At 71.9% G+C, this 54,501-nt stretch carries 59 protein-coding genes and 1 riboswitch (2 of these 60 running past the window's edge); of the genes, 37 read left to right on the forward strand and 22 right to left on the reverse strand.

What is annotated here, in order from left to right:
• Nucleotides 1-638: the final stretch of a M28 family peptidase gene (locus tag HTZ77_RS00485; RefSeq protein WP_175587410.1), read on the forward strand. Its footprint begins 1,648 nt before the window's first position; the window shows 638 of its 2,286 coding nt (coding positions 1,649-2,286); its start codon lies off the left edge, out of view; the stop codon is at nucleotides 636-638.
• Between the two features lie 83 nt (nucleotides 639-721).
• Here HTZ77_RS00485 and HTZ77_RS00490 read toward each other — a convergent pair whose 3' ends face one another.
• A complete protein-coding gene (locus HTZ77_RS00490; protein ID WP_175587411.1) occupies nucleotides 722-1,414 on the reverse strand; it encodes a GNAT family N-acetyltransferase in 693 nt (230 codons plus the stop codon).
• A gap of 64 nt (nucleotides 1,415-1,478) precedes the next feature.
• Here HTZ77_RS00490 and HTZ77_RS00495 point away from each other — a divergent pair, with 64 nt between their 5' ends.
• Together HTZ77_RS00495 and HTZ77_RS45660 are read left to right on the forward strand one after the other, a co-directional pair.
• Nucleotides 1,479-2,000 (forward strand): carboxymuconolactone decarboxylase family protein, encoded by a 522-nt coding sequence (locus tag HTZ77_RS00495; RefSeq protein WP_175587412.1) that lies wholly within the window; start codon nucleotides 1,479-1,481, stop codon nucleotides 1,998-2,000.
• A 242-nt stretch (nucleotides 2,001-2,242) separates the two neighbouring features.
• A riboswitch (cyclic di-AMP (ydaO/yuaA leader) is annotated at nucleotides 2,243-2,391 on the forward strand.
• Nucleotides 2,392-2,404: 13 nt separating this feature from the next.
• A complete protein-coding gene (locus HTZ77_RS45660; RefSeq protein ID WP_235994108.1) occupies nucleotides 2,405-3,220 on the forward strand; it encodes a CHAP domain-containing protein in 816 nt (271 codons plus the stop codon).
• A gap of 81 nt (nucleotides 3,221-3,301) precedes the next feature.
• On the opposite strand, the gene HTZ77_RS45665 is transcribed toward HTZ77_RS45660, so the two are convergent.
• Entirely contained in the window at nucleotides 3,302-3,535 is a 234-nt protein-coding gene (locus tag HTZ77_RS45665) for a heavy-metal-associated domain-containing protein (RefSeq protein ID WP_175587413.1), read from the reverse strand.
• Nucleotides 3,536-3,700: 165 nt separating this feature from the next.
• On the opposite strand from HTZ77_RS45665, the gene HTZ77_RS00510 reads away from it, so the two are divergent.
• The 13 genes from HTZ77_RS00510 to HTZ77_RS00570 all read left to right on the forward strand — a co-directional run bounded on the left by HTZ77_RS00510 (nucleotide 3,701) and on the right by HTZ77_RS00570 (nucleotide 17,140).
• Nucleotides 3,701-4,666: a helix-turn-helix transcriptional regulator gene (locus HTZ77_RS00510; RefSeq protein WP_175587414.1), complete on the forward strand. Its 966-nt coding sequence runs from the start codon at nucleotides 3,701-3,703 to the stop codon at nucleotides 4,664-4,666.
• 198 nt (nucleotides 4,667-4,864) lie between these two features.
• Nucleotides 4,865-5,839: a C40 family peptidase gene (locus tag HTZ77_RS00515; protein WP_175587415.1), complete on the forward strand. Its 975-nt coding sequence runs from the start codon at nucleotides 4,865-4,867 to the stop codon at nucleotides 5,837-5,839.
• A gap of 109 nt (nucleotides 5,840-5,948) precedes the next feature.
• Nucleotides 5,949-6,506, forward strand: coding sequence for a dihydrofolate reductase family protein (locus tag HTZ77_RS00520; RefSeq protein ID WP_175587416.1), 558 nt, complete (start codon nucleotides 5,949-5,951; stop codon nucleotides 6,504-6,506).
• Nucleotides 6,507-6,583: 77 nt separating this feature from the next.
• Nucleotides 6,584-6,844 carry a twin-arginine translocase TatA/TatE family subunit gene (locus tag HTZ77_RS00525; RefSeq protein ID WP_175587417.1) on the forward strand — a complete coding sequence of 87 codons (261 nt, stop codon included), beginning with the start codon at nucleotides 6,584-6,586 and terminating at the stop codon, nucleotides 6,842-6,844.
• Nucleotides 6,845-6,972: 128 nt separating this feature from the next.
• Nucleotides 6,973-7,410, forward strand: a complete 438-nt coding sequence (locus HTZ77_RS00530; protein ID WP_175587418.1) for a Fur family transcriptional regulator — start codon at nucleotides 6,973-6,975, stop codon at nucleotides 7,408-7,410.
• Between the two features lie 31 nt (nucleotides 7,411-7,441).
• A complete protein-coding gene (gene katG, locus HTZ77_RS00535; protein ID WP_175587419.1) occupies nucleotides 7,442-9,676 on the forward strand; it encodes a catalase/peroxidase HPI in 2,235 nt (744 codons plus the stop codon).
• Between the two features lie 162 nt (nucleotides 9,677-9,838).
• Nucleotides 9,839-11,266: an MFS transporter gene (locus HTZ77_RS00540; protein ID WP_328808348.1), complete on the forward strand. Its 1,428-nt coding sequence runs from the start codon at nucleotides 9,839-9,841 to the stop codon at nucleotides 11,264-11,266.
• 245 nt (nucleotides 11,267-11,511) lie between these two features.
• Entirely contained in the window at nucleotides 11,512-12,150 is a 639-nt protein-coding gene (locus HTZ77_RS00545; protein ID WP_175587421.1) for a biotin transporter BioY, read from the forward strand.
• A 7-nt stretch (nucleotides 12,151-12,157) separates the two neighbouring features.
• Entirely contained in the window at nucleotides 12,158-13,576 is a 1,419-nt protein-coding gene (locus HTZ77_RS00550; protein WP_175587422.1) for a class I adenylate-forming enzyme family protein, read from the forward strand.
• 51 nt (nucleotides 13,577-13,627) lie between these two features.
• Nucleotides 13,628-14,788: a thiolase family protein gene (locus tag HTZ77_RS00555; protein ID WP_175587423.1), complete on the forward strand. Its 1,161-nt coding sequence runs from the start codon at nucleotides 13,628-13,630 to the stop codon at nucleotides 14,786-14,788.
• Nucleotides 14,789-15,463: an energy-coupling factor ABC transporter ATP-binding protein gene (locus tag HTZ77_RS00560; protein ID WP_175587424.1), complete on the forward strand. Its 675-nt coding sequence runs from the start codon at nucleotides 14,789-14,791 to the stop codon at nucleotides 15,461-15,463.
• Entirely contained in the window at nucleotides 15,460-16,065 is a 606-nt protein-coding gene (locus tag HTZ77_RS00565; protein ID WP_175587425.1) for an energy-coupling factor transporter transmembrane component T family protein, read from the forward strand. Before HTZ77_RS00560 ends, HTZ77_RS00565 begins: the two co-directional genes overlap by 4 nt.
• 172 nt (nucleotides 16,066-16,237) lie before the next feature.
• On the forward strand, nucleotides 16,238-17,140 hold the full coding sequence (locus tag HTZ77_RS00570; RefSeq protein ID WP_175587426.1) for a GNAT family N-acetyltransferase: 903 nt from the start codon (nucleotides 16,238-16,240) through the stop codon (nucleotides 17,138-17,140).
• A 160-nt stretch (nucleotides 17,141-17,300) separates the two neighbouring features.
• Here the strand turns inward: HTZ77_RS00570 and HTZ77_RS00575 are convergent, their stop codons facing one another.
• The 3 genes from HTZ77_RS00575 to HTZ77_RS00585 form a co-directional block, all read right to left on the reverse strand.
• Nucleotides 17,301-17,969, reverse strand: coding sequence for a TIGR04282 family arsenosugar biosynthesis glycosyltransferase (locus HTZ77_RS00575; RefSeq protein ID WP_328808349.1), 669 nt, complete (start codon nucleotides 17,967-17,969; stop codon nucleotides 17,301-17,303).
• 89 nt (nucleotides 17,970-18,058) lie between these two features.
• Nucleotides 18,059-18,724, reverse strand: a complete 666-nt coding sequence (locus HTZ77_RS00580) for a glycosyltransferase family 2 protein (RefSeq protein WP_175587428.1) — start codon at nucleotides 18,722-18,724, stop codon at nucleotides 18,059-18,061.
• 31 nt (nucleotides 18,725-18,755) lie between these two features.
• Nucleotides 18,756-19,760, reverse strand: a complete 1,005-nt coding sequence (locus HTZ77_RS00585; protein WP_175587429.1) for an NAD-dependent epimerase/dehydratase family protein — start codon at nucleotides 19,758-19,760, stop codon at nucleotides 18,756-18,758.
• Between the two features lie 135 nt (nucleotides 19,761-19,895).
• Here HTZ77_RS00585 and HTZ77_RS00590 point away from each other — a divergent pair, with 135 nt between their 5' ends.
• The 7 genes from HTZ77_RS00590 to HTZ77_RS00620 all read left to right on the forward strand — a co-directional run bounded on the left by HTZ77_RS00590 (nucleotide 19,896) and on the right by HTZ77_RS00620 (nucleotide 26,770).
• Nucleotides 19,896-21,374 (forward strand): hypothetical protein, encoded by a 1,479-nt coding sequence (locus tag HTZ77_RS00590; RefSeq protein ID WP_175587430.1) that lies wholly within the window; start codon nucleotides 19,896-19,898, stop codon nucleotides 21,372-21,374.
• A 310-nt stretch (nucleotides 21,375-21,684) separates the two neighbouring features.
• Complete coding sequence (locus HTZ77_RS47970; RefSeq protein ID WP_328808350.1) at nucleotides 21,685-22,881, forward strand: molybdopterin-dependent oxidoreductase; 1,197 nt, start codon at nucleotides 21,685-21,687, stop codon at nucleotides 22,879-22,881.
• An 8-nt stretch (nucleotides 22,882-22,889) separates the two neighbouring features.
• A complete protein-coding gene (locus HTZ77_RS00600; protein ID WP_175587431.1) occupies nucleotides 22,890-23,444 on the forward strand; it encodes a hypothetical protein in 555 nt (184 codons plus the stop codon).
• Nucleotides 23,445-23,454: 10 nt separating this feature from the next.
• Nucleotides 23,455-25,257, forward strand: coding sequence for a glycoside hydrolase family 15 protein (locus tag HTZ77_RS00605; protein WP_175587924.1), 1,803 nt, complete (start codon nucleotides 23,455-23,457; stop codon nucleotides 25,255-25,257).
• 151 nt (nucleotides 25,258-25,408) lie between these two features.
• Nucleotides 25,409-25,861, forward strand: coding sequence for a TIM-barrel domain-containing protein (locus tag HTZ77_RS00610; RefSeq protein WP_175587432.1), 453 nt, complete (start codon nucleotides 25,409-25,411; stop codon nucleotides 25,859-25,861).
• A 133-nt stretch (nucleotides 25,862-25,994) separates the two neighbouring features.
• The gene (locus HTZ77_RS00615) at nucleotides 25,995-26,225 is read left to right on the forward strand and encodes a hypothetical protein (RefSeq protein ID WP_175587433.1); all 231 of its coding nucleotides are present in this window, start codon (nucleotides 25,995-25,997) and stop codon (nucleotides 26,223-26,225) included.
• A gap of 317 nt (nucleotides 26,226-26,542) precedes the next feature.
• Nucleotides 26,543-26,770 (forward strand): hypothetical protein, encoded by a 228-nt coding sequence (locus HTZ77_RS00620; RefSeq protein WP_175587434.1) that lies wholly within the window; start codon nucleotides 26,543-26,545, stop codon nucleotides 26,768-26,770.
• 8 nt (nucleotides 26,771-26,778) lie between these two features.
• Here the strand turns inward: HTZ77_RS00620 and HTZ77_RS00625 are convergent, their stop codons facing one another.
• From HTZ77_RS00625 to HTZ77_RS00640, 4 genes are all read right to left on the reverse strand, one after another.
• The gene (locus HTZ77_RS00625) at nucleotides 26,779-27,696 is read right to left on the reverse strand and encodes an LLM class flavin-dependent oxidoreductase (protein WP_175587435.1); all 918 of its coding nucleotides are present in this window, start codon (nucleotides 27,694-27,696) and stop codon (nucleotides 26,779-26,781) included.
• 38 nt (nucleotides 27,697-27,734) lie between these two features.
• Nucleotides 27,735-28,829: an NAD(P)/FAD-dependent oxidoreductase gene (locus tag HTZ77_RS00630; RefSeq protein WP_175587436.1), complete on the reverse strand. Its 1,095-nt coding sequence runs from the start codon at nucleotides 28,827-28,829 to the stop codon at nucleotides 27,735-27,737.
• Between the two features lie 86 nt (nucleotides 28,830-28,915).
• Nucleotides 28,916-29,398, reverse strand: a complete 483-nt coding sequence (locus HTZ77_RS00635; protein WP_175587437.1) for a MarR family winged helix-turn-helix transcriptional regulator — start codon at nucleotides 29,396-29,398, stop codon at nucleotides 28,916-28,918.
• 45 nt (nucleotides 29,399-29,443) lie between these two features.
• The gene (locus HTZ77_RS00640) at nucleotides 29,444-30,739 is read right to left on the reverse strand and encodes a GDSL-type esterase/lipase family protein (RefSeq protein WP_175587438.1); all 1,296 of its coding nucleotides are present in this window, start codon (nucleotides 30,737-30,739) and stop codon (nucleotides 29,444-29,446) included.
• Nucleotides 30,740-31,087: 348 nt separating this feature from the next.
• Between HTZ77_RS00640 and HTZ77_RS00645 the strand changes: the two genes are divergently transcribed.
• Nucleotides 31,088-31,852, forward strand: coding sequence for an SdpI family protein (locus tag HTZ77_RS00645; protein WP_175587439.1), 765 nt, complete (start codon nucleotides 31,088-31,090; stop codon nucleotides 31,850-31,852).
• A gap of 5 nt (nucleotides 31,853-31,857) precedes the next feature.
• Here HTZ77_RS00645 and HTZ77_RS00650 read toward each other — a convergent pair whose 3' ends face one another.
• From HTZ77_RS00650 to HTZ77_RS00670, 5 genes are all read right to left on the reverse strand, one after another.
• Nucleotides 31,858-32,910, reverse strand: coding sequence for a Gfo/Idh/MocA family protein (locus HTZ77_RS00650; RefSeq protein WP_175587440.1), 1,053 nt, complete (start codon nucleotides 32,908-32,910; stop codon nucleotides 31,858-31,860).
• A gap of 210 nt (nucleotides 32,911-33,120) precedes the next feature.
• Nucleotides 33,121-33,732, reverse strand: coding sequence for an NAD(P)H-dependent oxidoreductase (locus tag HTZ77_RS00655; protein WP_175587441.1), 612 nt, complete (start codon nucleotides 33,730-33,732; stop codon nucleotides 33,121-33,123).
• A 197-nt stretch (nucleotides 33,733-33,929) separates the two neighbouring features.
• The gene (locus tag HTZ77_RS00660) at nucleotides 33,930-35,285 is read right to left on the reverse strand and encodes an FAD-dependent oxidoreductase (RefSeq protein WP_175587442.1); all 1,356 of its coding nucleotides are present in this window, start codon (nucleotides 35,283-35,285) and stop codon (nucleotides 33,930-33,932) included.
• The gene (locus HTZ77_RS00665; RefSeq protein ID WP_205301941.1) at nucleotides 35,282-35,929 is read right to left on the reverse strand and encodes a PadR family transcriptional regulator; all 648 of its coding nucleotides are present in this window, start codon (nucleotides 35,927-35,929) and stop codon (nucleotides 35,282-35,284) included. Before HTZ77_RS00665 ends, HTZ77_RS00660 begins: the two co-directional genes overlap by 4 nt.
• A gap of 350 nt (nucleotides 35,930-36,279) precedes the next feature.
• A complete protein-coding gene (locus tag HTZ77_RS00670; protein ID WP_175587443.1) occupies nucleotides 36,280-36,597 on the reverse strand; it encodes a hypothetical protein in 318 nt (105 codons plus the stop codon).
• 155 nt (nucleotides 36,598-36,752) lie between these two features.
• On the opposite strand from HTZ77_RS00670, the gene HTZ77_RS00675 reads away from it, so the two are divergent.
• The gene (locus tag HTZ77_RS00675) at nucleotides 36,753-37,370 is read left to right on the forward strand and encodes a hypothetical protein (RefSeq protein WP_175587444.1); all 618 of its coding nucleotides are present in this window, start codon (nucleotides 36,753-36,755) and stop codon (nucleotides 37,368-37,370) included.
• Between the two features lie 65 nt (nucleotides 37,371-37,435).
• On the opposite strand, the gene HTZ77_RS00680 is transcribed toward HTZ77_RS00675, so the two are convergent.
• The 3 genes from HTZ77_RS00680 to HTZ77_RS45675 form a co-directional block, all read right to left on the reverse strand.
• Complete coding sequence (locus HTZ77_RS00680; RefSeq protein ID WP_175587445.1) at nucleotides 37,436-37,822, reverse strand: DUF4267 domain-containing protein; 387 nt, start codon at nucleotides 37,820-37,822, stop codon at nucleotides 37,436-37,438.
• A gap of 123 nt (nucleotides 37,823-37,945) precedes the next feature.
• Nucleotides 37,946-38,926, reverse strand: a complete 981-nt coding sequence (locus HTZ77_RS00685) for a helix-turn-helix transcriptional regulator (RefSeq protein ID WP_175587446.1) — start codon at nucleotides 38,924-38,926, stop codon at nucleotides 37,946-37,948.
• A 28-nt stretch (nucleotides 38,927-38,954) separates the two neighbouring features.
• Nucleotides 38,955-39,107 (reverse strand): hypothetical protein, encoded by a 153-nt coding sequence (locus tag HTZ77_RS45675; RefSeq protein WP_235994111.1) that lies wholly within the window; start codon nucleotides 39,105-39,107, stop codon nucleotides 38,955-38,957.
• On the opposite strand from HTZ77_RS45675, the gene HTZ77_RS00690 reads away from it, so the two are divergent.
• Together HTZ77_RS00690 and HTZ77_RS00695 are read left to right on the forward strand one after the other, a co-directional pair.
• Entirely contained in the window at nucleotides 39,106-40,470 is a 1,365-nt protein-coding gene (locus tag HTZ77_RS00690) for an MFS transporter (protein ID WP_235994112.1), read from the forward strand. The genes HTZ77_RS45675 and HTZ77_RS00690 overlap by 2 nt on opposite strands.
• Before the next feature lie 203 nt (nucleotides 40,471-40,673).
• Nucleotides 40,674-41,648: an SDR family oxidoreductase gene (locus HTZ77_RS00695; RefSeq protein WP_235994113.1), complete on the forward strand. Its 975-nt coding sequence runs from the start codon at nucleotides 40,674-40,676 to the stop codon at nucleotides 41,646-41,648.
• 150 nt (nucleotides 41,649-41,798) lie between these two features.
• On the opposite strand, the gene HTZ77_RS00700 is transcribed toward HTZ77_RS00695, so the two are convergent.
• Nucleotides 41,799-42,671 (reverse strand): alpha/beta hydrolase, encoded by an 873-nt coding sequence (locus HTZ77_RS00700; protein WP_175587448.1) that lies wholly within the window; start codon nucleotides 42,669-42,671, stop codon nucleotides 41,799-41,801.
• Between the two features lie 437 nt (nucleotides 42,672-43,108).
• Here HTZ77_RS00700 and HTZ77_RS00705 point away from each other — a divergent pair, with 437 nt between their 5' ends.
• From HTZ77_RS00705 to HTZ77_RS00720, 4 genes are all read left to right on the forward strand, one after another.
• On the forward strand, nucleotides 43,109-43,681 hold the full coding sequence (locus HTZ77_RS00705; protein ID WP_175587449.1) for an RNA polymerase sigma factor: 573 nt from the start codon (nucleotides 43,109-43,111) through the stop codon (nucleotides 43,679-43,681).
• A complete protein-coding gene (locus HTZ77_RS00710; protein ID WP_175587450.1) occupies nucleotides 43,678-44,706 on the forward strand; it encodes a CU044_5270 family protein in 1,029 nt (342 codons plus the stop codon). The genes HTZ77_RS00705 and HTZ77_RS00710 overlap by 4 nt, the downstream gene beginning before the upstream one ends.
• A gap of 452 nt (nucleotides 44,707-45,158) precedes the next feature.
• Nucleotides 45,159-45,515 (forward strand): DUF885 family protein, encoded by a 357-nt coding sequence (locus HTZ77_RS00715; RefSeq protein WP_268959890.1) that lies wholly within the window; start codon nucleotides 45,159-45,161, stop codon nucleotides 45,513-45,515.
• Between the two features lie 176 nt (nucleotides 45,516-45,691).
• Nucleotides 45,692-46,132 carry a hypothetical protein gene (locus tag HTZ77_RS00720; protein ID WP_205301942.1) on the forward strand — a complete coding sequence of 147 codons (441 nt, stop codon included), beginning with the start codon at nucleotides 45,692-45,694 and terminating at the stop codon, nucleotides 46,130-46,132.
• A 322-nt stretch (nucleotides 46,133-46,454) separates the two neighbouring features.
• Here the strand turns inward: HTZ77_RS00720 and HTZ77_RS00725 are convergent, their stop codons facing one another.
• Nucleotides 46,455-47,822: an erythromycin esterase family protein gene (locus tag HTZ77_RS00725; protein ID WP_175587452.1), complete on the reverse strand. Its 1,368-nt coding sequence runs from the start codon at nucleotides 47,820-47,822 to the stop codon at nucleotides 46,455-46,457.
• 162 nt (nucleotides 47,823-47,984) lie between these two features.
• A complete protein-coding gene (locus tag HTZ77_RS00730; protein ID WP_175587453.1) occupies nucleotides 47,985-48,758 on the reverse strand; it encodes an SDR family oxidoreductase in 774 nt (257 codons plus the stop codon).
• A 120-nt stretch (nucleotides 48,759-48,878) separates the two neighbouring features.
• Between HTZ77_RS00730 and HTZ77_RS00735 the strand changes: the two genes are divergently transcribed.
• The 5 genes from HTZ77_RS00735 to HTZ77_RS00755 all read left to right on the forward strand — a co-directional run bounded on the left by HTZ77_RS00735 (nucleotide 48,879) and on the right by HTZ77_RS00755 (nucleotide 51,825).
• The gene (locus HTZ77_RS00735) at nucleotides 48,879-49,766 is read left to right on the forward strand and encodes a LysR family transcriptional regulator (RefSeq protein WP_175587454.1); all 888 of its coding nucleotides are present in this window, start codon (nucleotides 48,879-48,881) and stop codon (nucleotides 49,764-49,766) included.
• A 355-nt stretch (nucleotides 49,767-50,121) separates the two neighbouring features.
• Nucleotides 50,122-50,481 (forward strand): hypothetical protein, encoded by a 360-nt coding sequence (locus HTZ77_RS00740; protein ID WP_175587455.1) that lies wholly within the window; start codon nucleotides 50,122-50,124, stop codon nucleotides 50,479-50,481.
• 16 nt (nucleotides 50,482-50,497) lie between these two features.
• Complete coding sequence (locus HTZ77_RS00745; protein ID WP_175587456.1) at nucleotides 50,498-50,854, forward strand: rhodanese-like domain-containing protein; 357 nt, start codon at nucleotides 50,498-50,500, stop codon at nucleotides 50,852-50,854.
• Nucleotides 50,851-51,312 carry a MerR family transcriptional regulator gene (locus tag HTZ77_RS00750; protein ID WP_328808351.1) on the forward strand — a complete coding sequence of 154 codons (462 nt, stop codon included), beginning with the start codon at nucleotides 50,851-50,853 and terminating at the stop codon, nucleotides 51,310-51,312. Before HTZ77_RS00745 ends, HTZ77_RS00750 begins: the two co-directional genes overlap by 4 nt.
• A 180-nt stretch (nucleotides 51,313-51,492) precedes the next feature.
• Complete coding sequence (locus HTZ77_RS00755) at nucleotides 51,493-51,825, forward strand: YnfA family protein (protein WP_175587457.1); 333 nt, start codon at nucleotides 51,493-51,495, stop codon at nucleotides 51,823-51,825.
• A 210-nt stretch (nucleotides 51,826-52,035) separates the two neighbouring features.
• Here HTZ77_RS00755 and HTZ77_RS00760 read toward each other — a convergent pair whose 3' ends face one another.
• On the reverse strand, nucleotides 52,036-52,896 hold the full coding sequence (locus HTZ77_RS00760) for an HAD hydrolase family protein (RefSeq protein WP_205301943.1): 861 nt from the start codon (nucleotides 52,894-52,896) through the stop codon (nucleotides 52,036-52,038).
• 700 nt (nucleotides 52,897-53,596) lie between these two features.
• Nucleotides 53,597-54,106 carry a hypothetical protein gene (locus HTZ77_RS00765; RefSeq protein WP_175587458.1) on the reverse strand — a complete coding sequence of 170 codons (510 nt, stop codon included), beginning with the start codon at nucleotides 54,104-54,106 and terminating at the stop codon, nucleotides 53,597-53,599.
• A 55-nt stretch (nucleotides 54,107-54,161) separates the two neighbouring features.
• Between HTZ77_RS00765 and HTZ77_RS00770 the strand changes: the two genes are divergently transcribed.
• Nucleotides 54,162-54,501, forward strand: partial view of an alpha/beta hydrolase gene (locus HTZ77_RS00770; protein ID WP_175587459.1) — the beginning only. The gene runs 590 nt beyond the window's last position; the window shows 340 of its 930 coding nt (coding positions 1-340); its start codon is at nucleotides 54,162-54,164; its stop codon lies off the right edge, out of view.

Here is a 54,501-nt window from a genome sequence, read left to right on the forward strand (position 1 = left end):
CGGCGCTCGCGCTCGCCCTGGCCGCCGGTGGGCTGGCCGTGGATCGTTTCGACGCGGCCGATCCGGGGCGCACGCATCTGGCTTACGTGATGGACGCCGACACGCGGACGGCCCACTGGGTCAGCGCCGACACCGACCCGCCCGCCTGGACCAGGCGCTACGTCTCCGGCCACGACACCACCGGTCTCCCGCCCGGCTACGCCCGCGGGGCGCTGTGGACCGGGCCGGCGCCCGCCGCCCCCGCCGCCGCTCCCCGCCTCACGCTGCTGGGGCGCGAGGGCGACGCGATCCGGCTGCGGGTACGCGCCGGCCGCGGCGCCCGTTCGATGACGCTGCGCGTCGAGCGCCCGGTCGTCGGGGCGACGGCCGCGGCCCGCGGGCTGACGCCCGTGACCGTGCCCGTGACGGGCACGCGGGCCGGCACCTGGCCGGGCGAGGTGCGCTTCCGCGGCCTGCCCGCGAGCGGCGCCGAGATCACCCTGCGGGTGGCGGGGGCGGGCCCGGTCCGCGTGACGGCCGTCGCCGAGACCGACGGCCTGCGGGCGGTGCCGGGGTTCGCCGCCATGCCCCCGTCCCTGGTGGCCTCGACCAGGGAGGACGGCGGCCTCTTGGCGGTCACCCGCACGTACGCCTTCTGACGCGGCCTTCTGGCGGCGGGCGCCGCCACTGCGCGCGGCGGCGTCACGTCACGGGCGGCGGTGTCACGTCGCGGGCGGCGGTGTCACGTCGCGGGCGGCGCCGGCTCCTCGGTCAGGCCGAAGGCGGTCCAGCCGCGGACGGGGAAGCCGGCCGCGGCGGCGACGGCGGCCGAGGCCAGGTTGCCGGGGGCGTGCATGTAGGTGGGCACCGCCCCCTCGTCGAGCACCCTGCGGGCGGCCTGGGCGACGAGCGCCCTGGCCAGCCCGCGCCCGCGCGCCTCGGGAGCGGTCACGACGGCGAGCTCGTGACCGTACGCGTCGTGCTTCTTGATCCCCACGCCCGCCAGGTGCGCCCCCGTCTCCGGGTCCCGGGCGACCAGCACGTCCCCGCCGAAGGGCCGCAGCCACGCCGGCGTCTCCGGGTGCTCCGCCGCGGTCCACACCCCGGCCTCGGGGAGGGACGCGGGGGAGAGCGTCCATCGGTAGACGGCGGTGAACCACTCGCGCTCCGGATACCCCACCAGGGCCGGAACGCGCGGACCCAGCGCGGCGAGGCCGGGCTCCTCGGCGTGCCGGCGCGCCACCGGTTCGGCGTGCTCCGGCGGGACCGAGAGGACGCCGCCCTCGGGCGACGCGATCCCCAGGACGGGATGGAGCCCGCCGTCCCAGCCGGGCCGCGTCCGCGCGGGTTCGCCGACGACGTCCAGCTCGGACGCGGGCGGCCAGGCGCCGAGCCAGCGGGTCAGGTGCTCGGCGAGTCGTCCTCCGGGTGTCATGTCCAGCCTCCTAGATACGGTGCGGGGGTATAGTATCGCCACCCGAGACCCGAGGAGTGATCGCATGCGACGCCTGACCACACTCGCCCCCGCGCAGGCGCCGGCGAAGTCGCGCGAACTGCTGAACGACATCATCGAGAGGCGCGGCGGCGTCGGGGAGATGGTCTCCACGATGGCCCACTCCCCCGCCGTCCTCCAGGGCTACCTCGACCTGTCCCGCGCCATGCGCCGCTCGAAGCTGCCCCGCGCCCTCAGCGAGAAGATCTCGCTCGCCGTCCAGGAGCGGATCGGCTGCGGCCTCTGCCTCGACGCCCACACGTCGGCCGCGAAGGCGGCGGGACTGGGCGAGGCCGACATCGCCCTCGCCCGCCGGGGCACCTCGGCCGACCCGCACGAGGCCGCGCTCATCGGCGTCGCCGTCCGCGTGCTCGCCGAGCCGTCCTCGATCACCGACCAGGACGTGGCGGGCCTCCGCGAGCAGGGCTGGAGCGACCGGATCATCGCCGAGCTCCCCGGCCTGGTCGCCCTCAACCTGCTGACCGGCTCCTTCAACCTCCTGGCCGGCCTCGAACCCGACTACGAGTGATAGTAGTCACATCCACGCCGGGCGCGCGGTCGCGACAACCGATCTACCCAAAGGTAAAGAATTCTGCATAAAACCCCAGTTCAGGGATGTTTCATGACAAAACCCGACAAACCTCCTCTTGCCGCGCCCTATACCCATCACTTACCTTGAGCGCCCCGAGACGTGCGGCCGGAGACACACCGGCCGGGCGCCTCACCACTGCCAAGACCGCGCCGCCCAGGCGGGATCCCGATCCCGCCGCGGTGGCGCGGCCGCCGAGTCCGCGGTCATCGCGGAGCCGGGGACCCAATCCCCTTGGGGTGAATCGGGACACCGTCCACGACGGCGTCCCGTAGGGCACTTCCACGCCCGAACCCGTCAGCTAACCCGGTAGGCGGCATGGAAGCAAGGAGCAAACCCCCAGCATGGCCATGCACGTCCCCTCTCGTGCTCGCACGTCCGCCGCCCTCCCCCGGCTCGCCCTCGGCGTCACGATCGCCGCCGGCGTCGTCCTGTCCGGTCTCCCCGCCCACGCCGACGACCCCGGGTCCGCCGAGCGGACGGCCGCCTCCCGCCCCGGCGCCGTCCCCGCCGCCCGGAACGACGCCCCGGCCCAGGCTGGCACCCCCGCCCAGGCGGACGCCCCACCCCAGAAGGACGCTCCGGTCCAGAACGGCGCCCCGGTCGCGAACGCCGCCCCGCCCCAGGAACTCGCCCCGGCCCCGAAGACCGCCCAGGTCCACAAGGCGCTGCTGACCCCCGACGCCCTGCTGAAGGTGGCCAAGTCCCAGCTCGGCGTGAAGGAGAACCAGGCCGGCGGCGGCACCCGCTTCCACCGCTGGTACATGTCCTCGCCCCGCGCGGCCCAGACCGTGGCCCGCGACGGCGGGAGCATCCGCTCCTACCGCAACGCCCCCTGGTGCGCGATGTTCGTCTCCTGGGTCGCCGACAAGGCGGGCATGCGGGACAGCATGGGCGCGGACGCCTACACCGTCACCTGGGCCAGGTGGTTCAAGCGGCACGAGCGGTGGGGCAGGAAGGCCGAGCGCGGAGCGGTCGTGTTCTTCTCCTGGAACGGCGGGCGCATCCGCAGCATCGACCACGTGGGCCTGGTCAAGAAGGACAACGGGAACGGCACGATCACCACGATCGAGGGCAACACCGGCGACGGCCGGGTGGAACAGCGCGTCCGGCCCAAGTCGCAGGTCGTCGGCTACGGCTACCCCGAGTTCCAGAGCTGACGCCGGGGAGACGGGACCTGTCCCCCGTCTCCCCGCCGCCGTCTCACCGGGGCGCGCCGGGAAATGCGCGGCGCGCCGCGCTCATCCCTCCACGCCGGGGCAGCCGGCCGCCTCCAGCGCCGCCCGGATCGCCTCGGCCTCGACCGGGCCGTCGGTGAGAACGCTGACCTTGGCGGCCGACGGCGTCACGTCCACGCCGACCACCCCGGGCAGCCGGATCAGCTCGGCCTTGATGCCGCTCACGCAGTGGTCGCAGGCGTCCGGGGCGAGGCCGGCGACCTGGTAGGTGACGAGGCTGTACGCAACAGTGATCACGGTGTGTCCCCTTCGGGCGACGTTCGCTTACTACTGGCGATCGTCGTACACAGGAAGCCCCCAGCACAGGCCCGCGCCGTGTCCAGAGCATGCCATGGCGCGAACCGGAAGCCTTTCGCGAGCTCCGCTACGATGTGCGATCGTACGGAGGGCAGGAGGGGCCGGATGCCGGAGGAAGACGACCACGTCGTCCGGTCGCTGTACACGCGCATGCGCGAGCGCGGCGAGTCGCTGCCCGAGGCCGGCGCGGCCATGGACCTGCCCGAGGCGGAGATCGCCCGCGCCCGCGAGCGGCTCGGCCGGCTCGGCCTGCTGCACCCGGAGAACGAGACCCCGGTGGAGGCCACGGCGGCGCTGGCCCGCGGGCTCCAGGACGGGCACCGCCTGCTCGACCGCCTGGTGGAACAGCACGTCCGCGCCTCCGTCGTGGCGCGCCGCTACCTCACCCTGCCGAGCCGCGCGGAGCAGGACACCCACGTCGAGTTCTTCCCCCTCCAGGACGACAACAGGCGGCTCCAGCAGCGGATCGACGAGCTGAACGAGATGACCGCGCACGAGGTCGCCGGCATGCACCCGGTCGCGGCCTGGACGCGCGAGTCGCTGGAGGCGGGGCTGGCCCGCAGCAGGGCGTCGACCGCCAGAGGCGTGCGTGTGCGCAGCCTCCACGCGCAGATCGCCTTCTCCACCCCGCTGCTGCGCGAGTTCGCCGAGCGGTGGGTCCGGCACGGCATCGAGGTGCGGGCCACCCCGGTGATCCCGGCGCGCATGCTCATCTACGACCGGCACACCGCGATCCTGCAGGCCGATCCCGCCGACATGGACGCCGGCGCGCTGCTCGTGCGCGAGGGCGGCCTGGTGCGCTCGCTCGCGGCGATCTACGACTACTGCTGGATCACGGCCTCGGAGCTCGGGGACGTGCCCCGCTCGTCCGACGCCTCCGATCTCACCGATCAGCAGCGCGCGGTGCTGAGGCTGCTGGCCGACGGCGCCAAGGACTCCGCCATCGCCCGCACGCTCGGGGTGTCCACCCGAACGGTCACCCGCGTGACCGGCGAGCTGACCGCGATGCTGGGCGCGACCAGCCGCTTCCAGGCCGGGGTGCGCGCCGCCCGGCTGGGCTGGCTGGACTGATCCCCGCGAAGCCGCGGCGGCGGTGAACGCGGCGCGGCCGGCACGCGTATCTCCTCACGCGGCCCGTACGAGCCCGCCACTACCGCGGCTAGTACGCCGTCGCGTCAGCACGCACACGAAGCGAGAGGCAGAACAGCACAGACCCTCTGTACTATGTCGCCCAAGCTTCGAGATCTACGAGGAGGCGTCGTAGTGGCCATGCCGGCAGGGCTCGGGAAGATCGCGGTCGCGGCGGCACTGGCGTCGGCCGTCCTGGTGGTCACCCCCGGAGCCGCCGTCGCCGAGCCGTCGCCGGCGAAGGTCCGGGCGAAGCTCCAGAAGCTCAACGAACGCGCCGACCAGATGGTCGAGCGGTACAACCAGGCCACAGAGGCGTACAAGAAGGCCAGGAAGCGGCACGACGGCCTCGACGCCGAGCTCACCCGCAAGAACGCCCAGGCCACGGAGCTGCGGGAGGAGCTCATGGCGGCGGTGGTCAGCGACTACCGGTCGGGGCCCCTGCCCGGCTGGGGCGGGGTCGTCGCCGACGGCGACCCGCGAGCCGTGCTGGGCGGCATGGCCACCCTCGACCGGATCACCGAGACCAGAGCGGCCAGGCTGCGGGCCTTCCAGGCGGCGACCAAGGACTTACGCGACCGGTACGGCGAGGCCCGGCGCGTCCTGGCCGAGACCGAGGCGGCCCGCGACAAGGTGCGCGGCGAGAGGGCGAAGGTGGAGAAGCTGATCGCCGAGCAGACGAGGCTGCTGCGCCGGATCGGCTCCTTCAGGACCGGTGACCCCAGGAGCACGGGCATGACGTACTCCGGGCCCGCCTCCGGCAACGCCCGCGTGGCGTTGCAGTTCGCCTTCGCCCAGATCGGCAAGCCCTACCGGTTCGGGGGCACGGGGCCGGGCTCGTACGACTGCTCCGGCCTGACCCAGGCGGCCTGGCGCGCCGCCGGGGTCTCGCTGCCCCGCACGACCTGGACGCAGTGGGGCTGGGGCGCCGCCCGCCGCGTCCCCCTGAACGCCCTGCAGCCCGGCGACCTGCTCTTCAGCAAGGGGCTGGGGCACATGGGCATGTACGCGGGCGACGGGAAGATGGTCCACGCGCCGCAGACCGGCGACGTCATCAAGATCAGCGACCTGGACGGCTACTGGCGCGGCCGCCTCGTCGGCGCCATCCGCCCGTAGGCCGCACCATAAGTCCTCCTTAGGAAAGCCGTAAGCGCCTTCCCGCAGGCTGTAGACATACAGACCACAGCGGGGGCGACGGACCGCCCCCTCACCGAGGAGGAACACCATGAGGAAGATCATCGCCAGCCTGTTCATCTCGCTCGACGGCGTCGTGGAGGACCCGGCGGCCTGGCACCTGCCCTACTTCAGCGACGAGATGGGCGCCGCCGTGATGGACGCCCTGGCCACCGCCGACACGGTGCTGCTGGGGCGCGAGACCTACGACAGCTTCGCCGGGGCGTGGCCGGAGCGCGAGACCGCGGGCGGCGAGGACGCCGGCATGGCCAAGGCCCTCGGCGACGCGCGGAAGATCGTCGTGTCGCGGCAGCCGCTGGAGTTCACCTGGCGCAACTCCGAGCTGCTGCGGGGCGACCTCGTCGAGGCCGTGACCGCGCTGAAGAACGAGCCGGGCGACACGCACATCGCCATGAGCGGCTCGATCTCGGTCGTCCAGCAGTTGCTGGACGCGGGACTGCTGGACGAGCTGCGCCTGCTGGTGCACCCCGTCGCCGTGCGCAGGGGCAGGCGGCTGTTCGAGGACGGCGAGAACCCCGTCCCGCTGACGCTGGTCTCGGCGGAGACCTTCCGCACGGGGGTTCAGCACCTCGTCTACCAGGTCGCCTGAGCCGGTCCCACCCCCGCTGACCTGCGTGGACGTAGGATGGCAGACGGCTTGACCGTGCGCTCCACCACGGGGGGACCATGGAGAATCTCGGGATCGGCGAGCTCCTCGTCATCGGGCTGGTGCTGTTCATGCTGTTCGGTTCGAAGAAGCTGCCGGACGTGGCCCGCTCGATCGGACGCTCGCTGCGCGTCTTCAGGGCCGAGGCCGCCAAGCCGTACGAGGAGGATCCGGAGCCCGAGGTGGCGCCCTCGCCGGAGGAGCAGGCGCGCCTTCTGGAGGAGCGGGCCGCCCGCCTGCGCGCCGAGGCGGCCCGCGCCCGCCGCGACGAGACCGGCTGACCGCCCCCGGAGGACCCCGCCGACCGGGGGAAAAGGCGTGCTGACCACGGCCGGGGCCCGGCGTGGCGCCAAACTTGGGTCGTTCGTTCTCTTGTAGTGTTCGTGTTTATGAAGGTAGGTTCGGCGGTATGAGCGCGCCCACGACTCCGACCACCGCCGAGGAGCTGCGCGGCGCCGGCCTGCGGGTCACGGCCGCCCGCGTCGCGCTGCTCGAGACCGTCCGGCACGGTGACCACCTCGACGTGGAGGCGATCGCCTCCGGGGTGCGCGACCGCGTGGGTCACATCTCCCTGCAAGCCGTCTATGAGGCCCTGCACGCGCTCACCGCGGCGGGCCTCATACGCCGGATCGAACCGGCCGGCAGCCCCGCCCGGTTCGAGGGGCGCATCGGAGACAACCACCACCACGTCGTGTGCCGCTCGTGCGGCGTCGTCGCCGACGTCGACTGCGCGGTCGGTGACGCGCCGTGCCTGCACGCCTCCGACGACCACGGCTTCTCGATCGACGAGGCCGAGGTCATCTACTGGGGCCTGTGCCCCGAATGTTCCACCGCCTGCACTTCCTGAGCACGGATCGGCCTAGTCCGGAAGGATTCCCTTGACCGAGAACCACGACGCAATCGTCACCGACCCCAAGACAGAGGGCGAAGCCGGCGGTTGCCCGGTCGCGCACGAGCGCGCCCCGCACCCCACCCAGGGCGGCGGTAACCACCAGTGGTGGCCCGAGCGGCTCAACCTGAAGATCCTCGCCAAGAACCCGGCCGTGGCCAACCCCCTCGGCGGGGACTTCGACTACGCCGAGGCGTTCAAGAGCCTCGACCTGCCGGCCGTGAAGCGGGACATCGCCGAGGTGCTGACGACCTCGCAGGACTGGTGGCCGGCCGACTTCGGCCACTACGGCCCGTTCATGGTCCGCATGGCCTGGCACAGCGCCGGCACCTACCGGATCAGCGACGGCCGCGGCGGCGCCGGGGCCGGTCAGCAGCGCTTCGCGCCGCTCAACAGCTGGCCGGACAACGGCAACCTCGACAAGGCCCGCCGCCTGCTGTGGCCGGTCAAGAAGAAGTACGGCAAGAAGCTGTCCTGGGCCGACCTGCTGATCCTCACCGGCAACGTCGCCCTGGAGTCGATGGGCTTCAAGACCTTCGGCTTCGCCGGCGGCCGCGCCGACGTCTGGGAGCCCGACGAGGACGTCTACTGGGGCCCCGAGACCACCTGGCTCGGCGACGCGCGCTACTCCGGCGACCGCGAGCTGGAGAACCCGCTCGGCGCGGTCCAGATGGGTCTCATCTACGTCAACCCGGAGGGCCCGAACGGCAACCCGGACCCGATCGCCGCGGCCCGCGACATCCGCGAGACGTTCCGCCGCATGGCGATGAACGACGAGGAGACGGTCGCCCTGATCGCCGGTGGTCACACCTTCGGCAAGACCCACGGCGCGGGCCCGGCCGACCACGTCGGCGCCGACCCCGAGGCCGCCTCGATCGAGGAGCAGGGCCTCGGCTGGCGCAGCACCTTCGGCACCGGCAAGGGCGGCGACACCATCACCAGCGGCCTTGAGGGCATCTGGACCAACACCCCGATCACCTGGGACAACAGCTTCTTCGAGATCCTCTTCGGCTACGAGTGGGAGCTGTTCAAGAGCCCGGCCGGCGCCCACCAGTGGCGGCCGAAGGACGGCGCCGGCGCGGGCACCGTGCCCGACGCCCACGACCCGTCGAAGAGCCACGCCCCGACGATGCTCACGACGGACCTCTCGCTCCGCTTCGACCCGATCTACGAGCCGATCTCGCGGCGCTTCCTGGAGAACCCCGACGAGTTCGCGGACGCCTTCGCGCGGGCGTGGTTCAAGCTGACCCACCGCGACATGGGCCCGGTCGCGCGCTACCTCGGCCCGGAGGTCCCGTCCGAGGTGCTGCTGTGGCAGGACCCGCTGCCCGAGCGGACGTACGAGCTCATCGACGCCGCCGACGTCGCCGCCCTCAAGGAGCGGATCCTGGCCTCGGGCCTGTCGGTCTCGCAGCTCGTGTCCACCGCGTGGGCGTCGGCCTCGTCCTTCCGCGGCAGCGACAAGCGCGGCGGCGCCAACGGCGCCCGCATCCGCCTGCAGCCGCAGAGCGGCTGGGAGGTCAACGACCCCGACCAGCTCGCGACGGTGCTGCGCACCCTGGAGAGCGTCGCGGACGCCTTCAACGCCGGCCAGACGGGCGGCAAGCGGGTCTCGGTGGCCGACGTGATCGTCCTCGCCGGCTCCGCCGCCGTCGAGAAGGCCGCCAAGGACGCCGGCTTCGACGTCCAGGTGCCGTTCACGCCGGGCCGCGTGGACGCCTCCCAGGAGCAGACCGACGTCGAGTCGTTCGCCGCCCTGGAGCCGACCGCCGACGGGTTCCGCAACTACCTCGGCAAGGGCAACCGCCTGCCCGCCGAGTACCTGCTGCTCGACAAGGCCAACCTGCTCACCCTGAGTGCGCCCGAGATGACGGTCCTCGTCGGCGGCCTGCGCGTGCTGGGCGCCAACCACCAGCAGTCGCCGCTCGGCGTGTTCACCGCGACCCCCGGGGCGCTGACCAACGACTTCTTCGTCAACCTGCTCGACCTGGGCACGGCGTGGAAGTCGACGTCCGAGGACGCGAACACCTTCGAGGGTCGCGACTCCGTCACGGGCGAGGTCAAGTGGACCGGCACCCGGGCCGACCTGGTCTTCGGGTCGAACTCCGAGCTGCGCGCGCTCGCCGAGGTCTACGCGAGCGACGACGCGAAGGAGAAGTTCGTGAACGACTTCGTCGCGGCGTGGGCGAAGGTCATGGACCTCGACCGGTTCGACGTGGCCTGATCACGCCGGACGCCTGAGAGCGCCGGCCCGGGATTCGCCCCCGGGCCGGCGCTCTTTTTCTGTTTGACATCCGGCGCCCCATCCACCACATTCATGTGCGTCACGCAACATTTGCGCGACGCACACGAACGCGTCGCGTGCGACCTCAGGAAGGAGAGCCCTGTGCCCTCCCCCGCCCGCGCCGCCCCCTCCGCCGCGGCCCCCGCCCTCTCGCCGGCGAGGCGCCGCGCCGTCCTGGCCGTCGTCATCGCGGCGAGCGTCCTCGACCTCCTCGACTCCACCATCACCAACGTCGCGGCGCCGACCATCGCCGCCGACCTGCGCGGAGGTGACGCCCTGGTCCAGTGGCTGGGCGCCGGCTACGCCCTCGCGCTGGGCGTCCTGCTCGTGCCCGGCGGACGGCTCGGCGACAAGTACGGCCGCCGCCGCGTCTTCCTGGCCGGCATCACCGGATTCACCCTCGCCTCCGTCGCCTGCGGCCTGGCCTCCGACCCCGCCTCGCTCATCGCGGCCCGGCTGGTCCAGGGGGCCTTCGGCGCCCTGCTGATCCCCCAGGGGTTCGGCATCCTGAGCGCGGTCTTCCCGCGCGACCAGCTCGGCACGGCCTTCAGCGCGTTCCTGCCCGCCCTGGGCGGCTCCGCCGTCGGCGGTCCCGTGCTGGCGGCCGGCCTGATCGAGGCGGACCTGTTCGGCCTCGGCTGGCGGGCGATGTTCCTGATCAACATCGTCCTCGGCGGCGTCATCGTCCTGGCCGCCGCCCGCCTGCTGCCGAAGGACCGCGGCGACGACGCCGTCTCCCTCGACGGCCCCGGCGCGGCCCTGCTCGCCGCGGCCATGCTCGGCCTGCTGCACGGTCTGATCGACGGCTCGGCCCACGGCTGGGGAGCCGTCCCGCTGCTGTCCCTGGCCGCCGGCCTGGCGTTCTTCGCCCTGTTCGCCCGGCGCCAGCGCACGGCGGCGAACCCGCTCATCGAGCCGTCCCTGCTGCTCAACCGCGGGTTCACCTCCGGGCTCGTCCTCGGCGCCGCCTACTTCGCGGCGGTGTCGGGCCTGCTGTACGTGCTGTCGCTGTTCATGCAGAAGGGCCTGGGCTTCACGCCGGTGCGGGCCGCGCTGGGCCTGGCGCCGGTGGCGGCGGGCATCGTCGTGGCCTCCGTCGCCTCCCACCGGCTCATCGCCCGGCTGGGCCGCCGCCTCATCGTCGCCGGCCTGGTCGTCACCCTGGCCGGGACGGGCTGGCTGCTGGCCCTGGTCCTCACCTCAGGCACCGCCGCCGGCGGCTGGTCGCTCGTCGCGCCGGTGCTCGTCGTCGGCCTGGGCATGGGCACCTGCTCCGGAACGGTCTACGTCATCACGGTCGGCGACATCGACCCCGCCGAGTCCGGCAGCGCCGGCGGCTCGCTCACCGCGGTCCAGCAGCTCGCCAACGCCGTCGGCGCCGCCGCCGTGACCACCGTCTACTTCGGCTCCCTGACCGGCGGCCAGGCCGGAGCGGCCGCGCGCAGCCTCACCGTGACGGCCGTCACCACACTCGTCTGCTGCGCCCTGGTGTGGCTCCTGCCCCGCGCCGCCGCCCCACGCCACCACTGACGCGGCTCCGCACCCGGGCCAGGTCCGCCCAGGCAGAGGTACGGACCGGGCGCGGGTAGGGTGAACACCGTTTGGCACGGCGCGGCACCGGCCCCGGCCCCGGCACCACGGCGGGATCATGGCGCGGGCGCGCGCCGGGCTCGGCGGCGGCTGGGCCGCCACCCGCCCTCCGTCAGAGGAGAGCGGGAAATGTTGTGGGATCCCGCCATGTCTGACCGATGACGTCCTGATGTGAGATCTGCCTTATGACACACGACGAACAGGTGCCGTCCCGACCGCAGGAGTCACCGGACCACCGGCCCCGCCGCCGGCTCGCCACCGGCGACCTGGCCCGCATCAGCGTCTTCGCCGCTCTGATCGCCGTGCTCGGGCTGCCCGGCGCCGTCAACCTGCTGGGCAACGCGGTGCCGATCACCCTGCAGACGTTCGGCGTCATGCTGGCGGGCGCCGTCCTGGGCGCCCGGCGGGGCGCTCTGGCGATCGCCGTCCTCCTCGTGCTGGTCGCCGCGGGACTGCCCCTGCTGGCCGGCGGGCGCGGCGGCCTCGGCGTGTTCACCGGGCCCTCCGCCGGATTCCTGATCGGCTGGCTCCCGGGCGCCGCCGTGGTCGGCTGGATCGCCGGGAACGGCGACCGGACGCCCGGCATCACGCGGCTCCTGGCGGCGTGCCTGGCCGGCGGCATCGGCGTGGTCTACCTCCTGGGCGTCCCGGTCCAGGCGGCCGTCACCGGTCTCCCGCTGGCCAAGGCCTGGGCGCTGAGCTCGATCTTCGTGCCGGGCGACCTGGTCAAGGCCGTGCTGGCCTCGGTCGTGGCGCGCGGCGTGTTCCGTGCCTATCCGGCCGCGGGCGGCGAGCGGGCGGCGGCGGCCAAGGGGAGGCTCTGACCCCGACATGCCGGTCTCCGCACATGTCCTGCGCCACGCCGCGGACCGCCCGCACCACCCGGCCGTCCGCGGCCGCTCGGGAGAGCTGAGCTACGCCGAGCTGGCCGCCCGGATCGCCGGAGCGGCCCGGCGACTGCCGGACCTCCTCGGCCGAGCGGCCCCTCCCCCGTCCGGCTCGGGGGCCGGGCGGGGCGCGCTGGTCGCCGTCAGCCTCGACGACCCGATCGAGATGCTCGTCGCCGTGCTGGCCGCCGACCTGGCCGGGGCCACGCCGCTGGTGTGCGATCCCTCGTGGGGGCCCGAGCGGCGCGCACAGGTGACGCGGGCCGTCCCCCTGGACGCCTTCGTCGACGCCCCTCTGTCCGCACCAGCCGCCGCCCCACCCCCGATGTCCGGCGCCGGAGCTCCCGACGACCCGGCGTGGGCCTGCTTCAGCTCCGGCAGCACCGGCAGACCGCGCGCCGTGGTGCGCACCCGCGCGTCGTGGACGGCCTCCTTCCCGCACCTGGACCGCCTCACGGGGATCGGGCCCGGTGACGTCGTGCTGATCCCCGGGCCGCTGGTGTCCTCCCTGTACGCCTTCGCCGCCGTGCACACCCTGGCGACCGGCGCGACGGCCGTCCTGCCGGGCCGCTGGTCACCGGCCGACCTGGCCGCCGACCTGGCCGAGGCCACCGTCGTCCATCTCGTACCGCACCGGCTGCCCACCGTGCTCGACGCCCTGAGCCGGACCGCGAGCCCGCTGCGCACGGCCGTGATCGGCGGCGCCGCGCTGCCGGCCGGCGCGCGCGAGCGGGCGGCGGCGGCCGGCGTCCACGTCGTCTCCTATTACGGCGCGACCGAGCTGTCCTTCGTGGCCATGGACGCCGACGGCGCGGGGCTGCGCCCGTTCCCCGGCGTCGACGTCGAGGTCCGCGTCCCGCGGGGACAGCGGCTCGGAGAGGTCTGGGCCCGCTCCCCCTGGCTGTCCCAGGGCTACCTGGCCGGCGCCGCCGGACCGCTGCGCGCCGACGACGCCGGCTGGATGACCGTCGGCGACCTGGCCGAGCCGTACCGGCCCGGCGAGGTGCTGCGGCTGCGCGGGCGCGGTGACGGCGCGATCCAGACCGGCGGCGCGACCGTCGTGCCGGAGGACGTCGAGGAGGTGCTGCGGAGCGTGCCGGGCGTGGGCGACCTCGTGGTCGTCGGCTCGCCGCACCCCTCGCTCGGGTCCGTGGTCACCGCCGTCCTGGAGACCCGCGACACCGCTCCGCCGCCGCGGGCCAGCCTGGAGGCGGCGGCGCGCAGCGGCCTCGACACCGCCCAGCGGCCCCGCCGCTGGTACGCCGTCCACGAACTGCCCCGCACGCCCACCGGCAAGCCGGCGCGCGGGCTGGTCGCCACCCGCCTCGCCGACGGCGACCCCGGCCTGAGGCGGCTCAACTGAGATGACGACCGGGACGGGCGAACCCGATGACGACCGGGACGGGCGGCTGAGATGGTGACCCACACGCGCGACGCGCCGGTCGTCGTGGCCGCCCGCCGCACCGCCGTCGGCACCGCCGGGCACGCGTTCAAGAACCTGACCGTCGACCGGCTCGCCGCCCCCGTCGTCGCGGCGGTCGCCGGCGACGTCGCCCACCTCGGCATGCCGGTGGAGGACGTGATCCTCGGCAACTGCATGGGCCCCGGCGGCAACGTCGCCCGCGTCTCCGCGCTGGCGGCCGGGCTGGGACACGGCGTTCCCGGCGTCACGGTCGACCGGCAGTGCGGCAGCGGCCTGGCGGCGATCCTGCTCGCCGGGCAGGCGGTCCGCGCCGGCGAGGCGGATCTGGTCGTCGCGGGTGGCGCGGAGAGCGCGTCCACCGCTCCGCTGCGGGCGCACCGCGGCGGAGGGGACGGGCCGCCCGTGCCGTACGAGCGGGCGCCGTTCGCGCCGGCCGGACATCCCGACCCCGACATGGGCCCGGCGGCCGAGGCGCTCGCGGCAGCCCGCGGCGTGAGCCGGGAACGCCAGGACGCCTACGCCTCCCACAGCCACGCCAAGGCGCTGGCCGCGCGCGACGCGGGCCGCTTCGGGCAGGAGATCGTCCCCGTCGGCGGACGGACGGACGACCAGCGGCCCCGCCCCCTGCGGACGGCGTCGCTGGCGCGGCTGCCGGCCGCGTTCGTCGCCGGAGGCACGGTGACCGCCGGCAACTCCTCCCCGATCAGCGACGGCGCCGCCGCGGTCGCCGTCGTCCCGGACCGCCTGCGGGCCGGTCTGCCGGGACTGCGGCTGCGGGCGGGCGCGGTCGTCGGCTGCGACCCGGCGCTGCCCGGATGGGGTCCGGTGCCGGCCGTCCGGCGCGTGCTCGAACGCGCCGGGGTGACGCTCGGCCAGGTCGCCGCCGTGGAGATCGTGGAGGCGTTCGCGGCGCAGGTGCTGGCGGTGACCGACGCCCTCGGGCTCGACCCGCTGGACGGCGACCGGGATCGGGTGTGCGCTGATGGAGGTTCCCTGGCCCTCGGCCACCCCTGGGGCGCCAGCGGCGCCGTCGTGGTGACCAGGCTGTTCGGCCGGCTCGTACGGGCCGGCGCGCCCCCGGGAACGCTGGGACTGGCGACGGCGGCGGTCGGCGGCGGCCTCGGGGTCGCCGCGCTGTTCGAGGTGGTGTGAGTGATCGAGTTCTCCGACGTCCATGTGCGGCTCGGGCTGCGCGACGTGCTGTGCGGCGTCACGCTGTCGCTCGCGGAACGACGCGTCGGCGTGATCGGCGCCAACGGCTCCGGCAAGAGCACCCTCGCCCGTCTGATCAACGGGCTGGCCCTGCCGACGTCGGGCAGCGTGACGGTGCTCGGGCGCGACACCCGCAGGCACGGGGCCCGGATCCGGCGGGACGTGGGATTCGTCTTCACCGACCCGGACGCCCAGATCGTCATGCCGACCGTGGCGGAGGACGTGGCCTTCTCGCTGCGCCGCAAGGGGCTGCGGCCCGAGGAGGTGGAGCGCCGGGTGGGGGCCGTGCTCGCCGAGAACGGCCTGTCGGAGCACGCCGACCACCCCGCCCACCAGCTCTCCGGCGGCCAGAAGCAGCTCCTCGCCCTGTGCTCGGTGCTGGTGCTGGAGCCCCGCGTCCTGGTGATGGACGAGCCGACGACGCTGCTCGACCTGCGCCACTCCCGCCAGTTCGCGGGTGTCCTGCGCGGCCTGCCGCACCAGGTGGTGGTGGTCACCCACGACCTGACGCTGCTGGAGGACTTCGACCGCGTCGTGGTGCTGGACGGGGGCCGCGTGGTCGCCGACGACGAGCCCGGCGCGGCGATCGGCCACTACCGGAAGCTGATGGCGTGAGCGGGCTCACCGGCGCCTACGTCCCGGGCCGGTCACCGCTGCACCGCCTCGGCGCCGGCGCCAAGCTGCTGGCGCTGGCGCTGGCGTGCACGGCGCTCGTGCTCCTGGGCTCGCCGATCGCGCTCGGCGGCGCCGCGGTGGTCGTCGTCCTGCTGTACGCGGTGTCGGGCGTCGGCTGGGCGGCGGGCTGGGCGCAGGTGCGGCCCGTCCGCTGGTTCGCGGTCGCGCTGTTCGCGGTGCAGGCGCTGTCGGCGGGGCTGCCGGTCGCGGTGACGTCCACGCTGCGGATGGTGCTGGCCGTCGCCCTGGCGGGGCTGGTCACGCTCACCACCCGCACCGCCGCCATGATGGCCTGCCTGGAACGCTGCCTGGCGCCCGCGAGGTTCGTCGGCCTCGACCCGTTCCGGCTGTCGCTGATGCTGTCGCTCACCGTGCGCAGCGTGCCGGTCGTCTCGCGGCTGGCGACGCAGGTCAGGGAGGCCCAGCGGGCCCGGGGCGTCGAGTGGAGCGTGCGGGCGTTCGCCGTGCCGCTGCTGATCAGCGTCCTGCGGCACGCCGACACGCTCGGCGAGGCGCTGCGCACGCGCGGGGTGGACGACTGAGCGTCTGTCGATCCTGCTACGCTGCTCCCGCGCTCTCGATGAGCTCTCGATGAGCAGAGGAACCAAGGAGGTGGAGACCATGACCACGATGACTGTCATGCGCTTCCGCCTCGTTCCGAGGGCGCCGAGGGTCTGAACGGGAGCGCGTCGCTACCCGTAAGGACTTTCTCGCATGAACGATCTGGTGATCCGTCCCCTCGTGGCAGGGGAGGAAGACCTCTTCGACTCCTTGCCGGACCCCGGGCTGGTGGGCTTCGCCGCGTTCGGCGGCACCTACACCGCCATGGCCGCCGACGGCGAATACCGTCCGGAATGGTCGTGGGTGGCCCTGCGCGAGGGCCGGGTCGTCGCCCGCGCCGCCTGGTGGGCGGGGCCGGACGACGCCGAGCCCATGGCGCTCGACTGGTTCGACTTCACCGACGCGGACGCGGCGGTGAAGTTGCTGCGCACGGCGCCGCTGCGCGCCGAGTACTCCATCAAGCTGCCGAAGGGCTGGCGGGAGACCCCCGAGGTGCGCGAACAGGTGGAGGCCCGCATCGAGGCGGCCGTGGCCGCGGGCATGTCGCCGCTCGTCGAGCGCTACCGGTACGAGTGGACACCCGGCTGCGGCCTGCCCGAGCGTCCGGGCCGGCTCCTGTTCCGTCCCGAACCCGACGACGAGGTGATCCTCGACGTCTTCCGCCGCATCCATCAGGGCAGCCTCGACGCGCACGCGCGCCGTACCACCGCCGAGTCCGGGCTGGACGCGGCCGCCCGGGAGGAGCTCGACCTGCTGCGCTGGCTGCCGAGCCCGCGTGAGTGGTGGCGGCTGGCCTACACGCCCGACGGTGACCTCGTCGGGCTGACCGTCCCCGCCGCCAACCACAGCGCGGCGATCGTCGGATTCATCGGCGTGGTGCCCGAGCACCGCGGCAACGGCTACGCCTACGACCTGCTCGTCGAGGCCACGCACCTGCTGGCCGCCGAGGGGGTGGACCGCGTCGTGGCCGGTACGGACCAGACCAACCTGCCGATGGTCGCCACGTTCGCCAGGGCCGGCTACCCGATCGCCCAGGAACGCATCGACCTGGTCTGAGCCGGGGATTCCCCCGCTCGCGGGCGAGCCGCCGTGCGGCGCTCGCCCGCGAGTCGAGCCGGGCGCCCGCCCACGGGTCGAATCAGGCCGCCTTGGTCCCCTCCAGCGTGAGGCCCGCCGCCACGGCCGGCGCTGACGTCCTCCGGTACGAGCGCTCCCGTCACTCGGGATGCGGACCTGACGTCATGCGTTCCGCCGAAGGACCGCCGGGGAACCGCCCCGTTCCGGCGAGGGCGGCGGCGAAGGCCGAGCATGGGGCGAGGGCGGCCACCGCGTACGCGTCCGCCGCGGTGTCCACGTCGGTCAGGCGCGGCAGCACGGCCACGCTCAGCCCGGCCTCGGTGAGCCTGCGCACCTGGGCGGCGCCCGTGGTCGGCGCCGACATCGGGACGCCGAGGAGCAGCGCCGGATCGGGGACGCGCAGCCCGAGGAGCCAGAATCCGCCGTCCTCCGCCGGGCCGAACACCGCGTCGTGAGGGCCGAGCGAGGACAGGGCGGTGGTCAGCAGGCCGGGTGTGACCTGCGGCGTGTCCATGCCGATGAGCACGGTGGGGACGGGCAGGAGGCGGTGGGCGTCCTCGAAGGCCGCCGCGAGCCGCTGGTCCAGGTCCCGGCCGCGCTGTGGCAGCACGGTGAAACTCTCGGGGAGCCAGGCTCCCGCGGAGCCGTCGAGCACGAGCACGTGACGGATGGCCGGCACGCGGGCGACCGTCCGCAGCGTGTCCGCCAATGCGGCGGCCGCCAGCGCCGCGGCCTCGCACGGCGTGAAGGGCGGGGTCAGCCGGGTCTTGACCTTGCCCGGTACCGGCTCCTTGGCGAAAACCACCACCTGGGCCTCGCCCGGTCCTCGTCCCAGGCTTTCCGGGCTCCCCCCGCGAGGGGCCGGGTTGTCGCCGTCGCCTTCGGGCGCGGGCCCGCTCATGCCCGGCCCTCTCGGCCTGCCATGACCCGGCGCATGTCGCCGATGGCCCGTAGCGTGCCGCGCACGGTGCCGGTCACCTTCGAGCGGCCCGTCCGGGGCAGGTAGTCCACCTCGGTCTCCGCTATCCGCCAGCCCGCGGAGGCCGCGCGCAGGACCATCTCCAGGGGATATCCGCAGCGCCGGTCGGCCAGCCCCAGCGCCACCAGGTCGGCGCGGCGGCACGCCCGCATCGGCCCGAGATCATGCAACGGAGCGCCGGTCCGGCGGCGCAGCCGCCAGGCCAGCACCCCGTTGCCGAGCCTGGCGTGGACGGGCCACGACGCCCCCGGGGCGAGGACGCGACGGCCGAGGACCAGCTCCGCCTCGCCGTCCAGGACGGGCCCCGCCACCAGCGGTAGCTGCCGGGGGTCCAGCGAGGCGTCGGCGTCCATGAAGCAGATCACGTCGGTGGTCGCGGCCAGCAGCCCGGCGTGGCAGGCGGCGCCGAATCCGCGCCGGGGCTCGGTCACCACCGTCGCGCCGAGCTCGGCCGCGACCCGCGCGGACCCGTCGGTCGAGCCGTTGTCGACCACGATCGGCCGGAAGCGGTCCGGCATGCGCCCGAGGACCCAGGGCAGGGCGGCCTCCTCGTCCAGACAGGGCAGCACCACGTCGACCCTCATGGATCGGCACCTGAGCCGAGAAACGCCCTCATCACGCCTGGGGCTCCACGGCGAACTCCCGCATGCCTTCGACGAAGCCGATCTTCGCGCGGAAGCCGAGCTCACGCGTGGCGCGGTCGGGGGCGGCGATGATGTGCCGCACGTCGCCCAGGCGGTACTCGCCGGTCGTGACGGGCGCGGGGCCTCCGTGTGCGCCCGCGAGCGCGGCGGCCATCTCTCCGACCGTATGCGGTTCTCCGCTGGCCACGTTGCAGGTCGTCGGCGTTCCCGGAGCGGTGCCGGCTTCGAGGGCCGCGAGGTTGGCGCGGGCGACGTCCCGGACATGCACGAAGTCGCGTCGCTGGCGGCCGTCCTCGAACACCCGAGGCGCCCGGCCGGCCTCCAGAGCCGACCGGAAGATCGCCGCGACACCGGAGTACGGCGTGTCCCTGGGCATCCTCGGGCCGTACACGTTGTGGTAGCGCAGGGAGACCAGCGTCCCGCCCGTCTCCCGCGCCCAGTTGGCGGCCAGATGCTCCTGAGCGAGCTTGGTGGTCGCGTAGACATTGCGGGGATCCGGACGCGCGTCCTCGTCGATCGCGACGGGTGACAGCTCCGCCCCGCAACGCGGACAACAGGGCTCGAACGACAGGCGGGCGAGATCCTCCGGTGCGCGGGGGCCCGGCCGGATCAGGCCGTGTCTTGGACACTCGTAGGCGCCCTCGCCGTACACGACCATGGACGAGGCCAGGACCAGGCGACGCACGCCGTGTTCCGCCATGGCGGCGAGCAGCACGGCGGTGCCCTGCACGTTGACCGACGTGTAGTGGGGCAGGTCGAGGACGCCGACACCGAGCCCCACCTTCGCGGCCTGGTGGACCACCGCGTCGACCCGGCGCAGCAGCCGGGCGAGCAGATCCGCGTCGCGCACGTCACCGACCACGTGACCGTCACCCGCCCGGAGGTCGAGGCCGGTCACCTCGTGGCCGGCCGCCCACAGCGCCTCGACCACATGACTTCCGATGAACCCAGCCGCGCCGGTGACCAGTATCCGCACCTCACCGACGCTATTGCCGGATCCTCGCAGGGGACGGGGCATCACAGGGCGTCCGGATGGTCCTTGACCGTGTCGAGACCGTTTCATCGGCGGCGTCGGCCGTACCGCCGGCGCTTCGTGGTTAACGTGACCGGTGTGGCCCGGCTTCCGCACCTGCTCGCGGCGGCAGCGGGACTCGCCGCGATCTCGGTGTTCGGGTACGTCGCCGTGAGCCGCCTGGGTTACCCGTACGCCTTGGAGTGGCTGGAGGGAAACTCCCTCGTCGAGGTGGAACGTCTGCTCGCCGGTCGGCCGCTCTACTCCGCCCCCACGGTCGACTACGTGCCCGACGCCTATCCTCCGTTGTACTTCGCCGCGTCGGCGATCCCGGCGGGCCTGCTGGGGCTGTCCTATCTTCCGCTTCGCCTGCTCTCGCTGGTCGCCGCGCTGGGCTGCTTCGTCGTCCTCGCACGGCTGGTTCAGCGTGAGACCGGGGATCCGGCCGCCGGGGTGGCCGCGGCGGGGCTCTACGCCGCGACCTACTTCGCCGCCGCCTCGTGGTTCGACGTCGCCCGGGTGGACTCGCTGTTCCTCCTCCTCAGCCTCGCCGGGCTCCACGTGGCTCGCTGGATGCGCCGGCCCGGCCAGGCGCTGGCCGCCGGGCTCCTGCTCTCGGCCGCCTTCCTCACCAAACAGGGCGCGCTCGCCGAAGCAGCGGTGATCGGCGTGACGCTCCTGTGCGGGCCCCGGCGGCGTCTGGGAGGCGTGCTGGCGGCGACATTCGCGGCAGTGGTGGGCCTGACCACGCTCGTGTGGGGCTTGAGCAGTCACGGCTGGTACGTCTTCTACGTCTTCCAGGTCCTCGCCCGGCATCCGCTGGAGCGCGCCGCGTTGGCCGGCTTCTGGACCTGGTACCTGCTGCCCACGCTCGGAATCGCCCTGGTGGCGGCCCTTCTCGCGGTGCGGCGGATACCGCCGATCCTCGCTCTGGGTTGCCTGGCGCTGGCCGCGGAAGGCTACGCCGGGCTTCTGCACTCGGGCGGCGCGGTGAACAACCTGCTCCCGGTCTACGCGGCCGTGGCGTTGCTCGCCGGCATCGGGATGGGCGGCGCCACACCGAGCCCGCGCACGGTGGTGGCCGGGGTACTGGTCCTGGCGCAGTTCGCCGTCCTGGCCGTGGGCGCCTCCGCCGCCGGCCGGACCATCCCGGGTCCCGCCGACCGCCGCGTCGGTGACCGGCTCCGCGCGTGGCTGGTCGGTTTCGACGGTCCGGTGGCGATCTTCGCCGATCCGGGGCTGAGCGTGCTGGCCGGGCTTCCGCCCGTGGCGCATCGTGCCGCCGCCGCGGACGTCCTGCGCGGCAGCGATCCCGCCGCCCGCGAGGCACTCGAACGCAGCATCGGCCGGGCTGTGACGGAACGTCGATTCGCGGCGATCGTGGTCGCACGGCCGGCCGATCTCCGGGGATTCCCCGCGGACCTGACGCGGTACTACCGCCGCTGCCCGGAGAAGCTGCTGGCCGACGTTCCGGACGGCGTCTTCAGGCCGGTCGGCGGGGGGCCTCCGGCGCCCTCGACGTTGTGGCTGCCCATGGGGCGCGGTTCCTGCGCGGAGGCCGCACGGCGGCTCGGGTGAGCGTCACCTGACCGTGAGTTACGTCACGACGACGAGCGGGTATTTCCGGCAAATAGGACAGAGGATTCACTTTCCGGCATTTATCGCCTAGGGGCTCGTCCGCTGCGGCGAAGCGCAGGTTTGGGGTGATTCGGTGTCTGATCAGCCGTCCCCAGGGGACGCTCATCACGACCGCGAGCCCACGTCGGGGGAGCGCACGACCGGACGCCCCGGACGCGAAGCCGCCGCCTGGCTGCGAGACCATCCTCCACCGGGTCCGTTCCGGCCGGAGTTCTGGCGCAGCCCGATCCGCGGCCCATGGTTGACGTCGGTGTTCGGCCTCGTCCTGCTGGCCGGCATCCCGATCATCGCGATCACGGGGATGCTGTCCTACGCCGCCTACGACCCGCGGGTGCCGGACAACGACACCACCCCGGAACGGGGATGGCTGGGCTTCTACCTCTTCGACTGGCCGACCTATCCTGCCTCGCTGTATCGGGTCACCCAAGGAGTGCACGTCGTCCTCGGGCTGACGCTGACCGCGGTGCTGCTGGCCAAGCTGTGGTCGGTGATCCCGAGGCTGTTCATCTGGCCGCCGGCCCGCTCCGCCGCCCAGGCCGTGGAGCGGGTCAGTCTGCTGCTTCTGGTCGGCGGCGCGGTGTTCGAGTTCGTCACCGGCATTCTGAACATCCAGCTCTTCTACGTCTTCCCGTTCTCGTTCTACCCGGCCCATCTGTACGGGGCATGGATCTTCCTCGCGGCCTTCGCCGTTCACGTCGCCGTCAAACTGCCGAAGATGGTCCGATCGTTGCGGTCACGGAGCATCCGCCGCGAACTGCGGACCGGGCTGGACGCCACCCGGCCCGAACCGCCCGATCCGGATGGCCTGGCGCCCCTGTCCCCGGCGGAGCCCACGATGTCCCGGCGGGGGGTGCTCGCCTTCGTGGGCGGCGCCTCGCTGCTCACGTTCGGCCTGTCCGTCGGCCAGACCATGGACGGCCCCCTGCGCCGCACGGCGCTGCTGGCCCCGCACGGGCGGGACTACGGCGCGGGTCCCAACGACTTCCAGGTCAACAAGGCCGCCAGCGCCATGGGCGTCCGTCTGGCGGAGACCGGCCCGGGATGGAGGCTGGAACTGGCCGGAGCACGTCAGGCGATCCTGAGCCGCGCGGACCTGCTGGCGTTGCCGCTGCACACCTACGTGCTGCCGATCGCGTGCGTGGAAGGGTGGTCGGCGGAACAGTCGTGGACGGGCGTACGGCTTGCCGATCTGGCCCGGCTGGCGGGGATCATGCCCGGCACGGCATACGCGGTCGTCGAATCCCTGCAGCGTGGGGGCGCCTTCGGCCAGGCCTCGCTGAGCGCGGGCCAGATGTCCGACCCCCGGTCCCTGCTCGCGCTGCGGGTCAACGGCGCCGACCTGTCGCTCGACCACGGCTTCCCCGCCAGGATCATCGTCCCGAACGCCCCCGGGGTCCACAACACGAAGTGGGTCCGCAGGATCAGCTTCCATCCCACGGCGAGATGAGTGACGACATGCCTTCCCGGATCCGCCGCGCGTATCGCTGGACGGCCGCCCGTTACGGCGCCGACCCTCTGCACCTTCTGGCGTTGCTCGCCTGCTTCGCCCTGACCGGGTACGCCGCCACACGTGTCGTCGCCGCGGGCATCTGGGTCGGCTTCGTGGTGTGGTTCGTCGGCGCCGCGATCGTTCATGACCTGCTGCTGTATCCGCTGTACGCCGTCTCCGACGTCACGGCTCAGCGGCGGCCGTGGCGTCGCCGCCGGCGACCGTCCGGCCACCCCGCACGGCCATCGTCGATCAACTACCTGCGGGTGCCGGCGGCGCTGTCCGGGCTCCTGCTCCTCATCTGGTTCCCCCTCATCCTCGGTCTGGCCGGCGACACCTACCACCGGTCGACGGGGCTGGACACGAGCCCGTACCTCGGCCGGTGGCTGCTGGTCACCGGCGTGCTCTTCGCCGGGTCCGCGATCGCCTACGCCATCCGGCTGCGCCGGCACAGGGTCGTCGCCAGGCCACGGCTCCATGCCCGGGCGCCACGGTCCCCGCGATCCTCGCCGAGTGGTTGACGAGACTCCCTTGAGCACCCGGCCGATCAGCGACCATGCCCTGCTGGGAGACTGCCGATCGGCGGCCCTGGTCACCTCCGACGGCTCGGTGGACTGGCTGTGCGTGCCGCGCTTCGACAGCCCGTCGATCTTCGCCCGGATGCTCGACGAGAACGCCGGGTACTGGTCCGTCCGCCCCGTCCGGCACACCGAGGTCACCCGCAGATATCTGGACGGGAGCCTGGTGCTGGAGACCACCTTCCACGGCCCGGACGGGACCGCGGTCCTGGTGGACGCCCTCGCGCTGGGCCACCGTGAACGGGGACACGCGATGGGCGCGTCCTCGCCGGGTGTCCTCCTGCGCCAGGTGACCTGTGTCGAAGGACAGGTCACCGTGGAGGTGGCGTACTCTCCACGGCCGGAGTTCGGGCTCGTCAGGCCGCTGATGCGGCCGGTCCGCGGCGGCCTGGTCGCCCACGGCGGCGCCCACGTGCTCACCTTGTCGACGCCCGTCGACCTGCGCGTGAGCGGGGCGGTCGCCGACACCACCCTCACGCTGCGAGCGGGCGAACACCTGGAACTGGCTCTGCAGTCCGGATGGGCATGGGGCGCCGAGGCGCCGCCGCTGAATCCACGCCACATCCGCCGCCGCCTCCGGGACACCGTCGCCGGCTGGCGTTCCTGGTCGCGGCTGCACGCGCGCTACCAAGGTCCCTGGGAGGACCAGGTCGCCCAGAGCGGCCGGGTGCTGCGCGCGCTGACGTTCGCCCCCACCGGGGCCATCGTCGCCGCGGCCACCACCTCCCTGCCGGAGAGCGTCGGCGGGGACCGTAACTGGGACTACCGCTACACCTGGATCCGCGACACCAGCTTCACCCTGCAGGCGCTCGCCACGGCGGCGTGCGAGAGGGAGGAGACCGCCTTCTTCGCCTTCCTCGCCCGCGCCTCGGCGACCCAGCTCGACCGCGGCGCCGACCTGCAGATCATGTACGGGGTCGGCGGCGAGCGGGACCTGAGCGAACGGCCGCTCCCCCACCTGACGGGCTGGCGGAGCAGTTCCCCGGTACGCGTCGGCAACGACGCCTGGCTGCAGCGCCAGATCGACGTCTACGGGGAGCTGCTCGACGCGGCCCACCAGATCTACCGCGACGCGGGCGCGCTCGACACGCTCACCCGTTCCTTCCTGATCGGCGTGGCCGACGCCGCCGCCCGCCGCTGGCCGGAGCCGGACCAGGGTCTCTGGGAGGTGCGCGGCCCCGCCAGGCACTTCCTGCACTCGAAACTCATGTGCTGGGCGGCCCTGGACCGAGCCGTCGCACTGGCGCCTCTGCTGGGGGCCACCGGCCGCGTCGCCGACTGGACGCACACCCGCGACCAGATCCGTGCCGCGATCCTGACCCACGGATGGAACGACGAGGTGGGCGCCTTCACCCAGTCGTTCACCGCTCCCGACCTGGACGCGTCCGCGCTGATGATGCCCATGGTCGGGTTCCTGCCCGGCGACGACCCGCGCGTGCGGGCCACCGTGGACGCCGTGGCCGCGCAGCTGACCGACGCCCGCGGCCTGGTGCACCGCTACCACGCCGCCGACGGACTCCTCGGCCAGGAAGGCACCTTTCTGCTCTGCACCTTCTGGCTCGCACACGCCGCGGCGCTCGCAGGTCGGCGCGCCATGGCCAGGCACGTGTTCCAGACCGCGGCCTCCTACGCCAACGACGTCGGCCTGCTGGCCGAGGAGGTCGATTCCGCCACGGGAGAAGCCCTCGGGAACTTCCCGCAAGCCTTCAGCCACATCGGCCTGATCAACGCCGCTCGCGCGATCCGTGACCTTTGAGCGGGGCGGACGGCGACGGCTCCCCGCTGTCCGGCCGGGGCGTCGCCGTGCGGCACCTGCTGGAGCTGGGGCATCGCGACATCGTCCACCTGACCGGCGCGCTGCGCACAGGCGGGCGTCCGCCCGGGCGCACGAGCGCGGGACGCCCGTCATGCGGCCCATGGCGATGGCCTTCCCCGGCGACCGCAACGTCGCCCACCTCGACACCCAGTACATGCTCGGCCCCGACCTGCTCGTCGCGCCCGTCTTCACCCCCGACGGGACGGTGGAGGTCTACCTGCCGGCCGGCACCTGGACGAACTACCTGACGGGCGAGCGGGTCGAGGGCGAACGCCGGCGCACCGAGACCCACGGCTTCACCTCGATGCCGATCTACGTGCGGGAAGGCGCCGTCCTGCCCGTCGGCGCGAGGGACGACCAGCCGGACTACGACTACCTCGACGGCCTGACCCTGCGGGTGTACCCGGGTCCGGACGGCGAGACGGCCCTCACGGTCACCGACCACGCCTCGGGCGCGGCGACGCCGTTCACGGTCACCCGCTCCGGCGGCGGGGTCTCGGTCTCCTCCCCTCTCGCCTCCGGCTGGACGTACGAGCTCGCCTGACGGACGGTTGATGTCCGGTAAGCGCCGTCTGTTGCTGACAGCCTTGATCAACGCGGTTATCGTGAGGACGATTCACGTGCACGGCGTCGACGTTCGCTCTGGTCCACCAACGCATTGACCTGGAGGAACCTTCGTGAGTATCAAGCGTGGGATCGTCACGGCGGCACTGGCCGCCGGTCTGCTCGCCCTCGGATCGACCCCGGCTCATGCCATTCCTCCTCCCCCGCCCGGCGGTGACCTCCTCACCGTCATCAGCTACTGGTCCGGCGACACGCTCGTCGGACAGCGCTGGTTCGGATGCAACCAGTCGGGCGAGTGGGGCACGCAGGACGGCCAGATGAAAGTCTCCTGGGTGAACTGCTGATCCGGGTTTCCGCGAAACCCCGGAGCCGTCCATGGCGGCTCCGGGGCATCCCGGATGATCGGCAGGCGTCGCGGGTGATCCTGACGTCCCGACGTGGAGGCGCGTGTGATTGTGGCGTCCTCCATGGAGAGGAACGGACGCGATGCGAGCGCGATGGATGGACTGGCGCGAGGCCGGGCAGGCGATCACCGAGCTCCGGCGGCGTATGTACGCACCGCGTCCGGAGCGTCGAGCCCTTTCCCGAGCTGCGCGCGGCGGCCCGAGCTTCCTGTTCATCCACCTGCGCAACCCCGGCCTCGCTCTGGCCGGTCCTGCGCATGGTCGAGGCGCACGACCGCCACTACCCGGGCGACCGGACGATCCTGACCGACCTGCCCCGCCGGGCCCTGGAGTCCGGCCTCGAACCGGAGGACCGGCACGTCACCGTCGTGCGCAACACCGGAGGCCCCGAGCCCGTCCTCGGCCGCGACGAGAGGTGTACCGCAGGCCGCCCGTCCACCGCCGCTGACGACGGCCCCGGCCGTTCTCCCCCTCGCCACCGCTGACCACGGCCTCAGCCGTTCTTCTTCCCTGCGACCGCTTCGCGCACGGCCGGGACGATCTCCGCGGCCCAGCGGCCGAGCGTGACGAGCTCCGAGGCGCCGTGGTCGGGGGCGAAGAGGATGAAGCCCGACGCGTCGTGCTCCAGCACGGCCTCGGTCAGCTCCTCGACCCACTGGTCGACGGAGCCGCCGATCCACCGGCCGTCCTGGTCACGGGTGGCCGCGAGCGGGCGGTCGGTGATGCGGCCGGGGAAGTTGTAGACCGTGCGGATCTCGCGGGGGTCCCGGCCCACGGCCGCCGCCGCCTCGTCGATGATCGGCCGCGAGGTCCGGTAACGCTCGCTGCGCCAGTCCGCCGCGTGGCCGGGGAGCCAGCCGTCGGCCACCCGGCCGGTGGCGGCCAGCGACCTCGGGCCGTTCGAGCCCGTCCACACCGGGGGCGCGGCCACGGGGGCGGGCTCGATCCGGTTCACCTGGTAGTGGCGGCCCTGGAAGGTGACCGGCGGGCCGCCGCCCGACAGCTTCCTGACCAGGACGATCGCTTCCTCGAAGGCGTCCACGGCATCGCCCGGCGACAGCCGCGGGACGCCCATGTCGGAGATCCGGTCCCACAGCCCGCCCGCGCCCATGCCGAGCACGACGCGGCCGTCCGACAGCGCCGACAGCGACGTCACCGTCCGGGCCAGCATGGGCGCGGGCCGGGTCGGCAGGTTGGTGACGTTGGCGAAGCCGGCGATGCGCTGGGTCCGCCCGAGAATGAAGCCGAGCGCGGCGTAGGCGTCGAGGCGCCCGCCGATGTAGGGATGGTCCGACAGCGAGAAGATGTCGAGCCCGTCACGGTCGGCCTGCTGGGCCATGCGCAGCAGTTCCGGCGCCTCGTGGGTGCCGCTGTGCGCCCCGAAACCGAAGACGACGTCGTGTCCAGACAAGGTTCTGCCTTTCCTTTCGAATTTCCCGATTATCCGGCTCAGGCGGAGCCGAACTGTTCGGTGAAGCGGCCGGTGAACAGGTCGGCCCCCTTGTACGCCGACACGGTCTCCGCCGGGACGACGGCCGGGCCGTCGGGAGTGGGCAACTGGCCGACGCCACCGCGCGGCCCGAGCGGGAGCAGGATCATGGGATGCGGCAGGGGCTGGTAGGTGGCCGCGGGCCGCTCGCCGTTCAGTTGGGCGACGATGTTGCGCGCCACCACGTCGGCGTGCTGCATGGCGTACCCGGCCATCTTGGCCTCGGGCACGTCGGTGATGTCGCCGATCGCGTAGACGTGGTCGTATCCGCTGACGTTGAGGGTCTCGGTGACCGGAACCTGTCCCTGCGCGTTGCGGCTGGTGAGCCGCCCGTCGGCGAGGTAGTCGCTGTTGGTGCGCACGCCGTGGGCGCGGAACCAGATGTCGGCGGTGATCTCCTCCCCGCCGGCGGTGGTGACGGTGAAGGTCTCGACCTGGCCGGGCCCGGTCGGCGGCGGCGCGATCAGCCCGGCGCCCAGCCGCAGGCGGACGTCCAGCTCGTCGAGCTGGCGGTGCAGGTCCTGGCGCAGCTCCTCCGGGAACGCGGGCAGCAGCCGCTCGCCCGGATCGACGACGGTCACCTGCTTGTGCGGCCAGACCTCCTTGATCTCCCCCGCCAGCTCCAGGCCGACCGGCCCGGCGCCGAGGATCAGCACCCGCTCGGCGCCGGCCAGCTCCTTGTGGGTCCGGCGGAAATCGTCCAGGATCTCGTCGGTGGAGTCGGAGACCGGTTTGGCCGGGTAGGCGTAGCTGGAGCCCGTCGCCAGGACCAGATAGCCGGCCTCGATCCGTTCGCCCGAGGCCAGGGTGACGCCGCCGTCGTCCACGGAGACCGCGCGCTCGCGGACCACCCTGCCCCGCGTCAGCCACTGCTCGTAGGGGAAGAACATGTTGCCCGCCCACTCGGGCCGGGTCAGCGCCCGCAGCGAGCCCGCCGTGTTGACGAACGCGTCGCGCGGGTCCACGAGGACGACCTCCGCCTCGGCGTCCAGCGCCCTGGCGAGCGCCGAACCGCCGTAACCGCCGCCGACGACAACCACCGTACGACCACTCATGATGTCACGCCCCGATCTGCAAAAGAGGTTGAGTTCGTGCTACGAACCATATTAGTTCGTGGCACGAACTGCAACCCGGGGGCGCTCTACCGCTCGTGCTCCAGGCCGGCCCCTCCTCCGGACTCCAGGAAGACCACGGGAACCTTGTTGTCCTCCACGACGCTGCCGAGCAGGCCGGCCAGCGTGTCACGGTCGGCGCCGGACAGGCCCGCCATCAGGTTCTCGACCCGCCGGCAGGTCTCGACGTAGAACTCCTCCGCGACCTTGGAGCCCTTCCTGGTGAGCGCGATCCGCACCGCCCGCGAGTCCTGCGGGTCGGGTCTGCGCTGGACCAGGCCGTTGCGCTCGGTGCGGTCCACCAGTCCGGTGAGGCTCGACTTGGCCAGCCCCAGCACCGCGCCCAGGTCGCTCATGCCGTACGACCGCGCCATCAGCACGCACAGCAACTGGCCCTGCTGCGAGGTGAGGCCGTACTCCCGGGCGGACTCGGCGTACACGGCGTTCACCAGGAACGTGGACCGCACCAGCGCGGCCACCACTCCGATCTGTCCTTCATCTTGCTTAGCCACGCGTTCAGACTAACATTTCCAAGGCGCTACAATTCGCGAGACGAACTACCTCTCCCAGCCCGTTGTCGCGCCCAGGTCCAGGGCGGCGGCGATGGCGTGGTGCCCGGCGTCGTCGGGATGCAGCCCGTCGATGAAGAGGTAGCCCGGCCTCGACCGGCCGGCGGCGGCGGGGTCCGCCATGGCGCGGTCGGCGTCCAGCACGGCGTCGTACGCGCCGCCCGACCGGATCCACCGGTTGAGCCCGATCCTCGCCTTCTCCACTTCCTCGTTCCAGAACGGGAACAGGGCGCCCCGCAGCGGCGGGATGGTGACACCGACGGCCTTGACGCCACGCGCGTGGGCCGCCTCGATCAGGGCCCGGTGCCCGTCGATGAGCCGCTGGAGCGTGACCTTGCCGGCCGATCCGACGCACGCGCCGCCGACCTGCGGGAGCCCGAGGTCGTTGGCGCCGAGATGCACGATCACCGCCCGCACGCCCGGCCGGTCCAGCACGTCCCGCCGGAAGCGGTCCGTGGCCCGGTCCCCGTAGCAGGGCGATCCGCTGAGCAGGCTGTTGCCCGCGATGCCCGCGTTGACCGTGGCGAGCGGCCGGTCGCCCGTGCCGAGCCGTTCGGCCAGCTGGTCGACGAACCTGACGTCGGCGCCCGCGCTGGAGCCCACGCCGTCGACCAGCGAGTCACCGAACGCCACCACCGTGGCCGCCGGGTTGTCCACCTCGACGCCGGTCAGGTAGTACCAGGCGGACGTGGCCTCGCCGAAGGCGCCGGCGTTCGCGTCGCCGAGATGGTCGCCGTGGGCCCGGTAGGACGTGGCGGTGGTGAAGCGGTGGAAGGTGGCGGGTCCGGTGGCGCCGTGCACGCGGACCGAGACGGCCAGCCGTTCCAGGGGCGAGACGGTCAGCGCCACGGGATCGCTGACCAGCTCCTTCCCCGGCGGGATGGCCGCCGACGGCTTCCCGGCGAACGTCACCGGGCGGGAGCTGTCCGGCCACACCATCGCGCCCCCCGCCGACCTGCCGACCCGGGCACCGGCGATCGCCAGGGGGCGGGTGCCGTAGACGTTGGACAGCCGGATGCGCACGTGCGATCCGGCCACGGTCATCCTGACCACCTGCCGCAGCGTGTGGTCGTCGAAGCCCTTGACCGACCAGTTCGGCCCGTTGTCCGCGGTGCCGGGCGTGGGCCGCTGCATCGCGGCTCCCCATGCGGCCGTCCATCGCGCCGGGCTCGCATCCGCCGCGGCGGTGGGCCCGGTCGCGGCCATGGCTGGGGCAGCGGGCACGGTCGCGGCCATCACGGCCACTGCCGCGCTCAGCGCCACGGCCCATCTCGGTGGCTTCATCAGGAGCACTCCTCCGTCGTTCGTCTCTTCGTTCGCCGGTTGACGATCACTGGAGTGTTCCGGACGTCCCACGGGCGGAGAGTCGGCCGTTCAGCCGATCTTGGCCATCGGCGATCAGCCGTAGGGACGAACCGCGCCGCCGACCCGCCACGCCCGCCGTCGCCACACACGCACACGCACGCGCCCGCACACACGCACGTATGCGAGAGCGCGCCAGCGATGACGACGGAGCGCGCGTATTCCGACCACCCCTCTGGCCGCCGCGCCTGCCCGCTGTTATCGTCGATCATGGAGCGCCGGGAAGTCTGGTCGGCAACGTGACATCGGACCGGATCCTGGAGGCACCCCATGCCGGGTCATCGCACCCCGCCCGCCGACGGCGGCGACCGAACGCCCCACAGCGCTCCCGCCCTGATGAACACCCGCCCCACCGCGATCGGCGCCGGCCTCCTTCTCGCCTGCACGGCCGCCCTGTCGCTGTGGGCGTGGAACCGCATCCCCGACGACGCCCGCATACCCGTGCACTGGGGCGCCTCGGGCAAGGTCGACCGCTTGGGCGGCAAGAGCGAGGCACTGATCACGCTGCCCGTCGTCATCCTGGTGCTCGCGGCGATCCTGCTCGTGCTCCCCCGCGTCGTACCGGAACGCCGGCGACTCGCCGATTCCGCGCGCGGCTACAACACCATCGCCATCGGCGTCCTCGGCCTGCTGACCGGCATACACGCGGCCTCGGTGCTCGGCGCGGTCAACGGAGGCGTCCCCCTGATCAGAGTCGTGGGCGCCGTCCTCGGGCTGTTCACCGTGGTCATCGGAAGGGCCCTGCCCGTCCTGCGTCCCAACGGGATCGCCGGCGTCCGCACCCCGTGGACGCTGGCCGACGAGCGGTGCTGGGTGCTGACCCACCGGTTCGGCGGCCGCCTCTTCACCGCCGTCGGCGCGATCCTGACCGTGGCTGCGCTCATCGTCCCCGAGGCGATCCTCATCCCCCTCGCGCTGGCGGGCATCGTCGGCGCCAGCATCACCGCCGTGATCTACTCCTGGCGCGTCCGGGACGCTGGTACGCGTACTCCACCTTCAGAGCGCCAAGGAGACGGCGGCACGAGCGACGGGTGAGTGCGTCACGCCCCGCCGCCGATCCCCTCGATCTCGGACAGGGCCACGGGCCTGCGCTCGGTCTGCGACAGCTCGCACGCCTCGGCCACGCGGAACGCCTCCAGCGCGTCGCGCACCGTGCACGGCGAGGGCCGCTCCCCGCGGGCGACGGCGGCGAAGGCCGCCAGCTCGGCCTGGTACGCCGGGAGGAAGCGCTCCATGAACGACCACTTCCGCGGCCCGCGCGGGAAGTCGACGCCCTCCTCGGCCGAGCGCATCGCCAGCGAGTGGTCCAGGCCGACGGCGATCGTGCCCTTCTCGCCGTGGACCTCCATGCGCACGTCGTGGCCGCCGCCGTTGTAGCGGGTCGAGGAGATCAGCGCGATCGTGCCGTCGTCCAGGGTCAGCAGGGCGCCGCCGGTGTCGACGTCCCCGGCCTCGGCGAAGAAGGCCGCGCCCTTGTTGGCGCCCGTGGCGTACACGGTGGCCACCTCGCGTCCGGTGACGAACCGCAGGATGTCGAAGTCGTGCACGTTGCAGTCGCGGAAGATGCCGCCGGAGGTGGGGACGTAGGACGCGTGCGGCGGGGCCTGGTCGTGGGTGCCGGCCCGGATGGTGTGGACGAAGCCGAGCTCGCCGGAGGCCACCGCGGCCCGCGCACGCAGGTATCCCGCGTCGAAGCGGCGCTGGAAGCCGACGTGGATCGGCACTTGCGAGGTTTCGGCGAGGTCGGCCAGCTCGATGGTCTCCTTCAGGGTGGCCGCCACGGGCTTCTCGCAGAAGACGGGCATCCCGGCGGCGACGGCCCGGCGCAGCAGCGGCGCGTGCCCCGGGGTGGCGGTGGCGATCACGAACCCGTCGACACCCGACGCGATCAGGGCATCGGCGTCCGGTGCCACCTGAATCCGGAGCCCGGCGGCGACGCGTCCGGCCATCTGGAGCCCCAGCTCGGCGGCGACGCGTTCGGCCGCCTGGCGGTCGGCGTCCGTCACGACCAACTCGTCGACGTCGTCGAGAGCGGCCAGAGTCCTGGCGTGGAAGGCGCCTATCCTTCCCACGCCCGCGAGCCCGATGCGCATGCGGCACCCCGTCCATTCGCGTCGCTGGGGTCGTCCCTCACCGCGGCCCGTCCCGGCACTCGGCGGGCGGCATCGGCGATGCACCGAGACTGCCTCGCGACGGGCGGCGGAGTCAAGGATTTGTCCTGACATCACTGCGTAACGTCATCTGCAGGAAGGCAGACTACGTGTCCGCGTCGCCAGAGCTTGTCCAAGCGCCGCCGTCGCTGCCTACGTGTCGGCGTTGCGCGGGTCGAGCAGGGCAGCCGCGAGCTCGCGAGCCTCGCGCAGCCAGTCGGCCCGCTGCCGTTCATCGGAGTTCGTCACCGTGCGGAAGACGGTCCGGCGCAGGTCCGTGATCCCGACGTAGGGCAGCACGCAAGCGCTCCAGATCCGCTGCAACGGGTCGCCGAACTCCTCCCGCTCACGTTCGGCCGGAGTGTCGGAGGTGTTGAGCACCAGCGCGCGGCCGGCTTTCAGCAGCCCGGCGGGCTCACCGTCGGCGGTGCCGAGCTTGTAGGCGACGCCGGGGACGAGCACACGCTGCACCCATCCGGTCAGTATCGCGGGCGGCATGCCCCACCAGTTGGGATGCACGAACACCAGGGCGTCCAGATCGGCGATCTCGGACCGGTGCGCCTGGACCAGGTCGTCGGCGGACGGCGCGACCTCGGCCACGGTCTCGGTCTCGGCAGCGGCCAGGGCCGGGTTGAAGCCCTCGGCGTACAGGTCGTGCGCGCGGACGTCGACGTCCCGGCCCCGGAGTTCATCCACGACCGCGTCGAACAGGGCCCTGTTGAAACTGTCCGGCCGGGGGTGGGCGAGGTAGACGCCGATGCGCATGACGTGTCCGTTCCGTTGCGGTTGCTGGGAAGGAAAGTCTCACACGGCTTGCCGCGTCGGAGAGGCCCGGCCGGCCGGTCAGGCAGCGCCTCACGCCCCGCGTCGTGACGCCACGGCACGCCGAGGCCGGGGCGCCCCATCTCCTCTTCGCCGACCGGGAGCCGCGCAACGGCGCGTAGCGGAGGACGGAGGGCTTCCTAGGGTTCGTCGTCGCGGCCCGCGCCGCGGAAGGCGGATTCGGCGCCGGCCAGCTTGCGTTTGACCGGCGGCAGCTGGTTCATGACGCGCATCGCCGTGCGCATGCCCGCCCGCGCCAGCCCGCCCGTGAGCCCGCCCCGGTGCATGACCGAGCCCCCGTCCATCTGGGCGCGGGACTTGACGACCGCGTCCCAGGCGTAGGCCGTCATCCGGGTCTCGTAGTCGCGGACGGCGTCCAGCAGCGGCAACTCGCCGCGTTGGACGCGGACGAGGTTGCGGGTCAGCAGGCGGGCGTCCCGCAGTGCCGTGTTGGCGCCGACGCCGCGGCCCGGAGTCATCGTGTGGATGGCGTCGCCGAGCAGGGTGACGTTGGCGGCCGGCCAGGCGGGGATGGGCTCCGAGGTGCGGATGCGCAGGGGGAAGCTGCTGCTCGGATCACCCTGGGAGAAGATGGCGCGCAGGTTCGGGTGCCAGTCGTGGGTCAGCTCCAGCACCAGGCGCTGGAGGTCGCCGCCGCGCAGGCGGGCGATGTCGTCGGGCAGCCAGCGTTCGGAGGCGGCGAAGCCCCACATGATGTAGTCGCGGCTGTTGTCGTAGAGCAGGCCCGGCCAGGCGGCGATGGCCTCGGCGTCGGTGGCGCCGATGCCGGTGCGCGGCCTGCCGTCGGCGTCCCACTTGAAGCGCATGACGTGGATGACGCACATGAACCCCTTGGGGCCGTGCACCATGCTGACTCCCTCGATCATGCGCTGGGGCAGCAGGGCGGCCGTCTCCGGGGTGAGCGCGGTCTTGCCGGTGATGCCGATCAGGCCGGTGTCCACGAGTTCGGCGTGCGGCAGGTACTGGGCTCGTACGCGCGAGTTCGCGCCGTCCGCGGCCACGAGCAGGTCGCCGGTCGCGCATCCCCCGTCGGCGAAGTGCGCCGTCACCCTGCCGTCGGGACGCTGCTCGTAGTGGGTGAACTCGCGGTCGAAGTGGACGACGTCCTCCACGCCGGTGAGCAGCAACTGCCGCAGCGTCATGCGGCTGACCGACTCGTCCTGCTCGTCCTCCGACGGGCGGTCCTCCTCCTTCAGGTCGTCCGGGCCGGCCGAGAACAGCAGCTTCAGGTCGTGGGTGAGCTGGTTGCCGTAGATCGGGCGTTGCGCGCAGGTGGCAAGGAACGTGGCATACAGGTCGGGGGGCAGGTTGGCCTTCAGCGCACGCTTGCCGTCGGCGTCGATCCCGACCCGGTAGCCCTGCAGGCCGTCGCGGCGCGTGCGGTCCCGCTCGTAGACGGCGACGTCGATGCCCGCGCGCTTGAGCCCCTGAGCCAGGCAGAGCCCGCCGGTGCCCGCGCCAATGATGATGATCATCGCTCCTCCTCGTCCTGCCGCGCGTCGTCGTCGTGTTGCGCGTCGTCGTCGTGTTGCGCGTCGTGGTTCCACGTGATGGCGGCGGAGCGGAGGTCACCGGCGACGGAGCGCACCCACTCCAGCTCGGCGGCGGTGGTGGCGCGCAGGTACTCCATCTCCAGCACGAACAGCCGCCCCCACGAACCGCCCTCGGTCACCAGCGCCTCCAGCCGCGCCAGCTCGGCGGCGAGGTGAACCTCGCGCTTCTCCAACTGCTCGCACACCTCTCCGGCCTCCAGCAGCGGGATGAACGAGATCGCCGCCGGGAACTCCGGATACTTGCGCGCCGGGTTGGCCAGCGCGTCCAGCATCCATTCGCGCCAGATCGAGCGGCCCTCGTCGGTGAGGGCGTACAGGGTGCGCTCGGGGCGGCCCGCCTCACGCCTGCTCTCCCGAACCTCGATCAGCCCGGCTTTGCACAGGCGCTCGATGGTGCGGTAGAGGCTGGCGCGCTGGCCGACGTTGACGACCTCGTCCTTGCCCCGCTCCTTGATCAGGCGCTGCATCTTGTACGGATGCATCGCCCCTTCTCCGTGTTGTTCCGCCTCGCGCAGGAGGGACAGCACGGCCAGCCCGAGAGTGGACCGCTGTTGCCATTGCATCATAGTCGCCAGGCTACCAGTTACCTGGCGACTATGGCGACGGGCCAACTCGTCACCGCATCCGCCACTGAGACCCGGCCGCCTCCAACGGCTGTGTGTGGGCCCGCGCCTGCTGAACGAGGTCGGCCTGTACGGCTACCGCCGGCTTCCGCATCTGGGCCGGTGACCTGGAGCAAGCCCGCTCGGGCCTGCCTCCGGAAGCACCCCGCACCCACCAAGACAGCAGCCCTCAAGGCCCTGACCCCGGAGCCGGCTCCGGCTCTCACGGGCGGCTACGTCCCAGGCGCATGCTGCTGCCCGGCCGACGCACCCACTCCCCGGGTACGCAGATCGTCTCGAACCAGTCGCCGCGCTCAGCGTGGACGGCTGAGGGCGGCCTCGGCCAGATCCGTCCATTGCTCGGCCCAGGAGTGGGGTACGACCACCCAGTCCTTGACCACCCTGCCCTGCCCCGAGGGGTCGAACAGGGACGCACCGGCCAGCTGGAGCGCGGCCGTGTGCTCTGGGGTGTCCCTGACCAGCCGGAACACCATCGCGCCGTCGCGCTGCAGGCTCGCGAACACCTTCCCCGCCTGATCCTTGAGCGCAGGATTCCCCATCATCCTGGAGACCCGTACCCCCAGGTCGGCCAGCTCGGCGCCGACCTGGTTGAAATCCTCTTCCGCGCTCATCGTCAGTCGGTCCCGAACTCCCTGGCGGTGTGGTCGAGCAGCACGGCGATCAGGCTAGCCGTCCATGCGGGTACTGATCAAGGTCGGACGCCGCGCCGCACTGCGTGAGCAAGGCCATGCACAACATCTCCGGGGTTCGGCGCGTCTGAGTGATTATGAACTCATCCATCGAGCACATCAGCCGCCAGCGAGCCCGCCGACGCGGAGCCCGGGCGAGCGCCGCCGCCTTGGCCGCCTGCCTGACGACGGCCCTGGGGGGAGGCGTCGCCCACGCGGCCACCGTGGATGGTGCTGCGGGACGGGCCGGCTCCGCCATCGCGCAGAATGCCGGCCAGGCCGCCAACCGGCTGGACCCGGTCGATTGGGCGTCCGTGGTGGAGCCCGCGCTGAAGTGTCCCAAGCCAGGACCGAATGCCTCCTGGTACAAGGTGCGCGCCCGCGTCGCCGCCGTCGGCGACCGCACCCGTGACGGCCGGCGTGAGACCGTCGTCGTGTCGTCGTGCCCGAGCACGACGTCGAGCAATCCCTTGATCGCCTTCGTCTACGACGGAGCCGCCAAGCCCTCGGCCCCGCACCTGCTCGGGAAGCTCGGCACGAACCGCTACTACAAGTCCCTGCAGGTCGCGATCCGCGGCGGAAGCGTGCAACTGCGCGGCAAGGTGGTCAGCGACCGGGCCCCCAACTGCTGCCCGGATCTGATCGTCAGCCAGACGTACAGGTGGGACGGAGCGAAGTTCCGCAGGACGGCGGAGAAGGCGACCCGCATCTCCTGAGCGATCCGTAACCGATCCTGGACCTGGCCCTGGCGGCGACGGCGGGACCGCCGCCTTGGTCCTGGCTATGCCTGCTTCTCGGTCAGCAGCAGTACCCCGCCGATCAGCATGAGGACGGCGGCGCTGACATGGATGGTGAGGGCCTGCACGAGCGTGCCGCCGTGGGTGAACACCGCGTACGCGTCGCCGAGCGGCATCAACGTCGCGATCAGGATGACGATGCCCAGCGTGCGGCGGTGGCCGCGCAGCAGGAGTGTCAGGGCGGTTAGTGCCACGGTCAGGTCACGGACGCCCTTGACGATGAAGTAGCCCTCGGCGTCGCCCTGGGGCCAGGGGGTGATGCCGAAGCCCGAGGCGGCGCCGGGGCCGTTGAACAGGAAGTTGAGGCCGAAGACGAACGGCGCGAGGACGACGAGGACGGCCATCGCGGTGCCGATGTGCTTTCTGAGCATGGGGGGTCGCCTCCAGTGCGGGACTAGCGCTGCTAGGAACAAGAGCGACACTACATCTACCGTCGCTCGCCTGTCTAGCGGCGCTAGCATCAGTGTCGCCACTATCGAGGAGGGGTGTGGAAGTCACTGGTGAGGTCGGTCGGGTCCCAGCCCCTTGCTGATGCGAATGCGCAGGCAGTGCAGGGCTTGCCTGAGTTCGGCCGGTTCGATGTCGGTGATGTCGGCGTCGAAGGTGAGGAGCAGTCCTGCCACTCCTGGCCATGACCATGCGCCGAGTGTGAGTCGGCACGTGGTCTCGGTGTCGTACTCGACCGTTGAGCCGCCGGGCGCGAACCGGGCGACGATGGAGGCGGGCAGGGCGAGGACCGCTGAACCGCGGCATGGCCATTCGGCAGCGGCGTCTCCGCGGTCGTGTGCGGTCATGACGAAGGCGACGGGATCGCCGTGCGGGATGTCACGTCGGGCGAAGGGGGTGTGCGTGGGCATGTGCGGTTCGATGCGGTCCACGCGCATCGCGCGCCATCGGTCCGCATCCGGATCGAAGGCGACCAGGTACCAGCGTGCGGCCCAGACCACGAGGTCGTGCGGTTCCAACGTGAGTGTGACGGGCGCGCCGTCGCCGGCGTAGTCCACGCGAACGAGGTGCCGCCGGTTGATCGCGCTGCCCACGGCGCGGACGATCTCGGCGTCGATCGGCGGCGCGGGGAACTCCCAGTAGTTGCGGGCCGAGGAGACGGTGAACGCTTCGGCGTGCAGGCGGCTGCGCGCGGGCATCGCCTGGTGCAGCGTGGCGAGGGCGCGGGCCGCGTTCTCGCGGATGCCGGAGAGGACCCTCGGCACGGTCTGGAGCGCGACGGCCGTGGCGACGGCCTGGTCTTCGTCGAACACGACCGGCGGCAAGCGGGAGGCGCGACCGAGCCGATATCCACCACCGGCCCCGCGGACGGCCTCGATCTCGTACCCGAGCTCCCGGAGCGTGTCGATATCGCGACGCACGGTTCTCACCGACGCTCCGAGCCGGGCGGCGAGTTCCTCGGCGGTCAGGGTCGCACCGATCCCGAAGATCGACAGCAGCTTGAGGGCCCGCGCGGAGGTGGCAGCCATGATTCTCCGATTCTCTCCCTGACAGCGGTCACTCGATGGCAACTACGCCGGCGATGGTGGCCGGCATGACCGGTTCACCGAGCCCCCAAGAGGGCATCCGCGCCGCTGAGGCTTCCCCGACACACATCGCCGGCTCCGCCGCGTCCACGGCGCTGTTGGTGGTGCTCTTCGGTTCGTTCATGGACCTTCTCGACGCGACGATCGTCACCGTCGCGGCCCCGGCGACAGCCCAGGACCTGGGCGCCGGCGACGCTCAGATCCAGTGGACGATCGCCGCCTACACCCTCGCCCTGGGCGCGGGCCTGATCACCGGCGGGCGGCTCGGAGACCAGTACGGCCGCAAGCGGCTGTTCATGATCGGGCTGGCCGGGTTCATGGTCACCTCGGCGCTGTGCGCGCTGGCCGTCGATCCGGGGATGCTCATCGGCATGCGGTCCGGGCAGGGACTGACCGCCGGGATCATGGTCCCGCAGGTGTTCGGGATCATCCGGGCGTCATTCGCTCCGGGCGAGCGCGCCAAGGCGTTCGGCGCCTACGGAGCGGTCCAGGGCCTCGCCTCGGTCGCCGGCCCGCTGCTGGGCGGGCTGCTCGTCGACGCCGACCTGTTCGGCCTGGGCTGGCGCACGATCTTCTGGATCAACGTACCCGTCTCCGTTCTGGCGCTCATCAGCGGCGCGAGGGTCCTGCCGGAGTCCCGCTCCGCCTCGACCGCGCGCCTGGACCTCACAGGCGCGCTCCTCGCGGCCACGGGCATCCTTCTCCTGCTGCTGCCGATCATCCAGGCGGAGACATGGGGATGGACCTGGGCAAGCTACGCCCTCCTCGCAGCCGGAACCACGGTGCTCGCGATCTTCCTGGCCTACGAGCGCCGCCTCACCGGACGCGGCAGCGAACCTGTCTTCGACCCGGCTCTGCTGAGAGTCCGCGCCTTCGCAGTCGGCCTCAGCGCTTCGGTGCTCTTCTTCGGCGGCATCGGGCCGTCCTTCCTCACCCTCTCGGTCTACCTCCAGAACGGAACCGGCCGGACCGCGTGGGAGACCGGCCTGGTGATCCTTCCGTACGCGCTCGGCTCGATCATCACCTCCGGCCTCGGCGTCGCTCTCGCCGCCAAAGCGGGCAGAGCGCTCCTGATCACCGGCTCGCTCACCATCGCGGCATCTCAGCTCGTCCTGTGGTTCATCGTCAGGGACGGCAACGATCCCGGATACTGGCTCCTCGCCCTCGCGCTCTTCATCGGCGGCCTCGGGCTCGGTCTCGCCGCGCCCATCCTCGTGAACGTCGTCCTCGCAGGCGTCCCCGGACGCAACGCGGGCGCCGCGGGCGGAGTGCTCTCCACCGTCAACCAGATCGGCGGCGCCGTCGGCATCGCCGTACTCGGCACGATCTTCTTCACCACCGTCACCGGTTCGGCCACCGGAGCACCGGCGCTGCCCGACCACAGCCACGCGCTCAGCGTCGTCCTGATCGTCTCCGCCGCGCTCTACCTGGTCACGGCACTCGTGATGCTCGCCCTCCCGAAAGCCGCAGTTGAGCACGCCGAGTAGCGCGCCCATGCCGCTTCGGCCGTGTTCACGATGCGTTTCGCCGCCCTGGGGGCCCGGCGGCAGCGACGGCGAGAGGATGCGCTCACGAGCTCGCCATCTCCGGTTGAGCCTGTGGTGTTGCTAGTGTTGACGACCTCGGATCCGCAACCTTCCTCCGATGGTCTTGAGGCCCACGCTGGAAGGCGCAAGATCTCCGTCGACCGTTGGAGAGTCTTGCCATGGGTGAAATCAAGCGGATCAAGAGCGCGCCGGAATCCGGAGACCTGCGGCTGCTGACCGTGGTCAGCGCGCGGAAGGACGCCGGCAGCAGCCCGACGGGGATCGTCGGACGGAGCCTGGCGCGGCAGTTGCTCGCCGTCGGCGATCGCGTGCGCGTGATCGCCGAGTCCGACCAGTTGGCGGGCTGGCCTGATGCGGTCGAACTGGTCGAGGGGTCCATCACCCGGCCGTGGGAGTGCGCCGAGGCCTTCGACGGCGTCGGCGGCATCTTCCTCGCCGGCGCCCAGCCCTCGACCGTGCGGGATGCGCTGACGCTCGCGCTGGCCGCCGGTGTCCGGCGCATCGTGGTGCTGTCCTCGCACGGGCCGGAGTACGAGGAGGCGTATCCGCCGGAGACGTGGTTCTGGCTGGCCGTCGAGAAGGCCGTCGAGCGTTCGGGGATGGAGTGGACCCACATCCGCCCCTCGGCTGTGATGGGGTCCCTCGTCGAGGGCAGCTATCCCGCCACGGGATCGGACTGGCCGGACACTATCAGACACGAGCTGGTCGTCCGGGAGGCCTTCCTTAACGAGGGCCACTACCCGTTCATCCACGAAGACGACCTGGCTGCCGTCGCGGTGGCGGCACTGCGTGACGACGCCTACGTCGGCGCCATCCTTGAGGCGGTCGGCCTGCCGCTCAGCACCCTTTCCCGCGTGCGGAGCATCGCCAAGGCCATCGGCCGCGACATCGACACCGTCGAGCTGACGCCCTGCGACAGCCGCACGAACTGGCGCCGTCGTGGCTGGCCCGACAGCGGCAGCGACGTGACGCTGTACGCCCTTGAGGAGTACGGCGCGCACCTGGCCGAACTCACCCGATGGACGCTCGAGCAACGGCCTTCCGTGCGGGAGATCATCGGCCGCTCACTCCGCACCTACGACGACTGGGCGATCGAGAACGCAGACCGGTTCCGCTGACTCCAGGCCTACGCAGGCAGTACGGCGAGCACCACCCCCGGTCACCGCTGCGCTCAAGGGTGGCGCCGCGCCCATGAGGACCCAGGAGCGAACCGGGAGGCCGGAGGGGACGGCGGGCCGCCTGACAGCCCAGCCGTCCCCGGCCTGTCGCTAGATCGCGGCCTTGTCCAGGATGGCGGCCACCTCATGCGCCCTGAACACGAACCCCACGTGTGACGTGTCCAGACTGTGCACGTCGTACGGGTTATCGGGCGTCAGGGCGTCCGATTCGGCGATCAACCTGTCCTGCATGGCCACCGGAAGGGTCCGGTCGCCGGTGAGCCGGATGTAGGTGCGGGCGATCGTGCCCCAGGTGTCGGCCTGGACGCGAGCGTCGCCCGTCATCACCGCGATCGACTCGTCCGGCTGCAGGATGTTGAGGAAGGCACGGAACTGCTCATCGGTGACGTCGGCCATGGTGGCGGCCTTGAGCGCGTCGAGCAGTTCCGCGTCCGCTGTGCGGTAGTTGGCCCGGCCGACACCGAGCTGGGCCGGGTCGCCGACGTTGAACGCGTACAGCGGGCCCATCAGGTTGTCGGCGAACTCGGGCTCCTGCATGTACTCGATCGGGTTGGCGCGCTGCACGCACGACCAGGCGGAGATGTAGACGAGCCGGTCCACCAGTTCGGGGATGGCGTTGCCCACGCCGCTGATCGTGAGCCCGCCGAGGCTGGCCGCCACCAGCACCACGGGCCCGTGCTCGGCCACGCGCCGGACCACGTCGACGACCGTGTCGACATTGTGCTGCAGGGTGACCCCGGCCAGCGTCGACGGCTCGGCCGCCCACGCGTCGAGGTCCTGGGGGGCCTGGTAGGCGAGCGGGTACTGCGCGTCAAGGCCATGGCCCGGCAGATCGACGGCGAAGCTGCGGTGACCGAGCAGCGCCAGCTCGCGCTGGACGGGTGCCCACATGAAGGAGCTGGTGCCGGAGCCGTGGACGAGCACGAACGTAGGCGACGACGAGCGGTTGGAGGTGGATCGCATGAAGAACAGTCCGTTTCGATGGAAGGCATGGCGAACATGCCTGCGTTGCCGGAGGCGGCGTGCGACTGCCGGGTGAGAACGCGGCAGGGCAGGCCGTGAGATGAAGCCGGCGGTCGACGGCGGGCGGCCCCGTGCGCTACTGGTGCTACGGCACCTGTCGGCGGGGTCGCCTCAACTGGCGCAGGTCGCTGAACGACCGGCGGGCAGACCGCTTCAGCTGTTACGAAGACGGATGAACTTCTGGATCACGCCTGGGAGCGTATCAGCTCTCGGCGCCGCGCATGCGGCGCCGCTTCTCAGTGCGCAAGCGACTGAGTCCGGAACCAGCACTTCGGACACTTCTGGTCGAGTTCGCGTTGGATCGGTGGGAACCGGAAGCCTGGTGCGGGTGAGTTAGGGGTGAAGGGTGCGAACGCGCCCTGCGGAAGGACTTCCCTATGAGAGGACTCACCCCAGTGGCGGCCATCACCGACGCCGCCCTCATCGAGGAGTCGCTGGCCGACCCCGAACGGTTCGCGAGCCTCTTCGACAGGTACGCGGATGAGATCCACCGATATGCCACCAGACGCCTCGGCCAGGAGAACCTCTCCGCGGCCGACGACGTGACGGCGGAGACGTTCCTGGCGGCGTTCCGCAAACGTTCCCGCTACGACCTGTCCAGATCGGACGCCGCGCCCTGGTTGTACGGCATCGCCTCCAATCTGATCGCCAAGCACCGCCGTACTGAGCTGCGCAGGCTGCGGGCTCTGGCCAGGGTTCCGAGTCACGACGAGAACCCTTTCGAGCAGCGCAGCATCGACCGGATCGACGCCCAGCGGCTCGGGCCCCGCCTGGCCGATGCGCTGGCGAGGCTCTCTTCGGCGGAGCGTGAGCTGCTCTTCCTGGTCACCTGGGCCGAGCTGTCCTATGAGCAGGCGGCTCAGGCGTTCGACATCCCGGTGGGCACCGTCCGTTCCCGCCTGTCCCGGATCCGGGCCAAGATTCGCAACGTTCTGGAGGACACCCGATGAACGAGTTCGACCTGATCAACGAGGCCCGGCCCGAAGTGGCGCCCTACGACCCCGGCGTCAAGGCCTTGGCCAGGGATCGGCTTCTCATGGCCGGCCGACCCCGCCGGTCCTGGCGCAGGCCGTACACCTTCGCCGTCGCCGGAGGGCTGGCGCTGGCCGTCGGCTTGGTCATGGTGAAGGTCCCGCCCGCCCCGAACCCGCCTCACGAGATGAAGCTGCTGTCGGCCGCCGAAGTACTCCACCGCGCGGCGAAGGCCGCTGTCGACGAGATAGAGCCGCGCGAGGATCAGTACATCGTGGTGAAAACCCTGCAGACCACCGACTACTCACTGGTGCCCTACGACAGGTCCCGAAAGCACTACTACCTGCGCTTCAAGGACACCGTCTGGCTGCGGGCGGGCGAAAGGCAGCGGGGGCAGTTCGTCGACGGGGTGCGCGAACAGACGGTCATTGAGCCGCTTGCCTATGCCGGCCAGCCGATCCCGAAGTCCGCCTACGAGGACATGGGAACCAGGGTTGACCCCATCGTCTACTGCAAGAACGCCGAGAAGGACTACCCGACGATCAAAAGGCTGCCGACCGACGTGGAGGGCATGCGCGCCCACCTTGACGCCATGTGGAAGCCCAAGGCGAAAAAGCTGACACCGTTCCTCGCCTTCCTCGCCGCACGCGAGTTGCTGTGGCAGACGTACCTGCCGGCCGCGCAGCGCAGTGCGCTGTATCAGGCCCTGAGCACGTTCCCCGGCATCACCATCGACGAGGAGGTGCAGGATGCCGCGGGCCGCAAGGGCATCGGGGTGGGCTTCGTGAGCCCGGACGGGGTGCGCTGGGAACTGATCTTCGACAGGGACACCTACGCGCTGCTCGGCGACCGGAGCGTGGTGGTCGACGCCAAGGCGGCCAAGGCACCGGCCGGCACCCTGGTGGCCGCCACGGCGCAACTCGAGATCTCGGTCGCCGACTCGGCGCCCAAGGTCAAGATCGACGACAAGTTCAAGAGTGGGAGGTGGTGCACTGGCACGTAGTCCCGCCGATCTCTGTTCACCGGCGAACTCCTCGATACCGGCGTGGACCTGGCCACCGCGCACCCCTGCTCGGGCACGCCTCACCCGCCACGACGGCAGGTGGAGGCCTCACCCCCGGCCGGTGCTCGGAGACGGAGCCGAGCTCCTCGACGTCTCCCACGTGCGCTCATGGACCAGAGCGCGCGCGAGCTGCCCGGACTCCCGCGAGCCATGAGCTACTTCGCGATGAGTGCGGCCCAGGCCGCCGAGAGTCGTGGGCGCCCGTCGGATCCATCGTGGCGCCCGGGACGACCTCCGCGCCGTGGCGCAGGGCCACCTGTGCGTAGATCCGGGCGTCGGTGCCCGCGGGAAGCCGGATCCACAGGGCGGAGCCTCCCCGCGGTTCCTGCCAGCGCCAGTGCGGAAGCTGCTCGGCCAGCAGGCGGGTGATGGTGGCGAGCCGCTCCCGGCGGATGGGGTCCCGTTCGGGTGCGAGGGCCGCCAGCTCGGGCAGCAGCCGGGCGGCGAGCGCTTGGTTGATCTGCTCGATCGGGCTGCACAGCGGGGACCTGTCGGTGGCGGACGCGACGCGCCGGTTCACCGAGGACGCGTTCCTGCGGGGCCGCACCGCCACCAGGGCGGCGCACCGGCTGTTGCTCGACCCGCTCTGCGGGGGGTACGCGTGGGGCAAGCTGGCCATCCGCGACCTGCGGGACCAGGCGCGCGAGCGCTGGGGCGCCGGGTACTCGCTCCGCAGGTTCCACACCGCCCTGTTCGACCTCGGCGCTCCGCCGCTCGGCCTCCTGGACACCGCGCTGGAGCGCGGCTGACGCCGGGGCGGTGCCGGCCCAACCGAAAGGTCGTGCTGTTCACGGTGGCGTTCCTGACCTCCGGTCACCGGCCCAGGAGTGGGTCCGGCCCCACCCGCCCGTACGGCCAAGCCCATATCGGGCCAGGCCAGGCGCTCCATAGCATCGCCTCGTCAACGACACGGAGGAGAACAGTCATGGCGAGCTCCAGCGACAGCACGACCGCGACGGCGCACCTCGGCGACGCCCGCACCCAGGAGGCCTTCGCCACGGTGAAGAAGTGCGTCACGCTCTTCGGTGCCGTCAGCGCCGTCGTCCTCGGGGTGGTCGCCGTGATGGCGTTCACCGGCCACGAGGCGACCTCGTTCATGTGGATCCGGGGAGCCGTCCTGCTCGCGGTCACCCCGCTGATCCACCGGATGACCGTCCGCGCCTCGGAGGGGTCGTACAAGGCGTTCGACCGCGTGCGCACCCTGTCCACCGTCATGCCGATCGCGATCATCGGCGTCGACCTGATCCCCGGCCTCTGCCCCGCGTGGTACGCCGTGCTCCAGGGCCTGTCGGCGCCGGCCCTGATCGGCGTCGCCTTCGTCACCCGCGGTTCCGCGCTGAGCGCCGCCTTCCCCAAGAAGAAGTGAACACGAATCCGTGGCGGGCCGATGGAGCGGCGCGGCTCGGGCGAAGAACAGCCCGGTGACAGATGCGGCGTGAGCGTACGGCCGGCGGGACTCGGTCGTCCACTCGATCCCTGCCCCCGAGTGGACCGACACCCCTGAGTGACAGCTCTCCAGTGGCGGGACCTGGTCGCGCGCTGGACGGTCGCGGTCAACTTGCAGGCCGAGGGCTGACCCACACCACTACGACCGGCTCGCTGCTGCTGGCCGGCCCGCCGCGGGCGGTTGCGGGGGTGGCGGCCGGGTTCGGGATCGGCATGGTGGCCGCGATCATTATCGGCCGGTGTCAGGGCAGCAGCGCGGCGGCCTTGACCTTGTGCAGGTGGATCACGATGTCGAAGGACTTGCCGACAGCGACCTTGGTGGCCTGTTCGGGTGACCAGAAGCCGCCGCCGATGAGACGGGTGGGGCGGCTTTCGGCCAGCCAGGTCCGCGCGGCCTGGGGCGCGGTGCGGGTGTCGAGGATGAAGTCGCGGTAGCGGACCTGGTCCAAGACGTACTCGTTGTAGTCGCTGCCGGCGGCGTCCACCGAGCCCTTGCACGTGAGAGGCCGCTCAGCCGGACGTGAACCGGCCGGGCACTCGCCCTTGTCGATCAGGAAGTTGTAGCCGCCCTGGTCGAAGGAGGTGCCGACGGTGACGAAGCGGCGGCCCAGACGCTCGTGCAGGACGCCGCCCATCGGGGCGGGGACGAACATCGTGTCGATCGGGGTGTAGCTGATGTGCGCGTTCAGCCCCGACATCTGGATCTTGTGGCCGGTCGTCTTGTTCCACCAGATGACGTTGTCGGCCATGGCCTTGTCCCGGTACTCCTGAGCCTGGCGGCGACCGTCGGCGGTGGCCTGGTCGAAGGCGAAGTCGGTGAAGGTCTGCGACAGGGCCCGGGCGTGCTGCAGGGCCCACCGGTAGTCTTCGGCGTCGGCGCCGGGTGCCTGCTCGGCCAGCAGGTGCAGGGCCTTGGTGGCGCGCTGGGCGTGGTCCTGGCGGGTGGCCAGCGGCTGGGACAGCGCGATGCCCATGTACTGCCCGGCGTTGGGGGTGGTGGGCCGCAGCCCGTCGTACAGCTGGGTGAACTGCTCCAGCAGGTCGGGATGGTGCTGCTTGACGTAGGCGAGGACCTTGTCGAACAGGACGTCGCCGGGATAGAGCAGGTCGGCGCCCATGAACTGCACCTTGGCCTGGTGCGTGGCGTTGTAGGAGCGCATCCAGGTGATCAGTTCGAGGAACTCGCGGTTGTCGAACAGGTCGTAGGGGCCCTTGACCTCGTTGTGCATGATCGTGCGCGGGTCACCTTCGCCGTTGAGGACGTAGTCGTTGAGCCGCACGCCGGTGCTCCAGCTCAGCTCCCGGGCGAACGTGGTGAAGCCCTTGTCGGTGACGAGGTAGCGCAGCAGCCGGTGGTTGAGGGTGTAGAACTCGGCGGTGCTGTGGGTGGCCTCGCCGACGCCGACCACCTTCGCGCCCGCCACCATCGCGCCGAACGCCTTCAGGTCGCGCTGGTCCGCCTGGGGGGTGGCGGAGGCCAGCGGCTCGGCCACGGCGTCGAGCGCGGCGACGACCTTCGTCTCACCGGTGTCGGCGGCGGCGGGGGTGGTGGCCACGGTGGCGGCGGCCAGGCCGATGGTCAGTGCCGCGGCCCAGGTCTTGCTGTTCATGATGGTGCTTCCATGGTCTGAGAGGTTGGTTGACGGATATGACCCTCGGGGCGGGCGCCGACAGCCGCCTGACAGGACGCCGACGGTGCTCGGCGAGCCTGTCAGCGCAAGCCGGTCGCAGCCCGGATCCGCGCGGATGTCGTCGGCGCCGTGCGGTCGTGGTCAGACGCGCGGACCGAGGAAGCAGCCACCCGAGGCGTCGATGACCTGTCCGGTCACCCAACCGCCCGCCTCGGAGGCCAGGAAGGCGACCACCTCGGCGATGTCGGCGGGCTGACCGACCCGGGGGATGGCGTTGCCGCTGCCCACCATCTGCTGAACCTGCGGGTTGTCGATCATCCACGGGTTCATGTCGGTCACGGTCGGGCCGGGAGAGACGGTGTTGACGGTGATGCCGCGCGCGCCGACCACCTGCGCCAGGGAACGACCCAGCACCTCCACGCCGGCCTTGCTCATCGCGTACGGCTGGTCCGGCATCGCGATCCTGGTCGCACCGGTGGAGATGTTGACGATGCGGCCACCGTCGTTCAGCAAGGGAAGGGCCCGCTGGGTGATGAACAGCGGGGCCTTGGTGTTGACCGCGATCAGCCGGTCGAACGCCTCGGGGGTGATCGTCTCGATCGTCTCGCCGGTGTTGATCGCGGCGTTGTTGACCAGGATGTCCAGCCGGGCCTCGCCGGTGTGCGCGCGCAGCCCGGCCTCCAGCGCGGTGAACAAGGTGTCGATGTCGCCGGGGACGCCCAGCTCGGCCCGGACGGCGAAGGCCCGCCCGCCGTCTTTTTCGATCAGCTGCACGGTCTCGCGGGCCGCCTGTTCGTTGCCGCCGTAGTGCACGGCCACCAGCGCTCCGTCGGCCGCCAATCGCCGCGCGATGGCCCGTCCGATGCCACGCGAGGCACCGGTGACCAGGGCTGTCCTGTCCGGCAGGCTCGTCATTGTGTCACTCCAGAAATCGCAGAATCATCCGGTGACTAGGATCGACGCGCACAAACCTCAGAAACAACGACAAGCTACGCAAGGCCACATTAACCTCTGCGTTAACGTGGAAGGAGGATCGTGGAACTTCGCGACATCGAGATCTTCCTGACCTTGGCCGAAGAGCTGCATTTCGGGCGAACCGCCGAACGGCTGCGCGTGACCCCCGCCCGCATCACCCAGGCCATCAAGAAACAAGAACGCCAGATCGGCACTCTGTTGTTCGAGCGGACCAACCGCACGGTACGGCTGACCCCGCTTGGCCGGCAGCTCCGCGACGACCTCTGGCCCGTCTACCTCGGACTCCAGGACGGCATGCGCCGCGCCAAGCTTGCCGCCCAGGGCATCACCGCCGTGCTGCGCGTCGGCATGCTGCCCATCAACGTCCAGGACCTGCGCCCCTACTGGGACACCTTCCGCGCCCGCCACCCGCAGTGGAAGCTGCAGATTCAGCAAGCCTCCTTCGTCGATCCGTTCGCCGGGTTGCGCCGCGGCGACATCGACGCCCTGGTCTGCTGGCTGCCGGTCGAGGAATCCGACCTGGCAGTGGGCCCGGTTCTGCTGATCGAACCACGGGTGCTGGCCATGGCCGCCGACCACGAGCTCACTCGGCACGGCTCCGTTCGCCTGGACATGCTCGCCGACTTCCAGCACAGCGACGCTCCCTCGGTTCCGGACTATTGGGCCGAGGGCTTCATCCCCTCTCACACCCGTTCAGGTCGCCCGATCGAGCGCGGCCCTCGGGTGGGCAACACCGAGGAAATTCTCACGCTGACCAGCACCGGGGAAATCGTCAACCTCTTCCCCGCCCACATGACGCGCTACTGGAACCGGCCCGACATCACCTACCTGCCCGTGCGGGACATCGATGCCCTGTCGTATGCCCTGGTATGGCGTAGCGAGGCCGAGAACGACCTCATCCGAGCCCTCATCCGAGTCGCCGCCGACATCGGCCCCCTCGCCCCCTGAGCCGCGAATCCTGGGCAGGTCGCGTCGGTCGCACATAGGGACCCACCCGCCGCGCGGGTGCGCAACTCGGGCGCGTTGTCCGGTACATCGCCCCACCGCGACCGGCACCCGGCGTCCGGCCACGAACTGCTCCGATGCGACGAACCGCTCCCGGCCGCCCACCACTTCTCCGGCCTGCTGCTGTGGATCCCCGTGAACAAAGCCATGTTCCCCGTCAGCCCTGCCGCAGCAGGGGGGCGCGACCGCGCGTCACATGCCAGCGTCCTGGTAGAACAGCCCTCGATTCGGACCAGATCTCGACGTACGCCATCAGGGGCTTGCATTCGGTACCTAGGTACAGGTTTACCGTCGAGATGTGACCGAAGACATTGCCCTTGACCTGGGATGGGCTCCCACTGCGTGCACCCTGCCCACCGCCGAGCAGCCGCTTCGCGTGGCCGAGTTCGACGCCTTGTTCGCCGAGGCGGTCCAGGTCGTGCAGCGTCCGGAGGAGACGCGGCTGCGCCTGGAACTCGTCTTCAGCCCCGATAACGCCGCCCGGGTCGCCGAACTGACGGCCCGGGAGAACGGCTGCTGTTCCTTCTTCACCTTCACCCTCACCATCGCCGGCGGCAGCCTGGCGCTGGAGGTGGCGGTGCCGGCCGAGCACGTCGACGTGCTGGACGCACTGCAGGCCCGCGCGAACACCGCGACCGGCACCGTGGCCGCGCTCTGAGCCGAGGGAGACGATGATGACGGACCGCATCAGCCGCGAGAACCTACTCGCGCTCCTGGAGACCGGGACCGGGCAACTGGTGGAGGCCCTGCCGGCCGACGGCTTCGCCGTCGAGCACATCCGCGGCGCCCGCGACGTGCCCGGTCAGGTGTCCGCTGAACCGGCCGATCAGGTCGCCCCCGATCGGGCGGCCACGGTGGTGGTCTACTGCTCCGGCCCGTACCGCAACCGCTCCACGATCGCCGCTGCCGCGTTCGCCCGGCTCGGCCACGCCGACGTGCGCCTCCACGCCGGAGGCAAGCAGGACTGGGCCGACGCCGGGCTGACCTTCGACGCCGGCCGCGCGACCACCGGAGCGGGGCGGCCGGCGTGAGACAGGACATCGAGCTGCAGGGATCGGGCGGGCCCTACCTGCGCAGCGGGCAGGTGGCCGAGCAGGCCGGAGTCAACCCGCAGACCCTGCGCTACTACGAACGCCGCGGGCTGATCGCCGAACCGGCGCGCAGCCCCGGCGGGCATCGCACCTACCCACCCGAGACCGTCACCCTGCTGACCGTGATCAAAGCCGCACAGCGGCTCGGCTTCACCCTGGAGGAGGTGGCCGAGCTGATCGACACCGGCCGGCGCGGCCACTCCACTCCTGACCTGCGCGAGCGCGCCCAGGAAAAGATCGCCGAGGTCGACGCGCGGATCGCCGACCTGACCACCATCCGGCGCGCGCTGAGCGCGGTGGTCAGCGCCGGCTGTGACAGCCTGACCCACTGCACCTGCCCCGACTGCCCACTGCCCTTCGCCGACCTGGCCGCCGGCCGCACCCGTGAGGAGAGGTGACCGCTGTGAGCGCCCACCATGACCACCGCGCACTGCACCGCCGCGCCTCACGCGCACCTACCGCGGGCACCTGCGGGTGCGACGCAGGCGGCTGCGGATGCTGAGCACCCGCCACGCTGCCCCGGCCCCGGCGGCGGCCCGGCGAAGGGCCGGCTGCCGGGATGCGTTGTACTGCCTGCCATGACGATCGTCCGTTCCCTGGTGTTGTTCGCCCTGGCCGCGCTCGCCGAGATCGGCGGGGCGTGGCTGATCTGGCAAGGGGTGCGCGAACAGCGCGGCCTGGCCTGGATCGGCGCCGGCGTGATCGCGCTGGGCCTGTACGGGTTCGTCGCCACGCTGCAGCCGGATGCGAACTTCGGCCGCATCCTGGCCGCCTACGGCGGGGTGTTCGTGGCCGGATCGCTGGTCTGGGGCATGGTGGTCGACGGGTTCCGGCCCGACCGCTGGGACGTCATCGGCGCGCTGGTCTGCCTGGCCGGCGTCCTGGTGATCATGTACGCGCCGCGCGGCTGAGCCCGGCCCGCAGCGGGGCCGGGCAGTGCTGTGGCCGCCTGGTCCGTGGCGTCCGCGGCCGTCGCCCGAGGAATATCGCACCTGTAGCCGCGCAGCCGCGACGTTCCCGGAGCGGCGGGCTGAGGTGGGGTGCTGGACATTCAGGCCATTCCGCCGGCGGCTCCTTGTACGGCACACGTACGGCGGGTCTGTCGGCAGTCGCGCAGGAGCTTACTGGGGCGTGAGGCCTGGGTCTCCGGTCAGAGGCGTCGCTGCGGCCAGCCTGAAGATCTCGGCGGCGACAGCGTCCGGGTCAGGCGCGACGGTGATACGGGCGATGCCGTCCAGGCTGGGGTGAGCGCCGACACGGACCCCGTGCCGCGCGTTACGCAGCAGGTCGACGTCGTTGATGTCGTTGCCGAAGGCGTTGTACTCGTCGATGCCCAGCGAGGTCAGGGCCTCCCACTTGTTCGTGGTGCCCTGGGCGAAGTCGATGATCGCCTCGTCGAGGTGATGGTTGACGGTCATCCCCAGCACGCGGCCGGCCTCGGCGAGGGCTGCCATGTCGGTCGCGTCGACCACGAGGAACTTCACGACAGAGGGAAGGTCGGCGAGGTCGACCCGACGGGCGAGGCGGCCTTGGTCGACGCGGCTGAGGATCGGGTGGTCGGCCGGCCCGGTGTATGCGTAGTCCCAAGGGCCGTCGGCGAGGTAGCCCGCCTGGTACCGCTCGGCCTCGACCAGCAGCTTGTCGAGTTCGCCGGCACCGAACGCCGCCCGCGCCCGGAGCCGGCCGCCGACGGAGACGAGGCTGCCGTTCCCGCCGATCAGGGTGGCGGCGGGAAAAGCCCCGTTGAGGACGGGCAGGAGGTCGCGAACCGGCCTGGCGGACGCGAAGACCAACTGGTGACCGGAACGTTCACAGGCCTCGATGGCGGCGAGGATCCGGCTGTCGATCGCCCGTCCGTCGAAGCACAGCGTGCCGTCGACGTCGAAGACCGTGGTGCGGGCACTGGAGGCGGTCACGGTGAGATGGTACCGAGCCGACGCTCGAGCCCGGGGATCTGGTGTGGTCTCGATCAGCGAGCACAAGCTGTCGGGGCGCTCCGCTCCCGAACGTCAGCCGCCAGGTAGCGGAGTGAAAGGTCACGATTCCGGCTCGGTGGGCATTTGGCTGCGCGGGTCTCACCCGATCTTGGGTGTAGTCCGGTGAGGCAGCGGTCGAGGAGTTCGGGTACGTCTTGCGTGTTGAGGGTGTCGGTGCCGAGGACGCGCCGATCATGCCACCGCTCGGCAGCCGCCCCTCACCTTCCTGCTTCGCCAGCACCCATCGCCAAGCAGCTCGTTGTAGGGCTCGATTCCCATCCAGATCAGTCTCCGCAGACTGATCTTCTTCGCAATGGGCGCCATCCTTGTCCGCCTCAGCCTCATCCTCAGAGGACTTACGGCTTCCGGACCAAGCCCGATGAAGTGAGACGAAACACCAGGCAGACGTCCACGAGTGGTGGCCCGGACTCCCTCTGGCGGGACAGCGGCTGGGTCCCCTGTCCTGTGTGCCCCCTGTACGAACCAGACCACAGCTGCGCCGCCCGCCGGGCATCGGGTACTCGGGGCGACGCGGAGCCAGGACCAGGCGGTGCGGGGGTGTCCTGAATGCCGGTGAGCTCAGGTTCGGGCGCGCCCCCGCGTCTTTGACGCGCCGGCCCCTCCGCGGCCGGCCGCACACCTAGGTGCATATCAGCCGCGGCGGTGCGCCGATGGCGGCTTCGGCCGTGGATGAGCCGACTGACGCTCAGCGTTCGGCCATGGGTGCCGTCCGGTACGCGCGCCATAGCGTGATGTCGTAGCCGATGCCCAAGGCGGCACCGACAAGGAGGGGCGCCCCGAGCATCACCAGGGCTCCCGTGAACAGGGTGGTGGCCGCGAGAGGGCTGACGGACACCGCGACGCTCCGCGCCACGCTGGTCATGCTGGCCGCGGCTGTTCGGTGTGCCGGGGGGACGACGGCGGCGGTGAAGGCCTGCCTCGCCGGGACGTCGATCTTGGAGAGGGCCTGGCGGAGCAGGAGCAGGGTGACCGCGCTGCCGAGGGTCGGGGCGAACGGGATGGCGGCCAGCAGCAGGTCGGCGGCGAGATGGGGGAGCAGCATGGCCGCCAGCAGTCCGCGCCGGGACACCAGCATGGGGGCGGTGAGCTGCGCGAGGGCCAGGAGCAGGTTGGCGGCGAAGAACACCAGGCCGAGCTGTGCGCTGGTGGCCTCGTAGCGCTGGGCGAACCACCAGGAAAGCCTCAGGATTGACATTGCTAGCTATTTCAGTCATGTTTGAAATAACTAGCCAACAGGTAAGGAGCCAGCCATGGAACACGTGACCTTCAACAGCCTCGGCACCCGCTGCGCGGGCGATCTCTACCTGCCCGAGACCAGCGACCCGGTCCCCGGGCTGGTGCTCGGGCACAGCGGGGTGATGGTCAAGGAGGCGCTGGCGTTCTTCGCGCCGTACTTCGTGAAGGCCGGCTTCGCGGTGCTGGCCATCGACTACCGCACGGTCGGCTCCAGCGAAGGCGAGCCGCGCGGCCTGGACTACCCGGAGCGGCAGGTGGAGGACTTCCGCAGCGCTGTGTCCTACCTGCAGACCCGTCCCGAAGTGCGGCCGGAGCGGATCGGGGTGTGGGGGGTGAGCGTCGGCGGCTCGGTGG

It is taken from the genome of Nonomuraea montanisoli (genome assembly GCF_013363975.1).
GTDB classification, from domain to species: Bacteria; Actinomycetota; Actinomycetes; order Streptosporangiales; family Streptosporangiaceae; genus Nonomuraea; species Nonomuraea montanisoli.

Excerpts from the sequence above, each read along its gene's own strand:
- HTZ77_RS00490 (WP_175587411.1), bottom strand. The coding sequence starts at position 1,414 with ATGACACCCGGAGGACGACTCGCCGAGCACCTGACCCGCTGGCTCGGC.
- HTZ77_RS00495 (WP_175587412.1), top strand. The coding sequence starts at position 1,479 with ATGCGACGCCTGACCACACTCGCCCCCGCGCAGGCGCCGGCGAAGTCG.
- HTZ77_RS45660 (WP_235994108.1), top strand. The coding sequence starts at position 2,405 with ATGGCCATGCACGTCCCCTCTCGTGCTCGCACGTCCGCCGCCCTCCCC.
- HTZ77_RS00510 (WP_175587414.1), top strand. The coding sequence starts at position 3,701 with ATGCCGGAGGAAGACGACCACGTCGTCCGGTCGCTGTACACGCGCATG.
- HTZ77_RS00515 (WP_175587415.1), top strand. The coding sequence starts at position 4,865 with ATGCCGGCAGGGCTCGGGAAGATCGCGGTCGCGGCGGCACTGGCGTCG.
- HTZ77_RS00520 (WP_175587416.1), top strand. The coding sequence starts at position 5,949 with ATGAGGAAGATCATCGCCAGCCTGTTCATCTCGCTCGACGGCGTCGTG.
- HTZ77_RS00525 (WP_175587417.1), top strand. The coding sequence starts at position 6,584 with ATGGAGAATCTCGGGATCGGCGAGCTCCTCGTCATCGGGCTGGTGCTG.
- HTZ77_RS00530 (WP_175587418.1), top strand. The coding sequence starts at position 6,973 with ATGAGCGCGCCCACGACTCCGACCACCGCCGAGGAGCTGCGCGGCGCC.
- HTZ77_RS00545 (WP_175587421.1), top strand. The coding sequence starts at position 11,512 with ATGACACACGACGAACAGGTGCCGTCCCGACCGCAGGAGTCACCGGAC.
- HTZ77_RS00550 (WP_175587422.1), top strand. The coding sequence starts at position 12,158 with ATGCCGGTCTCCGCACATGTCCTGCGCCACGCCGCGGACCGCCCGCAC.
- HTZ77_RS00555 (WP_175587423.1), top strand. The coding sequence starts at position 13,628 with ATGGTGACCCACACGCGCGACGCGCCGGTCGTCGTGGCCGCCCGCCGC.
- HTZ77_RS00570 (WP_175587426.1), top strand. The coding sequence starts at position 16,238 with ATGAACGATCTGGTGATCCGTCCCCTCGTGGCAGGGGAGGAAGACCTC.
- HTZ77_RS00580 (WP_175587428.1), bottom strand. The coding sequence starts at position 18,724 with ATGAGGGTCGACGTGGTGCTGCCCTGTCTGGACGAGGAGGCCGCCCTG.
- HTZ77_RS00600 (WP_175587431.1), top strand. The coding sequence starts at position 22,890 with ATGCCTTCCCGGATCCGCCGCGCGTATCGCTGGACGGCCGCCCGTTAC.
- HTZ77_RS00610 (WP_175587432.1), top strand. The coding sequence starts at position 25,409 with ATGCGGCCCATGGCGATGGCCTTCCCCGGCGACCGCAACGTCGCCCAC.
- HTZ77_RS00620 (WP_175587434.1), top strand. The coding sequence starts at position 26,543 with ATGGTCGAGGCGCACGACCGCCACTACCCGGGCGACCGGACGATCCTG.
- HTZ77_RS00630 (WP_175587436.1), bottom strand. The coding sequence starts at position 28,829 with ATGAGTGGTCGTACGGTGGTTGTCGTCGGCGGCGGTTACGGCGGTTCG.
- HTZ77_RS00640 (WP_175587438.1), bottom strand. The coding sequence starts at position 30,739 with ATGAAGCCACCGAGATGGGCCGTGGCGCTGAGCGCGGCAGTGGCCGTG.
- HTZ77_RS00645 (WP_175587439.1), top strand. The coding sequence starts at position 31,088 with ATGCCGGGTCATCGCACCCCGCCCGCCGACGGCGGCGACCGAACGCCC.
- HTZ77_RS00650 (WP_175587440.1), bottom strand. The coding sequence starts at position 32,910 with ATGCGCATCGGGCTCGCGGGCGTGGGAAGGATAGGCGCCTTCCACGCC.
- HTZ77_RS00655 (WP_175587441.1), bottom strand. The coding sequence starts at position 33,732 with ATGCGCATCGGCGTCTACCTCGCCCACCCCCGGCCGGACAGTTTCAAC.
- HTZ77_RS00660 (WP_175587442.1), bottom strand. The coding sequence starts at position 35,285 with ATGATCATCATCATTGGCGCGGGCACCGGCGGGCTCTGCCTGGCTCAG.
- HTZ77_RS00665 (WP_205301941.1), bottom strand. The coding sequence starts at position 35,929 with ATGATGCAATGGCAACAGCGGTCCACTCTCGGGCTGGCCGTGCTGTCC.
- HTZ77_RS00670 (WP_175587443.1), bottom strand. The coding sequence starts at position 36,597 with ATGAGCGCGGAAGAGGATTTCAACCAGGTCGGCGCCGAGCTGGCCGAC.
- HTZ77_RS00675 (WP_175587444.1), top strand. The coding sequence starts at position 36,753 with ATGAACTCATCCATCGAGCACATCAGCCGCCAGCGAGCCCGCCGACGC.
- HTZ77_RS00680 (WP_175587445.1), bottom strand. The coding sequence starts at position 37,822 with ATGCTCAGAAAGCACATCGGCACCGCGATGGCCGTCCTCGTCGTCCTC.
- HTZ77_RS00685 (WP_175587446.1), bottom strand. The coding sequence starts at position 38,926 with ATGGCTGCCACCTCCGCGCGGGCCCTCAAGCTGCTGTCGATCTTCGGG.
- HTZ77_RS00690 (WP_235994112.1), top strand. The coding sequence starts at position 39,106 with ATGGACCTTCTCGACGCGACGATCGTCACCGTCGCGGCCCCGGCGACA.
- HTZ77_RS45675 (WP_235994111.1), bottom strand. The coding sequence starts at position 39,107 with ATGAACGAACCGAAGAGCACCACCAACAGCGCCGTGGACGCGGCGGAG.
- HTZ77_RS00700 (WP_175587448.1), bottom strand. The coding sequence starts at position 42,671 with ATGCGATCCACCTCCAACCGCTCGTCGTCGCCTACGTTCGTGCTCGTC.
- HTZ77_RS00705 (WP_175587449.1), top strand. The coding sequence starts at position 43,109 with ATGAGAGGACTCACCCCAGTGGCGGCCATCACCGACGCCGCCCTCATC.
- HTZ77_RS00710 (WP_175587450.1), top strand. The coding sequence starts at position 43,678 with ATGAACGAGTTCGACCTGATCAACGAGGCCCGGCCCGAAGTGGCGCCC.
- HTZ77_RS00715 (WP_268959890.1), top strand. The coding sequence starts at position 45,159 with ATGGGGTCCCGTTCGGGTGCGAGGGCCGCCAGCTCGGGCAGCAGCCGG.
- HTZ77_RS00720 (WP_205301942.1), top strand. The coding sequence starts at position 45,692 with ATGGCGAGCTCCAGCGACAGCACGACCGCGACGGCGCACCTCGGCGAC.
- HTZ77_RS00725 (WP_175587452.1), bottom strand. The coding sequence starts at position 47,822 with ATGAACAGCAAGACCTGGGCCGCGGCACTGACCATCGGCCTGGCCGCC.
- HTZ77_RS00730 (WP_175587453.1), bottom strand. The coding sequence starts at position 48,758 with ATGACGAGCCTGCCGGACAGGACAGCCCTGGTCACCGGTGCCTCGCGT.
- HTZ77_RS00745 (WP_175587456.1), top strand. The coding sequence starts at position 50,498 with ATGACGGACCGCATCAGCCGCGAGAACCTACTCGCGCTCCTGGAGACC.
- HTZ77_RS00755 (WP_175587457.1), top strand. The coding sequence starts at position 51,493 with ATGACGATCGTCCGTTCCCTGGTGTTGTTCGCCCTGGCCGCGCTCGCC.
- HTZ77_RS00765 (WP_175587458.1), bottom strand. The coding sequence starts at position 54,106 with ATGTCAATCCTGAGGCTTTCCTGGTGGTTCGCCCAGCGCTACGAGGCC.